The sequence below is a fragment of the Palleronia abyssalis genome, from assembly GCF_900302445.1.
In the GTDB taxonomy this organism is placed as follows: domain Bacteria; phylum Pseudomonadota; class Alphaproteobacteria; order Rhodobacterales; family Rhodobacteraceae; genus Palleronia; species Palleronia abyssalis.
In genome coordinates, this window is record NZ_ONZF01000001.1 from 169290 (window position 1) to 224116 (window position 54827).

The 54827-nt window shown below is 65.2% G+C and carries 59 protein-coding genes, 1 tRNA gene and 1 pseudogene (2 of these 61 cut by a window edge); 22 read left to right on the plus strand and 39 right to left on the minus strand.

The window, feature by feature from the left end; translation table 11 throughout:
• Both PAA8504_RS00830 and PAA8504_RS00835 read right to left on the minus strand, forming a co-directional pair.
• On the minus strand, positions 1 to 509 hold the 5' portion of the coding sequence (locus tag PAA8504_RS00830) for a lysophospholipid acyltransferase family protein (RefSeq protein ID WP_108892781.1). It extends 388 nt beyond the left edge of the window; only the first 509 of its 897 coding nucleotides appear in the window; the start codon lies at positions 507 to 509; its stop codon lies off the left edge, out of view.
• 42 nt (positions 510 to 551) lie between these two features.
• The gene (locus PAA8504_RS00835) at positions 552 to 3974 is read right to left on the minus strand and encodes an indolepyruvate ferredoxin oxidoreductase family protein (protein WP_281259933.1); all 3423 of its coding nucleotides are present in this window, start codon (positions 3972 to 3974) and stop codon (positions 552 to 554) included.
• Between the two features lie 139 nt (positions 3975 to 4113).
• On the opposite strand from PAA8504_RS00835, the gene PAA8504_RS00840 reads away from it, so the two are divergent.
• The 3 genes from PAA8504_RS00840 to PAA8504_RS00850 all read left to right on the plus strand — a co-directional run bounded on the left by PAA8504_RS00840 (position 4114) and on the right by PAA8504_RS00850 (position 8305).
• Positions 4114 to 5037 carry a LysR family transcriptional regulator gene (locus PAA8504_RS00840; protein ID WP_108892782.1) on the plus strand — a complete coding sequence of 308 codons (924 nt, stop codon included), beginning with the start codon at positions 4114 to 4116 and terminating at the stop codon, positions 5035 to 5037.
• A gap of 232 nt (positions 5038 to 5269) precedes the next feature.
• Positions 5270 to 7432 (plus strand): phosphoribosylformylglycinamidine synthase subunit PurL, encoded by a 2163-nt coding sequence (gene purL / locus PAA8504_RS00845; protein WP_108892282.1) that lies wholly within the window; start codon positions 5270 to 5272, stop codon positions 7430 to 7432.
• Between the two features lie 63 nt (positions 7433 to 7495).
• Positions 7496 to 8305: a crotonase/enoyl-CoA hydratase family protein gene (locus tag PAA8504_RS00850; protein WP_370739660.1), complete on the plus strand. Its 810-nt coding sequence runs from the start codon at positions 7496 to 7498 to the stop codon at positions 8303 to 8305.
• On the opposite strand, the gene PAA8504_RS00855 is transcribed toward PAA8504_RS00850, so the two are convergent.
• The 6 genes from PAA8504_RS00855 to tkt all read right to left on the minus strand — a co-directional run bounded on the left by PAA8504_RS00855 (position 8302) and on the right by tkt (position 16423).
• On the minus strand, positions 8302 to 9243 hold the full coding sequence (locus PAA8504_RS00855) for an ABC transporter permease (protein WP_108892284.1): 942 nt from the start codon (positions 9241 to 9243) through the stop codon (positions 8302 to 8304). The genes PAA8504_RS00850 and PAA8504_RS00855 overlap by 4 nt on opposite strands.
• Entirely contained in the window at positions 9240 to 10292 is a 1053-nt protein-coding gene (locus tag PAA8504_RS00860; RefSeq protein ID WP_108892285.1) for an ABC transporter permease, read from the minus strand. Before PAA8504_RS00860 ends, PAA8504_RS00855 begins: the two co-directional genes overlap by 4 nt.
• Positions 10282 to 11823 carry an ABC transporter ATP-binding protein gene (locus tag PAA8504_RS00865; RefSeq protein ID WP_108892286.1) on the minus strand — a complete coding sequence of 514 codons (1542 nt, stop codon included), beginning with the start codon at positions 11821 to 11823 and terminating at the stop codon, positions 10282 to 10284. The genes PAA8504_RS00860 and PAA8504_RS00865 overlap by 11 nt, the downstream gene beginning before the upstream one ends.
• Before the next feature lie 14 nt (positions 11824 to 11837).
• The gene (locus tag PAA8504_RS00870; RefSeq protein ID WP_108892783.1) at positions 11838 to 12824 is read right to left on the minus strand and encodes a BMP family protein; all 987 of its coding nucleotides are present in this window, start codon (positions 12822 to 12824) and stop codon (positions 11838 to 11840) included.
• A gap of 172 nt (positions 12825 to 12996) precedes the next feature.
• Positions 12997 to 14289 carry an amidohydrolase family protein gene (locus PAA8504_RS00875; protein ID WP_108892287.1) on the minus strand — a complete coding sequence of 431 codons (1293 nt, stop codon included), beginning with the start codon at positions 14287 to 14289 and terminating at the stop codon, positions 12997 to 12999.
• Between the two features lie 118 nt (positions 14290 to 14407).
• Positions 14408 to 16423, minus strand: a complete 2016-nt coding sequence (gene tkt / locus PAA8504_RS00880) for a transketolase (protein ID WP_108892288.1) — start codon at positions 16421 to 16423, stop codon at positions 14408 to 14410.
• A gap of 187 nt (positions 16424 to 16610) precedes the next feature.
• Here tkt and PAA8504_RS00885 point away from each other — a divergent pair, with 187 nt between their 5' ends.
• From PAA8504_RS00885 to PAA8504_RS00895, 3 genes are read left to right on the plus strand one after another with little or no spacing between them, the layout of a single operon-like run.
• A complete protein-coding gene (locus tag PAA8504_RS00885) occupies positions 16611 to 17123 on the plus strand; it encodes a hypothetical protein (protein ID WP_108892289.1) in 513 nt (170 codons plus the stop codon).
• On the plus strand, positions 17116 to 17514 hold the full coding sequence (locus PAA8504_RS00890) for a cell division protein ZapA (RefSeq protein ID WP_108892290.1): 399 nt from the start codon (positions 17116 to 17118) through the stop codon (positions 17512 to 17514). The genes PAA8504_RS00885 and PAA8504_RS00890 overlap by 8 nt, the downstream gene beginning before the upstream one ends.
• A complete protein-coding gene (locus PAA8504_RS00895) occupies positions 17511 to 17843 on the plus strand; it encodes an MliC family protein (protein ID WP_108892291.1) in 333 nt (110 codons plus the stop codon). The genes PAA8504_RS00890 and PAA8504_RS00895 overlap by 4 nt, the downstream gene beginning before the upstream one ends.
• A gap of 139 nt (positions 17844 to 17982) precedes the next feature.
• On the opposite strand, the gene grxD is transcribed toward PAA8504_RS00895, so the two are convergent.
• The 3 genes from grxD to PAA8504_RS00910 are packed head-to-tail and all read right to left on the minus strand — an operon-like array spanning position 17983 to position 18835.
• Positions 17983 to 18342: a Grx4 family monothiol glutaredoxin gene (grxD, locus tag PAA8504_RS00900; protein WP_108892292.1), complete on the minus strand. Its 360-nt coding sequence runs from the start codon at positions 18340 to 18342 to the stop codon at positions 17983 to 17985.
• Complete coding sequence (locus PAA8504_RS00905) at positions 18339 to 18596, minus strand: hypothetical protein (protein ID WP_108892293.1); 258 nt, start codon at positions 18594 to 18596, stop codon at positions 18339 to 18341. Before PAA8504_RS00905 ends, grxD begins: the two co-directional genes overlap by 4 nt.
• Positions 18593 to 18835 carry a BolA/IbaG family iron-sulfur metabolism protein gene (locus PAA8504_RS00910; protein WP_108892294.1) on the minus strand — a complete coding sequence of 81 codons (243 nt, stop codon included), beginning with the start codon at positions 18833 to 18835 and terminating at the stop codon, positions 18593 to 18595. The genes PAA8504_RS00905 and PAA8504_RS00910 overlap by 4 nt, the downstream gene beginning before the upstream one ends.
• A gap of 207 nt (positions 18836 to 19042) precedes the next feature.
• On the opposite strand from PAA8504_RS00910, the pseudogene putP reads away from it, so the two are divergent.
• Positions 19043 to 20463: pseudogene (gene putP / locus PAA8504_RS00915) on the plus strand (sodium/proline symporter PutP).
• A gap of 50 nt (positions 20464 to 20513) precedes the next feature.
• Here putP and PAA8504_RS00920 read toward each other — a convergent pair.
• From PAA8504_RS00920 to zwf, 4 genes are all read right to left on the minus strand, one after another.
• The gene (locus PAA8504_RS00920; protein ID WP_219928883.1) at positions 20514 to 20942 is read right to left on the minus strand and encodes an OsmC family peroxiredoxin; all 429 of its coding nucleotides are present in this window, start codon (positions 20940 to 20942) and stop codon (positions 20514 to 20516) included.
• 289 nt (positions 20943 to 21231) lie between these two features.
• Positions 21232 to 22836 carry a glucose-6-phosphate isomerase gene (gene pgi, locus PAA8504_RS00925; RefSeq protein ID WP_108892295.1) on the minus strand — a complete coding sequence of 535 codons (1605 nt, stop codon included), beginning with the start codon at positions 22834 to 22836 and terminating at the stop codon, positions 21232 to 21234.
• 4 nt (positions 22837 to 22840) lie between these two features.
• Positions 22841 to 23506 (minus strand): 6-phosphogluconolactonase, encoded by a 666-nt coding sequence (gene pgl / locus PAA8504_RS00930; RefSeq protein WP_108892296.1) that lies wholly within the window; start codon positions 23504 to 23506, stop codon positions 22841 to 22843.
• Positions 23507 to 23591: 85 nt separating this feature from the next.
• Positions 23592 to 25046, minus strand: a complete 1455-nt coding sequence (gene zwf, locus PAA8504_RS00935; RefSeq protein ID WP_108892297.1) for a glucose-6-phosphate dehydrogenase — start codon at positions 25044 to 25046, stop codon at positions 23592 to 23594.
• Between the two features lie 189 nt (positions 25047 to 25235).
• On the opposite strand from zwf, the gene PAA8504_RS00940 reads away from it, so the two are divergent.
• A complete protein-coding gene (locus tag PAA8504_RS00940) occupies positions 25236 to 25913 on the plus strand; it encodes a tellurite resistance TerB family protein (protein ID WP_108892298.1) in 678 nt (225 codons plus the stop codon).
• A 1-nt stretch (position 25914) separates the two neighbouring features.
• Here the strand turns inward: PAA8504_RS00940 and PAA8504_RS00945 are convergent, their stop codons facing one another.
• Both PAA8504_RS00945 and PAA8504_RS00950 read right to left on the minus strand, forming a co-directional pair.
• Positions 25915 to 26499, minus strand: coding sequence for an HNH endonuclease (locus PAA8504_RS00945; RefSeq protein ID WP_108892299.1), 585 nt, complete (start codon positions 26497 to 26499; stop codon positions 25915 to 25917).
• 182 nt (positions 26500 to 26681) lie between these two features.
• Positions 26682 to 27323, minus strand: a complete 642-nt coding sequence (locus PAA8504_RS00950) for a fumarylacetoacetate hydrolase family protein (protein ID WP_108892300.1) — start codon at positions 27321 to 27323, stop codon at positions 26682 to 26684.
• A 174-nt stretch (positions 27324 to 27497) separates the two neighbouring features.
• On the opposite strand from PAA8504_RS00950, the gene rpmF reads away from it, so the two are divergent.
• The 7 genes from rpmF (at position 27498) to PAA8504_RS00985 (ending at position 32483) form a co-directional block, all read left to right on the plus strand.
• A complete protein-coding gene (gene rpmF, locus PAA8504_RS00955; RefSeq protein WP_108892301.1) occupies positions 27498 to 27704 on the plus strand; it encodes a 50S ribosomal protein L32 in 207 nt (68 codons plus the stop codon).
• 14 nt (positions 27705 to 27718) lie between these two features.
• Positions 27719 to 28819, plus strand: a complete 1101-nt coding sequence (gene plsX / locus PAA8504_RS00960; protein ID WP_108892302.1) for a phosphate acyltransferase PlsX — start codon at positions 27719 to 27721, stop codon at positions 28817 to 28819.
• Positions 28816 to 29790, plus strand: a complete 975-nt coding sequence (locus PAA8504_RS00965; protein ID WP_108892303.1) for a beta-ketoacyl-ACP synthase III — start codon at positions 28816 to 28818, stop codon at positions 29788 to 29790. Before plsX ends, PAA8504_RS00965 begins: the two co-directional genes overlap by 4 nt.
• 88 nt (positions 29791 to 29878) lie before the next feature.
• Complete coding sequence (ihfA, locus tag PAA8504_RS00970; protein WP_108892304.1) at positions 29879 to 30178, plus strand: integration host factor subunit alpha; 300 nt, start codon at positions 29879 to 29881, stop codon at positions 30176 to 30178.
• A gap of 2 nt (positions 30179 to 30180) precedes the next feature.
• Positions 30181 to 31242 carry a MerR family transcriptional regulator gene (locus PAA8504_RS22400; RefSeq protein WP_245897474.1) on the plus strand — a complete coding sequence of 354 codons (1062 nt, stop codon included), beginning with the start codon at positions 30181 to 30183 and terminating at the stop codon, positions 31240 to 31242.
• Positions 31243 to 31304: 62 nt separating this feature from the next.
• Positions 31305 to 31381, plus strand: a tRNA-Pro gene (locus tag PAA8504_RS00980).
• Between the two features lie 28 nt (positions 31382 to 31409).
• Complete coding sequence (locus PAA8504_RS00985; protein ID WP_108892305.1) at positions 31410 to 32483, plus strand: 2'-deoxycytidine 5'-triphosphate deaminase; 1074 nt, start codon at positions 31410 to 31412, stop codon at positions 32481 to 32483.
• A gap of 52 nt (positions 32484 to 32535) precedes the next feature.
• Here the strand turns inward: PAA8504_RS00985 and PAA8504_RS00990 are convergent, their stop codons facing one another.
• The 4 genes from PAA8504_RS00990 to PAA8504_RS01005 all read right to left on the minus strand — a co-directional run bounded on the left by PAA8504_RS00990 (position 32536) and on the right by PAA8504_RS01005 (position 35320).
• The gene (locus tag PAA8504_RS00990) at positions 32536 to 33201 is read right to left on the minus strand and encodes a nitroreductase family protein (protein ID WP_108892306.1); all 666 of its coding nucleotides are present in this window, start codon (positions 33199 to 33201) and stop codon (positions 32536 to 32538) included.
• Positions 33202 to 33242: 41 nt separating this feature from the next.
• The gene (locus PAA8504_RS00995; protein WP_108892785.1) at positions 33243 to 34199 is read right to left on the minus strand and encodes a DUF3179 domain-containing protein; all 957 of its coding nucleotides are present in this window, start codon (positions 34197 to 34199) and stop codon (positions 33243 to 33245) included.
• A 67-nt stretch (positions 34200 to 34266) separates the two neighbouring features.
• The gene (locus PAA8504_RS01000) at positions 34267 to 34821 is read right to left on the minus strand and encodes a peptidylprolyl isomerase (protein WP_108892307.1); all 555 of its coding nucleotides are present in this window, start codon (positions 34819 to 34821) and stop codon (positions 34267 to 34269) included.
• Positions 34814 to 35320, minus strand: a complete 507-nt coding sequence (locus PAA8504_RS01005; protein ID WP_108892308.1) for a peptidylprolyl isomerase — start codon at positions 35318 to 35320, stop codon at positions 34814 to 34816. The genes PAA8504_RS01000 and PAA8504_RS01005 overlap by 8 nt, the downstream gene beginning before the upstream one ends.
• A gap of 124 nt (positions 35321 to 35444) precedes the next feature.
• Between PAA8504_RS01005 and PAA8504_RS01010 the strand changes: the two genes are divergently transcribed.
• From PAA8504_RS01010 to PAA8504_RS01035, 7 genes are all read left to right on the plus strand, one after another.
• Entirely contained in the window at positions 35445 to 36626 is a 1182-nt protein-coding gene (locus PAA8504_RS01010) for a phosphoglycerate kinase (RefSeq protein WP_108892786.1), read from the plus strand.
• Positions 36627 to 36690: 64 nt separating this feature from the next.
• The gene (locus PAA8504_RS21745; RefSeq protein ID WP_146190431.1) at positions 36691 to 36885 is read left to right on the plus strand and encodes a hypothetical protein; all 195 of its coding nucleotides are present in this window, start codon (positions 36691 to 36693) and stop codon (positions 36883 to 36885) included.
• On the plus strand, positions 36816 to 37130 hold the full coding sequence (locus PAA8504_RS01015; RefSeq protein WP_108892309.1) for a hypothetical protein: 315 nt from the start codon (positions 36816 to 36818) through the stop codon (positions 37128 to 37130). Before PAA8504_RS21745 ends, PAA8504_RS01015 begins: the two co-directional genes overlap by 70 nt.
• A 79-nt stretch (positions 37131 to 37209) precedes the next feature.
• Complete coding sequence (locus PAA8504_RS01020) at positions 37210 to 37596, plus strand: hypothetical protein (protein ID WP_146190432.1); 387 nt, start codon at positions 37210 to 37212, stop codon at positions 37594 to 37596.
• Positions 37597 to 37684: 88 nt separating this feature from the next.
• A complete protein-coding gene (locus PAA8504_RS01025) occupies positions 37685 to 38215 on the plus strand; it encodes a hypothetical protein (RefSeq protein ID WP_108892311.1) in 531 nt (176 codons plus the stop codon).
• 79 nt (positions 38216 to 38294) lie between these two features.
• A complete protein-coding gene (locus PAA8504_RS01030; protein ID WP_108892312.1) occupies positions 38295 to 39224 on the plus strand; it encodes a class I fructose-bisphosphate aldolase in 930 nt (309 codons plus the stop codon).
• A 103-nt stretch (positions 39225 to 39327) separates the two neighbouring features.
• Positions 39328 to 39630 carry an FtsB family cell division protein gene (locus PAA8504_RS01035; RefSeq protein ID WP_108892313.1) on the plus strand — a complete coding sequence of 101 codons (303 nt, stop codon included), beginning with the start codon at positions 39328 to 39330 and terminating at the stop codon, positions 39628 to 39630.
• Positions 39631 to 39688: 58 nt separating this feature from the next.
• On the opposite strand, the gene cysE is transcribed toward PAA8504_RS01035, so the two are convergent.
• The 18 genes from cysE to mltG all read right to left on the minus strand — a co-directional run.
• A complete protein-coding gene (gene cysE / locus PAA8504_RS01040; protein ID WP_108892314.1) occupies positions 39689 to 40495 on the minus strand; it encodes a serine O-acetyltransferase in 807 nt (268 codons plus the stop codon).
• A 61-nt stretch (positions 40496 to 40556) separates the two neighbouring features.
• The gene (locus tag PAA8504_RS01045) at positions 40557 to 44492 is read right to left on the minus strand and encodes a baseplate multidomain protein megatron (protein WP_108892315.1); all 3936 of its coding nucleotides are present in this window, start codon (positions 44490 to 44492) and stop codon (positions 40557 to 40559) included.
• Positions 44492 to 44917, minus strand: a complete 426-nt coding sequence (locus PAA8504_RS01050) for an NlpC/P60 family protein (protein WP_108892316.1) — start codon at positions 44915 to 44917, stop codon at positions 44492 to 44494. Before PAA8504_RS01050 ends, PAA8504_RS01045 begins: the two co-directional genes overlap by 1 nt.
• 2 nt (positions 44918 to 44919) lie before the next feature.
• Positions 44920 to 45741, minus strand: coding sequence for a phage/gene transfer agent baseplate hub protein (locus tag PAA8504_RS01055; RefSeq protein WP_108892317.1), 822 nt, complete (start codon positions 45739 to 45741; stop codon positions 44920 to 44922).
• Entirely contained in the window at positions 45741 to 46373 is a 633-nt protein-coding gene (locus PAA8504_RS01060; protein WP_108892318.1) for a DUF2460 domain-containing protein, read from the minus strand. Before PAA8504_RS01060 ends, PAA8504_RS01055 begins: the two co-directional genes overlap by 1 nt.
• A gap of 11 nt (positions 46374 to 46384) precedes the next feature.
• Positions 46385 to 47038: an RcGTA-type gene transfer agent tail tape measure protein gene (locus PAA8504_RS01065; protein WP_108892319.1), complete on the minus strand. Its 654-nt coding sequence runs from the start codon at positions 47036 to 47038 to the stop codon at positions 46385 to 46387.
• Positions 47022 to 47234, minus strand: coding sequence for a rcc01693 family protein (locus PAA8504_RS01070; protein WP_108892320.1), 213 nt, complete (start codon positions 47232 to 47234; stop codon positions 47022 to 47024). The genes PAA8504_RS01065 and PAA8504_RS01070 overlap by 17 nt, the downstream gene beginning before the upstream one ends.
• Positions 47231 to 47542, minus strand: a complete 312-nt coding sequence (locus tag PAA8504_RS01075) for a gene transfer agent family protein (RefSeq protein WP_108892321.1) — start codon at positions 47540 to 47542, stop codon at positions 47231 to 47233. Before PAA8504_RS01075 ends, PAA8504_RS01070 begins: the two co-directional genes overlap by 4 nt.
• On the minus strand, positions 47542 to 47955 hold the full coding sequence (locus PAA8504_RS01080; RefSeq protein ID WP_108892322.1) for a phage major tail protein, TP901-1 family: 414 nt from the start codon (positions 47953 to 47955) through the stop codon (positions 47542 to 47544). Before PAA8504_RS01080 ends, PAA8504_RS01075 begins: the two co-directional genes overlap by 1 nt.
• A gap of 15 nt (positions 47956 to 47970) precedes the next feature.
• A complete protein-coding gene (locus tag PAA8504_RS01085) occupies positions 47971 to 48381 on the minus strand; it encodes a DUF3168 domain-containing protein (protein ID WP_108892323.1) in 411 nt (136 codons plus the stop codon).
• Positions 48378 to 48716 (minus strand): head-tail adaptor protein, encoded by a 339-nt coding sequence (locus tag PAA8504_RS01090; RefSeq protein WP_108892324.1) that lies wholly within the window; start codon positions 48714 to 48716, stop codon positions 48378 to 48380. The genes PAA8504_RS01085 and PAA8504_RS01090 overlap by 4 nt, the downstream gene beginning before the upstream one ends.
• Positions 48713 to 49291, minus strand: coding sequence for a head-tail connector protein (locus PAA8504_RS01095; RefSeq protein ID WP_108892325.1), 579 nt, complete (start codon positions 49289 to 49291; stop codon positions 48713 to 48715). The genes PAA8504_RS01090 and PAA8504_RS01095 overlap by 4 nt, the downstream gene beginning before the upstream one ends.
• Positions 49292 to 49434: 143 nt before the next feature.
• Positions 49435 to 50625, minus strand: a complete 1191-nt coding sequence (locus tag PAA8504_RS01100; protein WP_108892326.1) for a phage major capsid protein — start codon at positions 50623 to 50625, stop codon at positions 49435 to 49437.
• A gap of 31 nt (positions 50626 to 50656) precedes the next feature.
• On the minus strand, positions 50657 to 51190 hold the full coding sequence (locus tag PAA8504_RS01105; protein ID WP_108892327.1) for an HK97 family phage prohead protease: 534 nt from the start codon (positions 51188 to 51190) through the stop codon (positions 50657 to 50659).
• A gap of 2 nt (positions 51191 to 51192) precedes the next feature.
• The gene (locus tag PAA8504_RS01110) at positions 51193 to 52362 is read right to left on the minus strand and encodes a phage portal protein (protein ID WP_108892328.1); all 1170 of its coding nucleotides are present in this window, start codon (positions 52360 to 52362) and stop codon (positions 51193 to 51195) included.
• Between the two features lie 88 nt (positions 52363 to 52450).
• The gene (locus PAA8504_RS01115; RefSeq protein ID WP_108892329.1) at positions 52451 to 53731 is read right to left on the minus strand and encodes a DNA-packaging protein; all 1281 of its coding nucleotides are present in this window, start codon (positions 53729 to 53731) and stop codon (positions 52451 to 52453) included.
• Positions 53700 to 54053 (minus strand): hypothetical protein, encoded by a 354-nt coding sequence (locus tag PAA8504_RS01120; RefSeq protein WP_108892330.1) that lies wholly within the window; start codon positions 54051 to 54053, stop codon positions 53700 to 53702. Before PAA8504_RS01120 ends, PAA8504_RS01115 begins: the two co-directional genes overlap by 32 nt.
• Before the next feature lie 204 nt (positions 54054 to 54257).
• Positions 54258 to 54827: the 3' portion of an endolytic transglycosylase MltG gene (gene mltG / locus PAA8504_RS01125; protein ID WP_108892331.1), read on the minus strand. 594 nt of this gene lie beyond the right edge of the window; 570 of the gene's 1164 nt are visible here — the last part of the coding sequence; its start codon lies beyond the right edge, outside the window; its stop codon occupies positions 54258 to 54260.

The following is a 54827-nucleotide window of genomic DNA, read 5'->3' on the forward strand; positions in this document are numbered from 1 at the left end:
GGCGCGGTCGATACCGTGCCGCCCGGAAACACCCCGATGGCCCCGCCCTGCGCCAGATAGGCCAGCGCGTCCTTGCGCGTCTCGATATTCTGCTGCTGCGCCTCCTTCGTTCCATCGAAAGAGATCGGCAGGATGATCCGGTTCAGCTCCTGCGCGCGGCGAAAGACGCGGTGCGCGAGAATGCGGAAATCGCCCCGCGCGATGGACAGGATATGCCCCATCATCAACCCGTCGAGGATTCCGTAGGGGTGGTTCGACACGACGATCAGCGGCCCGGTCTTAGGGATCAGGTCCAGCGACCCGCCCACCACGTCAGGCGTCAGCCCATAGCGATCGACCATCACCTGCCAGAAATCGCGCCCCTGCCCGACCTCCAGATCATATCCCCTGGCCCGCCGGATCAGCGAGATGCGGCCGGTCGCGTTCTCGACCCAGCGAATGACCGTCCGTCCCCCGCGCGTGCTGGCAGAGGTGGCATAGGTGATGTCCCGGGCGATATGTCTGCTCATTTCACCGCAGACATACTGCAGCCAGTGGCCCCCGGCCAAGCGTCATTCCGCGGCGTGACGTGCAGAGGATCCGCCAGTGTGGATCGCGTGCAAGAGCTCCTCTCGACGCGCCGCGGCGGTCTTCGCGTTCGCATCCTTCACCGGCCCGAATCCGCGTATCTCCATGGGCAGGCGGGCCAGTGCGATCACGGCGTCGCGTGAGGTATCGACCTTGGGCAGGACGTCTTCCATGTCGGCCTCGTATTGCTTGATCAGGTTCCGCTCCATCCGCCGCTCGGCGCTGTATCCGAACGGGTCGAGCGGCGTGCCCCGCAACATTTTCCCCCGGTGCAACAGCGGATACAGGCGTTCGACCCAAGGACCGAAGGCCCGCTTCTTCGGGCGACCGCCTTCTTGCCCGCCCAAGGCAGGCGGCGCCAGATGGTAGGTCAGGCTTTCGACGTTCGCGAACCGTTCCTCGACCTTTCTGCGGGTCTGGCGCAGAAGTCGCCCGACCTCGTATTCGTCCTTGTAGGCCAACAGTTTGTGGTATCCCTCGGCCACGGCCATGCGCAGCTCGGGGTCGTCGATCCCGTCCAGCATGGCGCGGTATTTCCGCGCCAGCCGTTTTCCCTGATAGGCGGTCAGGTGATCCTCGCGGAAGGCGATCCGGTCCTCGGGCGTCTGCGGCAATTCCACGACGTTCGCCCGGGATGTGCGGGCGGCCTTATCTGGGTTCACGACGGCCCAGCGTCCAACCTCGAAAGCGCGCAGGTTCTTCTCGACCGCCGCGCCGTTCAGCTCGATGGCGCGGGTCAGCGCCTCAAGCGTGATCGGGATCAGCCCGGCCTGCCATGCGGCGCCGAACACGATCATGTTCGAGAATATCGTGTCCCCCATCACGGCCCGAGCAAGCTCGGTCGCGTCGAACATCGTCAGCCGGTCCCGCACGCGCCGCTCCAACGCCAAGGCCAAGTCTTTTGTGGGGATGCGGAACTCGGGATCGCGGGTGAAATCGCCTGTGGTGATCTCGTGGTTGTTGACTACCGCGCCGGTCCGCCCCTGTCGCATCAGGCCGATGGTCTTCGCACCCGCGCTGACCACCAGATCGCCGCCGATGATCGCGTCGGCCTCTCCGGTCGCCACGCGGATCGCGCTGATGTCGCCCGGGGTCGCGCCGATGCGGCAATGGACATGCACAGCACCTCCCTTCTGCGCCAGGCCCGCCATCTCCATCATGCCGGCGCCGCGTCCGTCCATATGGGCGGCCATGGCCAGCACGGCGCCGATGGTCACAACACCGGTGCCGCCGACGCCGGTAATGACCACGTTCCACGTCCCGTCGATCTGCGGCAGATCGGGCTTGGGCAGGTCGCCCAGGTCGATCTCCGCCGTCGCCTCCTTGCGGATCTCGCCGCCCTTGACGGTCACGAAGGACGGGCAGAACCCCTTGAGGCAGGAGTAATCCTTGTTGCACTGGCTCTGGTCGATGGCGCGCTTGCGGCCCAGCTCGGTCTCGACCGGGACGATGGCGACACAGTTCGACTGCACCCCGCAATCGCCGCAGCCCTCGCAGACATCCGTGTTGATGAAGATGCGCGTGTCGGGGTCGGGGAACTGCCCGCGCTTGCGTCGCCGGCGCTTTTCGGCCGCGCATGTCTGGACATAGATGATGGCCGACACGCCCTCGGTGCGCTTGCAGTCCTCCATCACCGAGGGCAGGTCATCCCGCTCGTGCCACCCGACCGTCTTCGGAAACCCGTCGCGGATCGGCTCTTCCTTTGGGTCGTAGACCACGTCGATCTTGCGCACCCCCATCGCGTGAAGTTCCTGCGCGATGCGATCCGGCCCCAGCCCCCCTTCGTTCGTCTGTCCGCCGGTCATCGCCACGGCATCGTTATAGAGGATCTTGTAGGTGATCCGCGCATTCGCGGCCAAGGCGGCCCGGATCGCCAGGATGCCTGAGTGGTTGTAGGTTCCGTCACCGATGTTCTGGAAGACGTGCTTGGTGGTGGAAAACGGCCCCTCGCCGATCCAGTTGGCGCCTTCCGCCCCCATATGGGTGTAGTTCGACGTCTCTCGATCCATCCACATCGCCATGATGTGACAGCCGATCCCGGCATAGGCGCGGCTGCCATCCGGCAGGTTGGTCGAGGTGTTGTGGGGACACCCTGCGCAGAAATAAGGCGTGCGCACCGCCAGCTCCTGCGCGTTGTCGGCGCGGCGCGTCTCCTCCAGCCGTTTGATGCGGCCGGCCAGATCGTCGCTGCCTCGTCCCTCCTCGGTCAGGATTGCGCCCAGCCTCTCGGCGATCAGAACGGGGTCGAGGCTCATCTTCGTCGGGAACAGTTCCTCGCGGTGCATGCTGCCCGCGCCGCCCTTGTACCAGCCATAGACGCGGCGGCTGCGCCGATCGTCGAAGATCGCCTCCTTGATCTGGACCTCGATCAGTTTGCGCTTTTCCTCGACCACGACGATCAGCTCCAGCCCCTCGGCCCAGTCGTGGAACCCCGCCATGTCCAAGGGAAAGGTCTGGCCGACCTTGTAGGTGGTGATCCCCAGATCCGCGGCCCGGTCCTCGTCGATCCCCAGAAGCGACAGCGCATGAACCAGATCCAACCAGTTCTTGCCCGCCGCGACGAAGCCGATCTTCGCGCCCGGCTTGCCCCAGACGCGCTTGTCCATGCCGTTGGCGCGGGAAAACGCCTCGGCCGCGAAGCGCTTGTGGTCGATCATCCGCGCCTCCTGCGCGACCCAGTGATCGCCCAGCCGGATGTTCAGCCCGTCCTCGGGCATGATCGGGAAATCGGGCGTGACGAAGGACATCCGGTCGGGGCGACCGTCGATCACGCTCGTCACCTCGACCGTGTCCTTCATCAGCTTCAGCCCCGCCCAGACGCCCGCGAACCGCGACAGAGCATAGCCGTAAAGCCCGAAATCAAGGATCTCCTGCACGCCCGCGGGGGACAGGACCGGCATGTAGGCGTCCACCATCGCCCAGTCCGACTGGTGACAGGTGGTCGAGGATTCGCCCGTGTGGTCGTCGCCCATCGCCATCAGCGCGCCGCCCCATTTGGCGGTACCGGCCATGTTGGCGTGGCGCATTACGTCGCCCGACCGATCGACCCCCGGCCCCTTCCCGTACCACAGGCCGAATACGCCATCGAACTTGCCGTCGCCGCGCAGACCGGCCTGCTGCGCGCCCCAGATCGCCGTGGCCGACAGATCCTCGTTCAAACCGGGCTGGAACAGGATATCGTTCTTGGCCAGAAGCTCGGACGCCTTGGCCATGTTCAGGTCCACACCCCCCAACGGAGATCCGCGATACCCCGTCACGTAGCCGGCCGTGTTCAGCCCCGCCGCGCGATCCCGGGCCTTCTGCATCAGCATCAGCCGAACCAGCGCCTGGGTGCCATTCAGAAGGATCGGCGACTTGTCCAGGTCATAGCGATCTGACAGACGTATATCTTGTCGCGACATTTTCAGGCTCTCCGAGTATTTTTTAACAGCGTAACCTGTTATGGGCGCCTTACAATTCACAAAGCTTCGCGCCTGCCTCTTTTGCGGATGCGCAAACGCCCCACATGAGTTCTTAACGTTTCAGGGGTAATCGAGGCGCACCATGATGGATTGGGACAAACTGCGCGTGTTTCACGCGGTCGCCGAAGCGGGGTCGCTGACCGCCGCGGGCGAAGCCTTGCACCTTAGCCAGTCGGCCGTGTCTCGACAAATCCGCGCGCTCGAGGAAAGCCTCGAGACGGTGCTGTTCCACCGCCACGCCCGGGGCCTGATCCTGACCGAACAGGGCGAGCTTCTGCACGACGCGACGCAGGCCATGTATCGCCGCCTCGATACCGCCGCCGCGCGAATCCGCGACAGCCGGGACGAGGTATTCGGCGAACTGCGCGTCACCACCACCACCGGGTTCGGCACGTTATGGCTGACCCCGCGCCTGTCGAAGCTTTACGCCAAGTACCCCAACCTGAAGATCGACCTCATGCTGGAGGAACGCGTGCTGGATCTTCCCATGCGCGAGGCAGACGTCGCCATCCGCATGAAGGAACCCAGCCAGGCCGATCTCGTGCGCAAGCGCCTGAACACCGTGCGGATGCGCCTTTACGCGACGCCCGCATACCTCGAACAGGCCGGGCGCCCCGAAACGGTCGAGGATCTGTCGAACCACCGCCTCATCAGCCAGGCGGTCACCGCGCATCAGGTCTCCTCCGGGCAGACCCTGATCGAAAGCCTGCATGCCGTCGGGATCCCTTCGACCCTGACGGTGAACAACTATTTCGGCGTGCTTCAGGGCGTCCTGTCGGGCTTGGGGATCGGTGTGCTGCCCGATTACCTGCTGGCCGATTTCGCCCACATGGAACGGGTGCTGCCACACGTTGAATCCGCCCAGATCCCCGTCTATCTCGCCTACCCGGAAGAGCTTCGGCATTCTCAGCGCATCGCGGCCTTCCGCGAGTTCATCCTGGAGGAACTCAGCGAGACTGCGCGCAACATCACCGCCGTCGAAAGCGCAAGGCATGCGCAGAGCGCATAGCGGACCTGTCAAGACGCGAATAGTCGTTCATTGAACGCCCAAGAATGGAGCACTAGATGCCATTCAAGCGGCGTCGACATCCGTCGGCACTGCTTACCTCCCTGTTGGACTGGCCGGGCCTTTGGGCCCGGCCTTTTTTTGTGCGGGGTGCTTCGAACAACAGGCGTCTCGCCTTCCCGGCCCCGGCGTGGTAGGCCCCCCCCCGATCCCGCGTCCCAAGCCCCAGAGCCCCATGCCAGATCCCGACCTTACGCCCGACCTCATCTCGGCCCACGGGCTGAAGCCGGACGAATACGACCGCATCCTCGACATTCTCGGCCGCGAGCCCTCGTTTACCGAGCTCGGCATCTTCTCGGCCATGTGGAACGAGCACTGTTCCTACAAGTCGTCAAAGAAGTGGCTGCGCACCCTGCCTACCACCGGCCCGCAGGTCATCTGCGGCCCGGGCGAGAATGCCGGCGTCGTCGATATCGGCGACGGGCAGGCGGTGATCTTCAAGATGGAAAGCCACAACCACCCCTCGTATATCGAGCCGCATCAGGGCGCCGCGACCGGCGTGGGCGGCATCCTGCGCGACGTCTTCACCATGGGCGCCCGCCCCATCGCCGCGATGAACGCCCTCAGCTTCGGCGAGGTCTCGCACGCCAAGACGCGCAGCCTCGTCCACGGCGTCGTGGAAGGCATCGGCAGCTACGGCAATTCCTTCGGCGTGCCGACCGTGGGCGGAGAGGTCAGGTTCGACCCCTCCTATAACGGCAACTGCCTCGTAAACGCCTTCGCCGCCGGCCTGGCCGAGACCGACAGCATCTTCTATTCGGCCGCCTCAGGCGTCGGGATGCCCGTCGTCTACCTTGGCGCCAAGACGGGGCGCGACGGCGTCGGCGGCGCGACCATGGCCTCGGCGGAGTTCGACGAGACCATCGAGGAAAAGCGCCCCACCGTGCAAGTGGGCGATCCCTTCACCGAAAAGCGCCTGATGGAGGCGTGTCTCGAGCTGATGCAGACCGGCGCGGTAATCGCCATTCAGGACATGGGGGCTGCGGGCCTGACCTGTTCCGCGGTCGAGATGGGCGACAAGGGCGGCTTGGGCGTGCGCTTGAACCTCGACGACGTGCCCCAGCGCGAGGCGGAGATGACTGCCTACGAGATGATGCTGTCCGAGTCGCAGGAACGGATGCTGATGGTCCTCGACCCGACGAAAGAGGCCGAGGCCCGCGCGGTGTTCGACAAGTGGGACCTCGACTTCGCCATCGTGGGCGAGACCATCCCCGAGGATCGTTTCATCGTCGTGCACAAGGGTGAAGAGATGGCGAACCTACCGCTGTCGACCCTCTCGGGCGCAGCCCCCGAATACGACCGCCCGTGGGAACCAACCGAGCCGTCGCCCCCGCTGGAAAACGGCCCCAAGATCGACGCGATCGAAGGACTGAAGGCGCTGATCTCCCACCCCGCCTATGCGTCCAAGCACTGGGTCTACGAGCAATACGACACCCAGGTCGGTGCCGACACACTGCGCACCCCCGGCTTCGGCGCAGGCGTGGTGCGGGTCCACGGCACCGAAAAGGCCCTGGCCTTCACCTCGGACGTGACGCCGCGCTATGTCGTCGCCGACCCCAAGGAAGGCGGCAAGCAGGCCGTGGCCGAGGCGTATCGCAACCTCGTCTCCGTGGGCGCGCGTCCCTTGGCCACCACCGACAACATGAATTTCGGCAACCCCGAAAAGCCCCGCATCATGGGTCAGTTCGTCGGCGCGATCAAAGGGATCGGTCAGGCCTGTGCCGCGCTGGATATGCCCATCGTGTCGGGCAACGTCTCCCTATACAACGAAACCGACGGCACCGGCATCCTGCCCACGCCCACCATTGGCGCCGTGGGCCTGATCGACGACATCTCCGAGATGATCGCAGGCCTGCCGCAGGAGGGCGACCTTGCGCTGGTCATCGGCAAGACCGTGGGCCACTTGGGCCGCTCGGCGTTGCTGGAGGTCGCGTTCGACCGTCGCGACGGCCCACCCCCGCCGGTGGACCTCAAGGCCGAACGCCGCCATGGCGAGTTCATACTCGACAACCGCGCCTGGCTTCGCGCCGTGACCGACATCGCCGATGGCGGGCTGGCCCTGGCCGCGTTCGAGATGGCCGAGGCCGCCGGCATGGGCGTGACCATCGACAAGAAGAAGAAGACCGCGAGCCTCTTCGGCGAAGATCAGGGCCGTTATCTGATCGCCTGCAGCTTCGACGCGGCCGAGACGCTGATGGTCGCCGCCGGGAAGGCCGAGGTGCCGATCACCCATGTCGGCCGGTTCGGAGGCGACCAAGTCACGCTTGGCTCGAAAACGGCGCCGCTGGACGAGTTGCGCGAGATCTATCGCACCGCGTTCGAACGTGCGTTGGGCTGACCCTATTGGCATCGCGCGACACCTCGGACAGGGTGCGCGCGATAGCCAGACCAGAGGATGCCCATGCCGCTCGACCCGGATTTCACCCGTTTCACCAACCTGTCGGTCACCCCGGACGATGACGGCGTCTGGCATGTCGAACTGAACCGACCGCACAAGCGCAACGCGCTGGATGCCGAAACAGTCGAAGCGCTGGTCGACCTGTTCTCGATCGCGCCGCGCGCCGATGCGCGGGCCGTCGTCCTGTCGGGCGCGGGAGACCACTTCTGCGCGGGCCTCGATCTGGTCGAACACCACGACGCCGACCGCAGTCCGGCCGCCTTCTGGCAGCTGTGCCTGCGCTGGCACGAGGCGTTTAACAAGATGGAATATGGCGGCGTTCCGGTCATCGCCGCGCTGAAGGGCGCGGTCGTGGGCGGCGGTCTGGAACTGGCCAGCGCCGCGCATATCCGCGTGGCCGATGATAGCACCTATTTCGCCCTGCCCGAAGGCCAGCGCGGCCTGTTCACCGGGGGCGGTGCCACGATCCGGGTGGCCGATCTGGTCGGCAAGGCACGGATGATCGACATGATGCTGACCGGCCGCGTCTATCACGGGCAAGAAGCGATCGACCTGGGCCTCGCGCAATACCTCACCGACGGCTCCAGCCTGGACATGGCGCGGCAGATCGCGACGAAGACCGCTCAGAACCTGCCGTTGACCAATTTCGCCATCTGCTCGGCCATCAGCCACATGCAGAACATGTCGAGCCTGGATGCGGCCTATGCCGAGGCGACGGTGGCCGGCATCGTCAACACACAGCCCGACGCACGCGAACGTCTGGCCGCCTTCGCCGACAAGCGCGCCGCGCGCGTTCGCAAGGACGGGACCTAACGCTCCCCTCGGCGGTAGGGCTGCATCAGGGCCTGCGGCACGCGGGCCCGCCGCGCCATCAGAACCAGCGCCAGGATCGACAGAAGATAGGGCAGCATCAGGAACAGCTGGTAGGGCACGCCATCCACCACCGTCTGCAGGCGCAGCTGGAACGCGTCGAAGAACGCGAACAGCAGCGCCCCCAGAAGCGCCCGCTCGGGCCGCCACGAGGCAAACACGACCAGTGCCACGCAGATCCACCCCCGCCCCTGCACCATGGTGGGAAAGAACGAGTTGAAGGCTGCCGTGGTCAGAAACGCCCCCGCCATCCCCATCAGCGCCGATCCCGCCATGATCGCCCCGATCCGCAGCAGGATCGGATCGACGCCTTGCGCATCCAGCGCATGCGGGTTCTCGCCCGCCATCCGCACCGCGAGCCCCAGTGGCGTACGGTAAAGACCCCAAGCGATGGCGGCGACCAGAACCAGAGCAAGGTAGGTCGGTGCGGTTTGCGTGAACAGCACGGGGCCCAGGAACGGCAGGTCCGATAGAAACGGCACGGCCAACGGGCGGAACGGCTCGATCGTCGGAGGGGACGAGGCCGTGGGAACCGCGAGGCGGAACACGTAGTAAGAAAAGCTGGCCGCGAACAGCGTGATTCCCAGCCCCGTGACATGCTGGCTGAGGCCAAGCGGCACCGTCAGCAGCGCATGAAGCAGCCCGAACATTGCCCCCGCCGCGGCTGCCACCAGAAGCCCGGTCCACAGATCCCCACCGCCATAGACCGTAAGCCAGCCGATCATCGCCCCGAAGGTCATGATCCCCTCGATCCCCAGGTTCAGAACGCCCACTCGCTCGCACAGAAGGACGCCCAGCGTTCCCAGGATCAGGGGGGTCGCGATGCGCAGCACCGCCTCCCACATGCCGACCGAGGCGAGGATATCGAACAGGACGCTCATCTGCGGATCCGGTATTGGGCCAGGAAGATCGCGACCAGCATGGTCAGCAGCGACAGGGCGACGGTGACATCGGCGATATAGGACGGGATGGACAGCGCGCGGCTCATGCTGTCGGCGCCCACGAACATTACGGCCGAGAATAGCGCGGCGGCGATGACCGCCAGCGGGTTCAGGTTCGCCAGCATTGCGATGACGATGCCGGAATAGCCGTAATTGGGCGACAGGTCGGTCGTGACATAGGCCTTGACGCCCATCACCTCGACCGCGCCGGCCAGCCCCGCCAATCCGCCCGACAGGCAGGCGACCGCGACCAGAGTGCGCCCCAGCGGCACACCCGCGAACGCCGCCGCGCGGGGGTTCAGCCCCACGGCACGGGACCGCATGCCGAACACGCTGCGCGCCTGCACCCACCAGACCGCCACCGCGACGGCCAGCGCCAGCGGCAGGCCGGCATGCAGCCGGGCACGGTCCATGAGTTTCGGCAGGATCGCCGCGTCCGGCACCGGCACCGATTGCGGCCAGCCGAACGCCATCGGATCCTTCATCGGCCCTTCGATCATCAGCGACACGAACAGCACTGCGACGAAGTTCAAAAGCAGCGTCGTCACCACCTCGTCCACGCCGAATTTCAGCCGCAGGCCCAACGGCAGCAAAAGCAGGACCATTCCCGCGACCGCACCCGCCATAAGGCACAGGGGGATCAGGATCGGCCCGGGCAGAGAGCTGACCAGCGGAAGCATGCAGAACGCGGGCACGGCCAGCGCGCCAAGATAGAACTGCCCTTCGGCCCCGATATTCCACAGCCGCGCGCGGAACGCGACGGCCGCTGCGAGGCCGGTCAGGATCAGCGGCGTCGTGCGGGTCAACGTCTCCGACAGGCCCAGCCGGGAACCGAAGGCCCCGGTCAGGATCAGGCGATAGGCCTTCAGCGGGTTCGCCCCGGCAATGGCGATCAGGCCCCCGGCCAGCAGCAGCGCCAGCAGGATGGCGCAGATAGGCGCCAAAATCGTCAACGCGCGCGAAGGATGCGCGCGGCGTTCAAACCGCATGGACACCCTCCGCCGCGATATCGTCCAGCGTCGACCAGTCGCCGGCCATCATCAGGCCCAGAAGCTGCTGCGTCGCCCGTTCGGCCGGGATGGCGGGCGACAGGCGCCCCCCGACGATGGCCATGATCCGATCCGACAGGGCCATCACTTCCTCCAGATCCTCCGAGATCAGAAGCACCCCTGCCCCGCGCGACCGTGCCTCCAGCAACCGTTCGTGGACGCCGGCGATGGCGCCCTCGTCCAGACCCCGGCTGGGCTGCGCGGCCACGACGATACGCGGATCCGCCGACAGCACGCGTCCCAGGATCAGCTTTTGCATGTTCCCACCCGACAGCAGCCGGATTCGCCCGTCCACGCGGGCACCCCGCACATCGTAATCGCGCAGGATCGCCTCGGTCGTCGCGCGGGCCGCGTCGCGCCGCACCAACCCCCGGGTCGAGTAATCCGGCGACCAGATCCGTTCCAGCACCACGTTCTCCCACGTGGTCATGTCGCCGATCGCCCCTTCGGCGTTGCGATCCTCGGGGATGCGGCCGATCCCGGCCGCGATGGCGTGGGGCACGTCGTGGCGCGGCGGCCGGTGCCCTTCGATCAGAAGTTTCCCCACGTCGGGCGGATACAACCCAGACACAAGGCCCGCCAACGTCGTCTGCCCGTTGCCCGACACGCCGATGATGCCCAGCGTCTCGCCCGCGCGCAGATGGAAACTGGCGCCTTTCAGCGACGCACCGCCCTTGCCCGCCAGATGAAGGTCGACCCCTTCCAGCAGGAGCTCGCCCGGCGTCGCGGGGGGGCGGGTGGGCCGCTTGACCGCGCGGCCCACCATCAGTTCGGCCAGCTCCTCCTTCGAGGTGTGGACCTTGCGCCTTTCGGCTACGACACGGCCATGACGCAGCACGACGACCCGATCCGCGGCCGCCATCACCTCGCCCAGCTTGTGACTGATGAAGATCAGCGACAGGCCACGCTGCGTCATCTGGCGCAAGGTGGCGAACAGTCCCTCTGCCTCTTGCGCGGTCAGAACGGCCGTCGGCTCATCCAGGATCAGGATTCGCGCGTCGTTATACAGCGCCTTCAGGATCTCGACCCGCTGGCATTCGCCTACCGACAGATCAGAGACGCGCGCGTCGGGGTCCACCTTCAGCCCGAACCGGCGCGCCAGCCCCACCAGCTTCTCGCGCCCGCCCGCTCGGTCCGAGCGGGGCTTCCATAGCGGTTCTGTCCCCGTCAGCACATTGTCCAGCACCGTCAAGTTCGGGGCCAGTGCAAAATGCTGATGCACCATGCCCACACCCGCCTGAATGGCGGCGCGGGACCGGCCGGGGGGCAGCTCTTGGCCGTCGACCCGGACGGTCCCGGAATCGGCCGTGTAATGGCCGAACAGAATCGACATCAGTGTCGTTTTGCCCGCGCCGTTCTCTCCCAGCAGGGCGACGATCTCGCCCCGCTCCAAATGTAGCGAGACGTCGTCATTCGCGGTCACGGCGCCGAAGCGCTTGGTGATCCCCTCAAGCTCGAGAACGCGGGTCACGGTCTGGGCAGGTCTCAGGCCGGCTCATCGAAATTGCGCGGAACCTCGAACTCGCCGGCCTTGATGGCGGCGCGAACCTCTTCCATGCGGGTGACGGCCTCGGGCGGGGCGACCCCTTCGACGAAGACGATGTCGTTGCCGCCGTCCTCCATCAGGCTCAGCGGGGTATAGGTCTTGCCCACCGGATTGCCCCCCACCGCATCCGTCAGAGCGGTGTCCAGAAGCGGGCGGAAATACCACATCGCGTTGGCAAACACGGTGTCGGGATAGCGCGGGGTATAGTTGATCAGCGATCCGATCGCCTTGATGCCGCGTTCCTGGGCGGCGTCCGCCGTGCCGATCCGTTCGCCGAACAGGATGTCCGCGCCGCTGTCGATCTGGGCCAGGCCGGCCTCGCGCGCCTTCGGGGGGTCGAAGAACGTGCCGATGAAGCTGACCAGATGCGTGGCGTCGGGGTTCACCGCCTTCACACCGTCGGCGAAGCCGTTGATCAGCATGTTCACCTCGGGGATCGGGATCGCCCCGACCGAGCCCACGGTTCCGGTTTCGGTCATCTCGCCCGCCAGCATGCCGGCCAGATACGCGGCCTCCCAGTTCCACGTGCCGAAGACCCCAAAATTGTCGCCAGCAGCCTCGCCCGAGGATCCCATCAGGAATGCGGTGTCGGGATAGTCGGACGCGACGGTCCGCGCCTCGCGCTCGACCGCGTAGGATTCGCCGACGATCAGCACGTTACCGGCTTCGGCATATTCGCGCATCGCGCGGGGGTAATCGGTGCCCGATACCCCTTCCGAGAAGGTATAGTCGATAACCCCCTCCTCGTGCGCGCCCAGAAGGGCCGCATGCAGGACCGAGTTCCACGCATTCTCGACCGGGGAGGCATGGATGCCCGCGACCTTCACCGGGGATTGCGCGCGCAGTGCGGGCGCGAACAGGGTCGCGGCACCGAGCGCTGCGGAAGTGCCCAGAAGGCGGCGGCGGTTCATCAAAAGTCGTGACATCAGCATTCTCCCATGCGGTCCGGAGACGATCCGGTGCGGTCTTTTCTTGGCCGGACGTCCGGCGACTGGGCGTAGAGGGCGAATTGCCGCGCCCCAAAGTCAAGTTTGCGGGCGTATCGCCGAACGGGCAAGACCCCAATGCCCGGTATTTGGGCAAACGGCGGCAAATCGGTCACGCGGAATGGCGCGGTGCATACTCCGACGGATCGACCTGCGCCGGGCGCCCGTCCAGGGACAGGCAGCTGAGTTCGGGTGCCGTTTCGGCGATGACCTTGCCGCGCCGGATCACCTTCAGGCGGTTCGGGCGCAGGCGGATCGCCTCGGCCGGGTCGCGTGCCTGCAACAGCACCATATCGGCGTGGCACCCAACCTCCAGCCCGTAGCCCTCCAGCCCCATGATCCGGGCCGAATTAACCGTCACCGCGTCGAAGATGGCGCGTTTCTGGTCCCCCGAACCCATCTGCGTCGCGTGCAGCGCCATATGCGCCACGTCCAGCAGATCGCCCGACCCCATCGAGTACCACGGGTCCAGAACGCAATCCTGCCCCAGCCCGACCGGGATGCCGGCGGCCATCAGCTCGGGGATACGCGTCAGGCCGCGCCGCTTGGGATAGGTGTCGTGGCGGCCTTGCAGCATCATGTTGATCAGCGGGTTCGGGATCGCTGCCATCTCGGCCTCGGCCATGAGGGGCAGCAGCTTCGAGACATAGTAATTGTCCATCGAATGCATCGAGGTCAGGTGTGAACCGGCCACCCGCCCCTGCAGCCCGAAGCGCACGGTCTGGGCGGCCAGCGTTTCCACGTGGCGCGACAGGGGGTCGTCGGTCTCGTCGCAATGCATGTCGACCCGAAGGCCCCGGTCGGCCGCGATCCGGCAAAGCGCCTCGACCGAGCGGGCGCCGTCCTCCATGGTGCGTTCGAAATGAGGGATGCCGCCGACGATCTCGACACCCATGTCGAGTGCACGCTCCAGCGCGTCTGCCGCTTCAGCACAGCGGTAGTATCCGTCCTGCGGGAAGGCGACCAGTTGCAGGTCCAGATACGGCGCCACGACGCGCCGCACCTCCAGCATCGCCTCGGCCGTGACCAGGCGCGGATCCGAGACGTCGACATGGCTGCGCACGGCCAGAAGCCCCTTGGATACGGCGAGATCGCAATAGCGCACCGCCCGGTCGATCAGCGCATCCGTCGTCAGCGTGGGCCGCAGCTCTCCCCACAATGCGATGCCTTCGAGCAGTGTGCCCGACACGTTCATGCGCGGCAAACCCAGCGACAGGGTGGCGTCCATGTGAAAATGCGGGTCGACGAACGGCGGCGTCAGAAGCTGGCCCTCGGCGTCGATCACCTCGCCCGCCGTATCTTCAATCCCCGCCTCTACGGCGACGATCCTGCCGTTCTGTACACCGATGTCATGCGCGGTGCGGCCGTCCGGCAACGTTGCGTTTCGGATCAGGAGGTCGAACATGGGCGGGGTCCTTTGCGGTCTGTGACGGCGCGACCGTAGACCCGGGCGTCGCGATTGTCAGCGACCCGAACAGCAAAGGGGCGCCGCGGTCCTCGACCTGCGGCACCCCCGATCTGCCTTACAGCAGGGATTCGACCTTCTGGACGACCGAGTCGGCGGTGATCCCGAACTTGTCGAACAGCACATCCGCGGGGGCCGAGGCGCCGAAGCTGTCCATGCCGACGAACCCGGCCTTCGCCTCGCGACCGCGCTCGCCCAGTAGCCAGCGGTCCCAGCCCATCCGAGCGGCCGCCTCGATGCCCACGCGGACGGCACCGGCGGGCAGGACACGGCGGCGATACGCTTCGTCCTGCTGGGCGAAAAGCTCGAACGACGGGATCGAGACCACGCGCGTTCCGATGCCCTTCGCCTCCAGCGCGACCTTGGCGTCCATGGCCAGCGAAACCTCGGACCCGGAGGCCAGCAGCACGGCCTGACGCTTGCCCTCGGCCTCGGCCAGGACATAGGCGCCCTGCTCGGTCAGGTTCTTCGTCTTGTGCTGGGTCCGCAGCGTGGGCAGGCCCTGACGGGTCAGAACCAGCACCGTGGGCGCGTGGGCGGTGCGCAGTGCGATCTCCCACGCCTCGGCGGTCTCGACCGTGTCGCAGGGACGGATGACCTGCAGGTTCGGCGTGGCGCGCAGCATGGCCAGATGCTCGACCGGCTGGTGGGTCGGACCGTCTTCGCCCAGCCCGATGGAATCGTGGGTCATCACATAGACGACCGGCGCGCCCATCAGCGCGGACAGGCGGATCGCCGGGCGGGCATAGTCGGTGAAGACCATGAACGTGCCGCCATAGGGACGGATGCCCCCGTGCAGCGCCATGCCGTTCATCGCCGCGGCCATGCCGTGTTCCCGGATGCCATAGTGGATATAGCGCCCCTCGCGATTGTCGGGGCTGAAGATGCCCAGGTCCGGCGTGTTGGTGTTGTTCGAACCGGTCAGGTCGGCCGATCCGCCCAGCGTCTCGCGCATGATCGGGTTCACGACCTCAAGCACCATCTCGGACGACTTGCGCGTCGCGACCTTGGGCTGGTTTTCCGAAACCTGCTTTTTCAGTGCCTTGATGACGCCCGACAGCTTGCCCGGAAGCTCTCCCGTCATGGCGGCGTCGAACTGCTTGCGCTTGCCTGCACCCAGCTGTTCGACGCGGTCGTTCCACTCCGACCGCACCGACTCGCCACGGCGGCCGACCTCTTCCCACCACGACTTGATGTCGGCGGGAATATCGAACGGGCCATGCTCCCAGCCATAGGCGGCCCTCGTGTCGGCGATCAGCGTCTCGTCGGTCAGTGCGCCGTGGCCCTTGCCGGTGTCCTGCGCGGACGAGCCAAGCGCGATATGGGTGCGGCACGCGATCATCGACGGCTTGCCGGCCTGCTTGGCGGCCTCGATGGCGGCGTCGATGGCCTCGGGATCGTGGCCGTCGATTTCCTGGGTCTGCCAGCCGACGGCGTCGAAGCGCTTGACCTGGTCGGTCGAGTCGGTCAGCCCGATATCGCCGTCGATGGAAATGCGGTTGTCGTCGAAGAAGACAATCAGGTTCGACAGCTTCAGGTGCCCGGCCAGCGCGATGGCCTCGTGGCTGACGCCCTCCATCAGGCAGCCGTCGCCGGCGAAGACGTAAGTGTGGTGATCGACGATCTTCTTGCCGAACCGGGCGCGCAAGCTTTCCTCGGCGATGGCCATGCCGATCGAGGTGGCAAGCCCCTGCCCCAGCGGACCGGTCGTCGTCTCGATCCCGCTGGCATATTCATGCTCGGGGTGGCCGGCTGTCTTCGAGCCCCACTGGCGGAAATTCTTCAACTCGTCCAGCGTCATGTCCTCGTACCCGGTCAGGTACAAAAGCGCATACAGAAGCATCGAGCCGTGGCCGTTCGAAATGATGAACCGGTCGCGGTCGGCCCAGTTCGGCGCCTTGGCGTCGAATTTCAGGTGCTTCGACCACAGTACCGTGGCGATGTCGGCCATGCCCATCGGCATCCCCGAATGGCCCGAATTGGCGGCGGCGACGGCATCGAGGGCCAGGACGCGGATCGCGGCGGCGCGCATCCAGTGATCGGGGTTGCGTTCGCGCAGGGTGGCGATGTCCATGGGGCTTACGGTCCTTCCGCAATGGGCGTTTCGGCCAGCGTGATAGCAGTAACAGCCCCGAGTTCAAGCGGCAGGCGGGAAAGCCCCGCATCCAGAATTGGGGCTGAAATCCTGTCGCCTTTCGGTTTTACTGCATGGGCGGATACCGAATCACCAAGCAGAAGCCGCAAGATACGCGAAGGTCTGAATGCAGGACATTACCGAATTGCAGGGGCGCCTGGAGCGCGCTCTGGACCGGGTGAACGCCGGTCTGGAGAGGCTGGGGCCCATCTTGCCGCCCGCCCCGGAGCCTGAACCGGTCGAGGATCTGCGCCCCGAGGTCGAGACGTTGAAGGGCGAACTGGCCTCCGAGCGCGAGCTGGTCACGCAGCTGGAGGAACGCCTGAAAGGCAGTCGCGAGCGGCACGAGTCCCGCGTCGCCGAGCTGGAATCCGAGCTGGAAAGCGCGCAGACCCTGTTGGCCGAGATCGAGGAGGACCGCGCCCGCCTGAAGGTCGTGGCCGACGCGTTGCGCGACACCTGTGAGGCGCTGCGCAGCGTCAACGCCGAGGGGGTGGGGGACGCCGAGTTGGTCAATACCGCGATGGCGGCCGAGATCGAGACGCTGGCCACCCTGCGGCGCAGCGACCGGTCCGAACTGGACGGCGTGCTGGCCCTTCTGGCCCCCGTCGTCGCCGAGGAGGACAATGCGAATGCCTGATGTGAAAGTCATGATTGGCGGGCGAGACTATGAAGTGGCCTGCCAGCCCGGCGAAGAGCATTACCTGCATTCCGCCGCGCGTCTACTGGATGCCGAGGCGCAGGTACTGGTGAACCAGATCGGCCGCATGCCCGAGCCGCGGATGCTTCTGATGGCGGGGCTGATGCTGGCCGACAAGACCGCCGGGGTCGAGGATCAGATGCGCACCGCCAAGGAACGGGTGGCCGAACTTGAGCGTCAGGTGGCGCAGCTGCGCGCCACTCCGCCCCGGACCGAACGGGTCGAGGTGCCCGCCATCCCCCAGCAGGTCCTGGACGAGCTGGACCGCCTTGCCGAGCGGGCCGAGTCGTTGGCCGAAGAGACCGAGCGTCGCGGGGTGGTCGAAGCATGATACGCCTGATCACCGTGGCCACGCTTGCCATTGCCCCCGCCGTGGCGTCCGCCGCACCTGAACCGGTAACCTACGAATGCGAACGCGGCGCACGCGTTCCGGTCCTCTACGTCAACGGCGTCGATCCGACACTTGCCATTCTGCTGGTCGACGGGAACCTCGTCGCCCTGCCCCGGACCCCCGCAGCGTCTGGATCGCGCTACGTCGACGGCGAGGCGGGATACCTGTGGTATATCAAGGGGGACGATGCGCGGCTGCAATGGATAGACGCGGAAACCGGGGATGTTCTATCCTTGCTCAACGAATGCCGAGCAATCCATCAACGATGACGTCGGGACTGGAGTCCGCATCACCGCCGTCATGTATGTCTGACCCGCCGGGACCCTGAGAGAGTCGTGGCGACACGCGGATCGCCACCGGTTGGGTGGCACCGCGGGCGCGCACGGCACGCCCGCGGTGCCGACGCCCTCAGGCGTTCGCTTCGCGGATTTTCTCGGCGGCGTCCTTGTCGAACGTGACACCCTCCTTCTCGAACAGCTGGTCCAGCTCGCCCGACAGAGTCATCTCGGTGACGATGTCGCAACCGCCGACGAATTCGCCCTTCACGTAAAGCTGCGGGATCGTCGGCCAGTCGGAGTATTCCTTGATGCCCTGGCGGACATCCTCGTCGGCCAGCACGTTCACGTCGGCAAAGTCCACGCCCATGAAGTTCAGTACGCCCGCCACGCGGGACGAGAACCCGCATTGCGGCATCGACTTCGTGCCCTTCATGAACAGCACCACGTCGTTGGCGGTCACCGTTTGCTTGATCGTTTCTTCAGCGCTCATTTTTCAGCCTTTCGCTTGTCCTTCGGCACGAAAAGACGCGCATACTCCTGCGGGTCCCTCGGCACGGTGTATTCGGTCGTCTCGCCGCCGCCGCCCCCGCCCGAGAAATACTCGGACTTCAGGACATGGTGGCCTTTGCCAGGCGCGGCACCCCTGCGGGCGCCGACCTCGGATCGCATAACAGCGCGCACCCGGACGGCCAGCACGGCGGCGATCGCCACCACCAACACGGCCGAGAGCGCGAACCCGCTCATTCCGGGGCGCGTGTGGTCAGCGCCAGCGCGTGAAGATCGCCCGCCGGTCCGTCCATCTTTCCCTTCAGCGCGGCATAGACGGCCCGCTGCTGCTGCACCCGGTTCTTTCCGCGGAAACTCTCGTCGACGACCTCGGCGGCATAGTGGTTCCCGTCGCCCGCGAGGTCGGTAATGGTGATCTGGGCGTCGGGAAACTCGATGCGGATGAGTTCCTCGATCTCTCGGGCTTCGATGGCCATGGGGATCCTCTGTTCGGGGTTCGGGCGCACAGAAGGTAAGAACCCGCGTCCCCGGGCGCAAGCGAAAGCAAGGTTGGTCGGCACGAAGAACCGTCCTACGTGTTTTCGCTTATCGCAATGAAGTGATGGACCCGGGCCATTCCCGGCAACTGGAGGGACGACATGCAGATCGGCATATGGATCAGCCTCGCCGCCTATTTCATCCTGATGCTCGGCATCGGGGTCTATGCGTGGCGAAAATCGACCTCGAACTCCGAGGAATACGTGCTGGGCGGTCGCAACCTGCCCCCCGCGGTCGCGGCCCTGTCTGCCGGGGCCTCGGACATGTCGGGCTGGCTGCTTCTGGGTCTGCCCGGCGCGCTTTATGCCGCTGGTCTGGTCGAGGCGTGGATCGGCATCGGGCTGTTCGTCGGCGCGCTTCTGAACTGGATCATCGTCGCCCCGCGCCTGCGCGAGCAGACAGAACGCTATAACAATTCGCTGACTATCCCCAGCTTTCTGGCCAACCGCTTTCCCAGCCAGGCGACCGCGCTGCGCATGGTCTCGGCCATCATCATCGTGGTGTTCTTCGCGGTCTACACGGCCTCGGGCCTCGTCGGCGGCGGCAAGCTGGTGCAATCCGCGTTCGACGGCAATTATCAGGTGGGGTCTGGCTGACGCTGGGCGTGGTTCTGGCCTACACGGTCGTGGGCGGGTTTCTGGCCGTGTCGCTGACCGATTTCTGCCAAGGCGTGATCATGATGCTGGCACTGGTCATCATGCCGATCATCGTCCTCTACGCGGGCGACGGCGGCGGGTTCGATCAGGCGGCCGGCACCCTGCGTGAGGTCGATTCCAGCTACTTGTCCCTGACCGAAGGTCTGACCGCCATCGGGTGGCTGTCGGCCGTGACCTGGGGCCTGGGCTATTTCGGCCAGCCCCACATCATCGTGCGATTCATGGCCGTGCGGAGCGTGAAAGAGGTGGCCGCAGCCCGAAATATCGGAATGACGTGGATGGCGATCTCGCTCGTCGGTGCGATCGGCGTCGGCATCCTGGGTCGCGCCTATGCCGAGCGGAACGGCGTCAACGTCGAAGACAGCGAGACGATCTTCATCGTCCTGGCCGATCTTCTGTTCCACCCACTGGTGACCGGGTTCCTCTATGCCGCGTTGCTGGCGGCGATCATGTCGACCGTGTCCAGCCAGCTTCTGGTCTCGTCCTCGTCGCTGTCCGAGGATTTCTATCGCCTCGTCCTCAGCCGCAAGCCCAGCGAGACCGAGATCGTCAATATCGGCCGTCTTGCGGTCGTCGCGGTTGGCGTCGTCGCGGCCTTCATCGCACGAAACCCCGACAGCAACGTCCTCAGCCTCGTGTCGAATGCCTGGGCCGGGTTCGGGGCGGCGTTCGGTCCGTTAATCATCCTGGCGCTGACGTGGTCGCGGATGACGGGCGCCGGCGCTATCGCCGGGCTGGTCACGGGTGCGGTCACGGTGATCGTGTGGATCACGCTGGGCTGGAACGGAAGCTTCCTGGGCGGTCCGGGCATCTACGAGATCATCCCGGGCTTCATCCTGGCCTTCGCCGCGATCGTCGCCGTCAGCCTGGCGACCGAAGCGTCCGGGGAATTCCGCGCCGCAAAGACCTGACAGATGCGGGGGCGGCCTTTGGTTGCCCCCGTTCACATATCCAAGCCGGGCTAGACGACCGTCGCGATGACCGAGATTTCGAGGTTCAGCGCGCGCGAGACCGGACAGTCCCGCGAGGCGTCCCGCGCGACCTTGTCCAGGATCTCCGGCTCGAGTCCCGGCGCCTTTGCATGAACGGTAAGATCCGACGTCTTGATCGTTGCTCCGGCTACCTCGTCGACAGAGACCGAAACCTGGGCCTGCACATCAAGACGCTCGGGGCTGTAGCCTTCCTTCGACAGCAGATCCGACAATTGCATGCTGAAACATGCCGCATGGGCGGCGGCGATTAGTTCTTCCGGGTTCGTTCCCGGATCATTCTCGAACCGGGTCCGGAAGCCAAAGAGGCATTCGTCGAGCGCCCCGGACGCGGTACTGACGGTTCCCCCGCCAAGCTTGAGATTCCCACGCCATTCGGCGGAAGCATTCCGATGCAACACTACGCCTCTCCTTCACCATGCACCCGGCGGAGGATAGACGATATATTCTAATGGAAGGTTGATGCGCGACGGTCAGACCACGCACTTACCAATGCTGTTACAGGCCCGACGGCAGGTCAAAAGATCAACGGCCAAGCGAAGAGTTACGACCCCGGTATAATGCACCGTGGGTCATCGCAGCATTCGCCGCCGATCTGGCCGAGCAACGACCGCTAAGTCGCGCCCGGCCCTGCCGAAGTTCGGTCGCCGGCGCTCATCGGGCGCGGGCCAAACCTGCCCCGACACAGCCCTATGCCATCAGCCAGCCGACCAGCCTTGCCGTAGATGCGTCCTTGCCGTCCGTGCTCTGGTCGCCCGCCAGTACCGGCTCCAGCGCCTTGGCCAGTTCCTTGCCAAGTTCGACCCCCCACTGGTCGAACGAATTGATCCCCAGAAGCACGCCTTCGACGAAGACGCGATGCTCATAAAGGGCGACGATCTGGCCCAGAACCTCGGGCGTAAGGCTGTCATACAGAAGCGTGGTCGAGGGGCGGTTGCCTGGAAAGACGCGGTGGCGGGCCTGACGTTCAAGCTCGGAGCCTTCGAACTTGTCGGCCACCGACTTGCGCGCCTCGTCCAGCGACCGGCCGCGCAGAAGCGCTTCGGACTGGGCGAGGCAGTTGGCGACCAGCAGGCGGTGCTGATGGGACAGCGATTCCTCGTGACCATGCTTGCCGACCATGAACTCGCATGGCACCACGCGGGTGCCCTGGTGGATCAGCTGGTAGAACGCATGCTGGCCGTTGGTCCCCGGCTCGCCCCACACCACAGGGCCGCTGTCGACAGGCAGGTCGTCGCCATCCATCGACACGCGCTTGCCGTTGCTCTCCATCTCCAGCTGCTGAAGGTAGGCGGGCAGACGCGCGAGACGTTGTTCATAGGGCAGAACCGCGCGGGTGGCGTAACCGCAGCCCTGGTTGTGCCAGATGCCGATCAGCGCCAGCATCACGGGCATGTTCGCCAGCGGTTCGGCTTGGCGGAAATGCTGGTCCATCGCCTCGGCCCCGCGCAGGAACTCGCGGAAGCGCTGCGGGCCGATCGCGATCATCAGCGACAGGCCGATGGGTCCCCACATGGAATAGCGCCCGCCGACCCAGTCCTCGAACCCGAAGACGCGGGTTTCCGAGATGCCGAACTCCCACGTCTTGTCCGCGGCCGAGGACAGTGCCGCGAATTGCGCGGCCGGGTCGCGCACCTGCTCGGCCATCCAGTCCTTCGCGGTCTGGGCGTTGGTCATCGTCTCGATCGTCGTGAAGGTCTTCGAGGCGACGATCACCAGCGTCGTCGTCGGATCCAGCGGGGCCAGAACGTCGGCGATATGCGCGCCGTCCACGTTCGACACGAAATGCGTGCGCGGCCCGTCATGGAACGGCACCAGCGCCTGCGCGGCCATGGCGGGGCCCAGATCCGACCCGCCGATGCCGATATTGACCACATCCGTGATGGGACCGCCCTGCCCGCGGTAATTCCCTTCGCGCACCGACCGCGCGAAGCCTTCCATCCGGGCCAGCGTGCCCAGAACGCGGGGCATCACGTCGTTGCCTTCGATCAGGATCCGCTTGCCGTCGAGGTTGCGCAAGGCGCTGTGCAGAACGGCGCGGCCTTCGGTCTCGTTGATGCGCTTGCCGGTGAACATCGCCTCGCGGCGGGCGTCCAGATCGGCGGTGGCGCAGAGGCCTATCAGCGTCTCCCGCGTCTCGGCGTCGATGTTGGTCTTGGAATAGTCGAACAGCATCCCCAACGCCTCGACCGCGAAGTCCTGCGCGCGGTCCTCGTCCATGAGGTCAAGGATGGGACGGTCGTGGACGGCCTCGGCGCGGTCCTTCAGGGTCGTCCAGGTCGAAGACGGGATCATGCGGCTACTCCTTGGCCCAATGCACGGTGGCGTCGCCCAGGACCAGCGCGATGGGCGCGTCCTCGGGCTTCAGTCTGGCGGCCTTCTCGATGGCCGCGCGTTTCTCGTCCCCGGTGATGACGACATGGGTCGACAGAGCGCCCCGAAGCACCGGGCCGGTCAGGGTCACCCGCGGCTCCAGCCCCTCGGGGGCATCGACCTGCATCACGGGCGGCGCCTTCGACGACAGCGCATCGGCCAGCTGCGGCGAGCCGGGGAACAGCGACGCGCAATGCATGTCCGAGCCCATCCCCAGAAGCAGGATCGACAGGGGCAGCTCGGGCGCGATACGATTGGTCAGATCGTCCATCGACACGCCCGCGCCGGGGATCAGGCGGATGAACTGCGCCGCCGCCGCCTTGTCGCGCAGCAGCCGGTCATGCAGCAAACGCTCGTTTGAGCGTTCGTGATCAGGCGGCACCATCCGCTCGTCCGTCAGCAGGACATGCACCCGGTCCCAGTGCAGGTTGGCGCCGGACAGAGTGTCGAAGACCGGACCCGGGGTCGATCCTCCGGGCACGGCCAGCGAGGCGTGGTCGTGCACCGCGAGGCTTTTTGAGATTTCGCTCGCCAGTTTGTCGGCAAGCTGCATCATCATCATCTCGGTGTCGGCGTATTCGACGAATTCCATGAAAGGGCCTTCGCTGTCAGGACGTGGTCCGCGCCTACCTAGCGCATTGCGCCGCGCGGGTCGATTTTCCGGCCGAATCCCGCCGTCATTCGCGGATTTCGCGCCAGCGGCGTTCCTCGCGATGCAGCAGCATGGCCGACTCCTCGGGCCCGCTCGATCCCGGCTCGTAGGGGTACGGGCGGCGGTCGCGGCTTTCCCAGCTTTCGATGATCGGATCGGTCCAGGCCCATGCAGCCTCGACCTCGTCGCCGCGCATGAACAGGGTCTGGTTGCCGCGGATCACGTCCATCACCAGCCGTTCGTAGGCATCGGTGACGTTGTCGTTCTCGGCCCCCAGCGCATCGGCGAAGGTCATGTCCAGCGGCACGTCGATCAGGCGCATGCCGCCCGGCCCCGGTTCCTTGATGGTGACGCCAAGGGTCATGCCTTCGTTCGGTTGCAGGCGAATGGTCAGGATGTTGCGATGCCGCCCGGCCTCTTCGCCGAAGATCGAATGGGGCGCGTCCTTGAAGACGACCGCGATTTCCGACTGGCGCGCGCGCAGCCGCTTGCCGGTGCGCAGGTAGAACGGCGTGCCCGCCCACCGCCAGTTCGACACGTTGACCTTCATCGCCATGAAGCTTTCGGTGCGGCTGTCCTCGTTCTCGACATCGTGCAGATAGGACGGTGTCTTGCCCTTGGCGGTGTACTGGCCGCGCACCAGCTCCTCGGGCTTCACGGGGTCCAGCGCGCGGATCACCTTCAGCTTCTCGTCGCGCACGGCGTCGGGTTCGAACTGGCTGGGCGGCTCCATCGCGATGAGGCACAGAAGCTGCATCAGGTGGTTCTGCACCATGTCGCGCATCGCGCCCGAGCGGTCGTAGTATCCGCCACGGCCACCCACGCCCACCGTCTCGGCCACGGTGATCTGGATGTGGTCAACATACTGGCTGTTCCACAACGGCTCGAACAGGACGTTGCCGAAGCGCAGCGCCATCAGGTTCTGGACCGTCTCTTTGCCCAGATAATGGTCGATGCGGTAGATCTGCGTCTCGTCGAAATGCTGGGCCAGCGTCTGGTTCAGCTTGCGCGCGGTTTCCAGATCGCGACCGAAGGGCTTTTCCACCACGATCCGGGTCGAGGCGTCCGCGATCCCGTGTTCGTGCAGACGTTCGGCGATGGGGCCGAACAGCGACGGCGCAACCGAAAAGTAGAACGCGCTGATATGGTCTCCGCGCTGGTGTTCCTTCAGCTCGGACCAGCCCTTGTCGCCGGTCGCGTCGATCGAGACGTAGCGCAGCAGCGACAGGAAGCCGTCGACCGCATTCGACTCGAGCTTGTCCTTGCTGATGAACTCCTTCAGCGCCTCGTGCACCTCGTCGCGGTATTGGTCCTCGGTCAGGTCCGAGCGGGCCGCGCCGACGATCTGCGATGTCTCGGGCATCTGTCCGGCGCGGAAACGTCTGTAGAGGCCGGGAAGGATCTTGCGGCGGGCCAGATCGCCCGTGCCGCCGAAAATGGTCAGGTCGAACGGATCGACCGGGATGACGCGCGAAACCATGGACTGCTCCCTTGCGGTTCGCGCCCTGAGTTGCCGTTCCGCGCGCGGTGGTCAAGTCTTGCGTGATCGCTAACGGCACAGTGTTTCCGCCTTGCGTGACCTTGCTGCACGCGATCGACCGCCGACGCGCCGTGCGGGCGGGAACGGCCGCCCGGTCTGGGCCGTTCATCTGCCAAAGGAGTAATTCCAATGAGCCTCAAACGAATTCTCGGCACGATGCTGGCCTCGCGCATGGCGGGACGTGGCAGACGGCGCGGCGGACTGGCCGGCGCGGCGATGGGCGGTCTGGGCCGTCGACGCAGCGGCATGGGCGGCAAGCTCGGCCTCGCGGCGATGGGGTACATGGCGTACAAGGCCTATCAAGACAGCCAGTCCGGCAAGCAAGGCACCACGCGCGCCGGGTCGTCCTCCGGCGGGCTGGCGGGGCTGGTCCAACAGGTCACCGGCAAGGTGAAGGAAGCCACCGGCACGACCGAGCCCGAGCCCGACCTGACGGAAGACCAGCGCGCAGCCGATTCCCTAAGCGACGACAAGGCGCTTCTGCTGATCCGGGCGATGATCACGGCCGCCTATTCCGACGGGGCGATGTCCCAGCAAGAACGCGCGACCATCATGGGCGAGATCGAGCAGAGCGGCGGCGACGCCGAGGATCGCGCCGTGATGGAGCGTGAGATCGCCAACCCCAAGCCGCTGGACGAGTTGCTGGTCCAGGTCAACGACCACGAGACCGCGCAGGAATTCTACCTCGCCTCGAGCGCGGCGGTCGACGGCGAGTCCGAGGCGAACCGCGCCTACCTGGCCGAGTTGCGTCGCCGGCTGGAGCTGACGGACGAGGAAGTCGCCGAAATCGACGAGATGGCCGCCTGACTCAGGCTTCCAGTTCCGCGTCCCAGTAAAGGAAGTCGAGCCACGTGTCGTGCAGGTGGTTGGGCGGGAAGCGGCGCCCCATGTTCTTCAGCTCCTCCGCGCCGGGCACGCGGGGGGGCTTTCGCAAGCTCATGCCGGTGTCGCGCAGGGACCGCGATCCTTTGGACAGGTTGCATTTCGAACAGGCGGCCACGACGTTCTCCCAGCTGGTCCGCCCGCCCCGGGCGCGCGGCACCACGTGATCGAAGGTCAAATCGCCCGTCGATCCGCAATACTGGCAGCGGAATTCGTCCCTCAGAAAAAGATTGAAGCGCGTGAAAGCCACGCGCTTCTGGGGTTTGACAAAATCTTTCAGGACGACGACCGAGGGAATCCGGATCACGGTCGTCGGACTTCGAACGACCTGCTCGTATTCCGCGACGATCTGCACCCGGTCGAGGAAGGCCGCCTTCACCGCCTCCTGCCAAGGCCAGAGGGACAGGGGATAGTACGACAACGGCCGGTAATCCGCGTTCAACACAAGCGCCGGATGGTGTCGAAGGTTGTTCGGCTCCCGCACGAAACTGGTTCTGAAATCGCCTGCCATGGTCTTGAGTCCGTCCCTGCCCTGCATCCGCTTCCGGCCCAGGACGGGGGAGGCCCCGCCCCGCGTCTTCATGGGGACTATATATGGCGGTCCGATCCCCGCAAGCCCCACATTCGGTGCCCGATATCTGCCGCGACACCATGACGTCCGTGTGACAACGCGAACCCGTCCCTTGCGGGGTGTCAGACGATCCGCACCTCCAGCGGCGGAAGTCCCTCGATCTGCGCCGACAGGAGGTCCCCTTGCGTCACCTTGCCCACGCCTGCGGGCGTGCCGGTCATGATCAGATCCCCCGCCCCCAGATCATAGAGCGTGCCCAGATGCGCCAGAAGCGCGGGGATATCGTGGATCAGATCGCGGGTATTGCCCGACTGCCGGACCGCGCCGTTGACCGACAAGGATATCTCGTGCGCGCCGATCTCCTCCAACGGGAGGAACTGTCCCAGGATCGCCGCCCCCTCGAAATCTTTCGCGACATCCCAGGGGCGGCGCTTTTCCTTTGCGACCGCCTGCAGATCGCGTCGCGTCATGTCCAGGCCGACCCCCGCGGCCATCACCGCGCCGCCCTCGTCCAGGGCCACGACCAGCTCGACCTCGTGATGCAGATCCGAGGTGCCCGGGGGATAGGTCCAGTCGCCGCCCGCCACCGCATGGGCCGGGCTTTTCGTGAAGTAGAACGGCGCGGCGCGGTCGACCTCGTTGCCCATCTCGGCGGCGTGTTCGGCATAATTGCGGCCGACGCAGAAGATCCTTCGGATCGGATAGTCGCCCCGCCCCTCGATCGTGACGGTGGCGGGGGCTGGCGGGTCGAAGAGGAAAGGCATGGCGCGCTCCGGTTTTCGGTGTAAATCCGGGGCGAAGCGTAGTCGCGCGCAAAGCGGTGTGAAAGCCCGTCGCAAGGGCTTGATCCCTGATGCTTATGGGCGTATTGCGCGGCCTCAATCGAATTCCGGGGCGCCTTGAACCTGCGTCCTGCCCAAACTTGCGAAGGACCGACCATGGCCGTCCCTCAGAATAAGGTCACCAAGTCGCGCCGCAACATGCGCCGCGCCCACGATGCCCTGACCGCCGCCAACCCGCATGAATGCCCCAACTGCGGCGAGCTGAAGCGCCCGCATCATGTCTGCGGCGCTTGCGGTCATTATGCCGAACGTGAAATCGTCGCCCAGGCCGACGAGATCGATCTCGACGACGACGCGGCGTAAGGCCGGCCCCGCCGATGGCGCAGGGTCCCCGGGAAAATATCGACGAGGCTGACCGGCGCGCCGGGCCAATCGTCCTGTCCGTCGACGCGATGGGCGGGGACCAGGGCCCGAAAGCCGTGATCAGCGGCATGGCCAAGTCGGCAGCCAAGAATCCCGATCTTCAGTTTCTGGTCCATGGCGATGCAGCGGCGTTGAGGCCTCTGATCGCCAAGGCCAAGCTGGATGACCGGGTCGAACTTCGCGACTGTCCCGATGTCGTGTCGATGACCGACAAGCCGTCCAACGTGCTGCGCCATGGACAGAAGACGTCCATGTGGTCCTGTATTGACGCCGTGAAGACCGGCGAAGCGCAGGCCGCCGTCAGTTGCGGAAACACCGGCGCGCTGATGCTGCTTTCGGTCATGCGACTGCGCAAGATCCCCGGCGTCCACCGCCCGGCGATCGCCTGTCTCTGGCCGTCGCGCAATCCCGCCGGGTTCAACGTGATGCTGGACGTCGGCGCCGACATCAAGGCGGATCCGCGCGACCTGCTGCAATACGCCCTGATGGGCTGCTCCTACGCGCGCAACGGGCAAGAGGTGCGCCACCCCAGGATCGGCCTGCTGAACAACGGGACGGAGGAGCACAAGGGTCGCCCCGAGATGCGCGAGGCGCACAGCCTGATCTCCCGCGCGGCCAAGACGGCGGATTACGATTTCGTCGGTTTCGTCGAAGGCGTGGACATCCCCTCGGACCGGGTGGACGTGATCGTGACCGACGGGTTCACAGGCAATGTGGCTCTCAAGACCGGCGAAGGCACCGCATCGCTGATTCGCGATCTTCTGCGCGAGGCGTTCCAATATTCTCCCCTGTCGCGGCTTGCCGCGGTGCTGGCGCTGACGTCGCTGAAGCGTCTGCAAAAGCGGATCGACCCACGGCGGGTGAATGGCGGCGTGTTCCTGGGCGTCAACGGCACGGTCGTGAAAAGCCACGGTTCGGCCGATGCGACCGGCGTGTCCGCGGCCATCAAGCTGGCCTTCAAGCTGGGCCAGAAGGACTTTACCAACCGACTGGCCGCCCGCGTCGCGGAGGGGTCGGTACTTGTGGAAGAAGACAACCGGAGGAGCGGGACATGAGCGTCATCAGGGCCCGCGTCGCCGGGGTCGGTCACTACCTGCCCGCCCGCGTCGTCGAGAATTCCGAGTTCGAGGCAACCCTTGAGACATCGGACGAATGGATCCGCTCACGCTCGGGGATCGAGCGTCGGCACTTTGCCGCCGAAGGGGAACTGACTTCGGATCTCGCCACCCATGCGGTCCGCGCCGCGCTGGCGGATGCGGGGCTGGAGGTCGAGGCACTGGATGCCATCGTAGTCGCCACCTCGACCGCGGACCTGACATTCCCTTCGGCCGCGACCATGGTCCAAGACAAGCTGGGCCTTCGTTCAGGCTTCGCGTTCGACGTGCAGGCCGTCTGCGCGGGCTTCGTTTTTGCCATGACCACGGCGAATGCGATGATTGTTTCGGACCAGGCCCGGCGCGTCGCCGTCGTGGGCGCCGAGACGTTCAGCCGGATCATGGACTGGACGGACCGTTCGACCTGCGTGCTGTTCGGCGACGGCGCGGGCGCGCTGATCCTTGAGGCGGCCGATGGCGACGGGACGACCGCGGATCGGGGCATCCTGTCGGCGGACCTGCATTCCGACGGACGGCATCGCGACATCCTGTATGTCGATGGCGGTATTTCGACCCAGTCCACCGGCCATTTGCGGATGGAAGGCAAGGAAGTATTCCGTCACGCGGTCGAGAAACTGGCGGCAACCGCCCACACCGCGCTGCAGAAGGTGGGGCTCACGGCGGATGACGTGGATTGGGTCGTCCCCCACCAGGCCAATATCCGGATCATCAAGGCGACCGCGCAGAAGATGGGCGTCCCCATGGAGCGGGTGGTCGTGACCGTGCAGGACCACGGCAACACGTCGGCCGCGTCGATCCCGCTGGCCCTGTCGGTCGCGCGGGCAGAGGGCAAGATCCGTCCCGGACAGATCATCGTGACCGAAGCCATCGGCGGCGGACTCGCCTGGGGTTCGCTGGTCCTGCGCTGGTAGGCTTGGAACGCCCGACCGCTTCGGCGTCGTTGACTTCACAGAATCGGTAGACCATTTTCGGGGCCAAGGGCCTCGGGGGACTGACAGAATGTCGAAAACGTTGACGCGGATGGACTTGAGCGAAGCCGTCCATCGAGAGGTGGGGTTGTCGCGAAACGAATCCGCCCAGCTTGTCGAATCCGTGCTGGATCATATCTGCGAGTCGCTCGTCGCGGGCGAGACGGTGAAAATCTCTTCCTTCGGGACCTTCGCGCTGCGTGACAAGTCGGCCCGGATCGGGCGCAACCCCAAGACCGGGGAAGAAGTGCCAATCCATCCCCGACGCGTGTTGACCTTTCGCCCGTCGCATCTGATGCGGGACAGGATCGCAGACGGCAACAAGGGGTAGACATGGCCAAGGCACCCGATGCCTTTCGCACGATCAGCGAAGTGGCCGACTGGCTGGACGTTCCGACCCATGTCCTGCGGTTCTGGGAATCACGGTTCACCCAGGTCAAACCGGTCAAGCGGGCCGGTGGGCGTCGCTATTACCGTCCAGCCGACATGGAACTTCTGGGCGGGATCAAGCGCCTCCTGCATGACGAGGGGATGACGATCCGCGGGGTGCAGAAACTGCTGCGCGAGGAAGGGATCCGGCATGTCTCGGCCCTGTCTCCGCCCCTGGACGGGCCCCCCGCGGGCGAAGATCGCGGCAAGGTCATCACCCTGACGCCCAAGGGTGTCTCGACCATCGAGACCGCCCCCGATCGCTGGCCCTTCACCGACGAAGCCGAGGAGGCGGTGGGCAAGCTCAACACCGATTACCTCGAGTCAGACGCCCCGCCCGAGATCACCCCGCCACCGAACATCGCGGCAGTACCAGAGTCTGACGCCGCGGACGGCATTGATGATCCCGCACGGCCATCGGCCGAACCGGAACCCGCGTCCAACGAGGCCGCCGGATCGCAGGACGACGCCGGTCAGGCCACGGTCAATGAGCCGCCCGCGCCAGACCTTACCGAGTCGGATGCCGAAGCGGATCCTGCGCCCGATGTCGACACGGCAGAAGGCAACGCCCAGCCGTCCGCCCCGACCATGGACACGGAGCTACATCAAGTGGCGGACATACCGCCGATGCCGGTCACCGATGCCGACGCACCTGTCGCGCCCGACACCGGCCCAGCAGAGGGCGCACAGTCCACCGAGGGTTCGACCCCGGGGCAGGAGGCCCCCGCCGAACCGACACCGGAAGGCGCCGCGCCGTCCGTGCCCGATGACCCGGCCGCAACGCCCGGCCCAACTCCGTTCGCGGACATCCCCCTGCCCGATGTCGACGCCCTGACCTTGCCCGTCACGCCGCTGGCGGTGCTGTCGGGCATGGGCCGTTCGGGCCGAACACGGCGGTCCCGCGTGTTGCGCCCCATCGCGATCGAGGCCGAGATCGTCTCGCGCGCTTGGGATGCACGGATCTAGTTGCGGAAAATGGCGCACAGCCCCTTGCCCCTGCTGCCCGTTTCGATAAAAGCCCCTCCAGTCGGGCTATGGCGCAGCCTGGTAGCGCGTCCGTCTGGGGGACGGAAGGTCGCAGGTTCGAGTCCTGCTAGCCCGACCAGCTACCACATGAGATGCGGGGAACAGACATGACCGGTGTCCTTCCCTCGCAGGCTCTTCGCGCGTTGATCGCGTCCGGGACGCTCCGCGCCGATCCCCCCATTGTCCCCGATCAGATACAGCCCGCCTCCCTCGACCTGCGACTAGGCAGCGTCGCGCATCGCGTCCGCGCATCGTTCCTGCCCGGCCGGGGGCGTACGGTCACGGACCGGCTGGCCGACTTCTCGATGCACCGGATCGACCTCACCGAAGGCGCTGTGCTGGAGAAGGGGTGCGTCTACCTCGTGCCGCTAATGGAAAGCCTGCATCTGCCAGCGGGCCTCAAGGCCGTCGCCAACGCGAAAAGCTCCACCGGGCGGCTCGATTTGCTGACCCGCGTGGTGACGGACGAAGGGAGCGAGTTCGACCGCATTCCCGATAGCTATGACGGCCCGCTTTATGCCGAGATCTGCCCACGTTCGTTTTCCGTCCTCGTCCGGCCGGGAATGCGCCTCAACCAGATCCGCTTCCGCGATGGCCACGCGACGCTCGACGACACGCAGCTTCGCGCGCTTCATGACCGCGAACCCCTCGTGGACAGCGCCCCGGTGATCGATGCGGGCCTAGGCTTCTCGGTCGATCTGCGCCCCCGTGACGGCGATCTCGTCGGCTATCGCGCCAAGCCCCATACCGGTGTGATCGACCTCGACCTTATCGCACACTACCCCGCCCGCGATTTCTGGGAAGAGCTTCGGACCAACGACGCCCGCCTGATCCTCGATCCGGGCGCGTTCTACATCCTCGTCAGCCGAGAGGCCGTCACGATCCCGCCCGCCTATGCCGCCGAGATGGCCCCCTACCTTGCCATGGTGGGCGAGTTCCGCGTCCACTACGCCGGATTTTTCGATCCGGGCTTCGGCCACGCCACGGCGAACGGCACGGGCGCGCGCGGAGTCCTCGAAGTCCGCTGCCACGAAGCCCCCTTCGTCCTGGAACACGGCCAGATCGTCGGGCGCCTCATCTACGAACGCATGTCTCAGCCGCCCGAGCGCCTCTACGGGCAGGACATCGCGTCGAACTACCAGGGCCAGGGGCTGAAACTGGCGAAACACTTCGTCGTCTGACAGGCCATTTCACCCTTGGAAAAATACCCGCCCCGCAGGGTCGCGCTGTCCCTCAGACGACGCTGAGTATCTCGTCCATCGCCTTCTTTCGCCCGGGCGCTTTTGGCACCGCCGCCCCCTCTTCCGCGTATCCGACCGCCAGGATCATCACCGGCTTTTCATGGGCCGGCCGACCGCAGATCTCGCGCAGGAAGCCCATGGGCGCAGGCGTATGGGTCAGGCAATCCAGCCCCGCCATGTGAAGCGTGGCAATCAGGAAGCCGCAGGCGATGCCGACACTTTCGGGGACATAATAATGCTTGATCCGTTCTCCGTCCGCGTTGACCCCAAACCGCTGGGCAAAGACGACGATCAGCCACGACGCCTGTTCCAGGTGCGGCTTGTCGGCGTCCGTACCGATGGGCGCCAGCGCCTGTAACCAGTCGTCACCCGCCGCACCGTCATAGAACGCGCGCTCCTCCGCCTCGGCGGCTGCGCGGATGCGGGCCTTCACGGCGCGGTCGCGGATCGCCACGAAATGCCACGGTTGCTGGTTCGCCCCCGATGGAGCCCGGCCAGCTGTCGCGACGGCATGGCGGATCGCCTCTTCGGGGACGGCGCGGTCCGAGAAGTCGCGCACGGTTCGTCGGCTGGCCATCCGGTCGAAGACCTCGCGGGCCGCGGCTGCGGGATCCGCGGGGCGGGCGCGATACGGCAAAGGTTCGGTGTCGTAGGGCATGGCCGGATCATTGCCCGGCCGGCGTTTCCTCGCAAGGCCGATCAGTCGCCCAGCATCCAGGTTCCGTCGGGGTGGAAGGCGTCGAACGCGAAGGCGAACGGAATGTCGAAGGCCACGGGCTCGCCGGCTTCGTCCGTCACTCGGATATCGCCGACTTCCCGCCCCTCGGCCAGAACGCCCGTGTCCAGCGCCGAGGCCTGCCCTTCCGCCCAGTTCAGCGTCAGTCCCGCTTCCTCGACCCGGCCCGCGTCGCGCAGCCGCGTCAGCGGCCAGGCGCGATCCCCAACGCGAACGACGCGGGCCAGCGGGGCGATGCCGTGGGGCGGCGCCTCGCCCGAATACAGGAACGGCCTCGGCGCACTGTCATAGCCCGCATAGGGGTTTGTGCCGTAGCGGCGCGCCGTGTCGGGCGCGTCCATCACGACGCCGTCGGGATGTTCATCGCGGAACGCCTGCCAGCTTTGCATCAGCGCGGGCAACGGGCGAAGTTCGGTCCCGGTCAACGCGCCGACGATGGCTTCGCCGGTCGCCTGCTGCCACCAGCTTTCGGTCTGGCGGTCGAACATGATCATGTCCGAGTGGCGCAACTTGCCCGTGACCCCGAACTCCAGCACCGTGTCCGCCGCGCTGCGGTCGAAGACGATACCGGTGTTGCACAAGGGGCAGAACGTCACCGCGATTGGGCGTCCGTCGGCATGGTCGTTCACGATCTCATGCCACATCAGGTACCGGATGGGATAGGCGCGGCCCGCATAGGCCATCACCGGCTCGCGCGGGGACAGGCGCGCCTCCTGTGCGACGGCGATCATATCGGGAGATGTGATGGCGGGGATGCCGTCCTTCGGAGGACCGCCCGAGATGATTTCGGTCCAGTCCCCGATGGCAGAGTTGCTGAAATCGGTCTGGGACCATTCCGACCGCCACGCGTCCGGCGGGGCCGCCTGGGCCAAGGCGGACCCGGCGGCAACGACAAGGGCAAGGCACAGACGGTAAAGCATGGCGATCCTCCCGATCCCGGGAAGATCGCCCGAAAGACCCGGCCCGACCAGCCGGGTCACGTAAACGTCAATCTGTGACGGTCACGCTTTCCATGATGTCGGGCGCGCCCGATACGGCGCCGGACTGGCCGGCCCCGCGCTTGACCTCGTCGATGATCTCCATCCCTTCGGTCACTTCGCCCACGACGGTGTATTGCCCGTCGAGATGCGGGGCCGAATTAAACATGATGAAGAATTGCGAGTTCGCGCTGTCCACCGACGCGCCCGAACGGGCCATGCCCACGGTGCCGCGGGTAAAGGGCCGGTCCGAGAACTCCTGTTCCAGATCCGGCAGGTCCGACCCGCCGAAGCCCGCGCGGGACATGTCGCCGCCCTCGACCTTGCCGTACTGCACGTCGCCGGTCTGGGCCATGAACCCTTCGATCACGCGGTGGAACGCCACCCCGTCATAGGCACCGCGTTCGGCCAGGGCGGTGATGCGTTCGACATGGTTGGGGGCCACGTCCTCGAACAGGTCGACATGGACGGTGCCCTGCGCCTCGCCCTGGATCTGGATGTCCAGGCCGGTGGCCAGTGCGGGGGACGCGGCGGCGAGCGAGAGAAGAAGGACAAGCTTACGCATCGGCGGCCACCTTCACGCTGATCATGCGGTCGGGGTTCGCCGGCGGCTCGCCCTTGGTGATAGCATCCACATGCTCCATCCCCTCGATGACGCGGCCATAGACGGTGTACTGGCCGTTCAGGAAATGGTTGTCGCTGAAGTTGATGAAGAATTGCGAGTTGGCCGAGTCGGGGTTGGCCGAGCGCGCAGCACCCAGCGTGCCCCGGTCGTGCGGGATCTTCGAGAATTCGGCGGGAAGGTCGGGATGTTCCGATCCGCCCGTGCCAGCCATGCGGATGTTGAAGTCGCCCTCGGCATTGCCGTTCGCCACATCGCCGGTCTGGGCCATGAAGCCGTCGATCACGCGGTGGAAGACGACGTTGTCATAGGCGCCGGAGCGCGCCAGGGTCTTCATCCGCTCGGTATGCTGCGGGGCGATCTTGGGCATCAGCTCGATGACGACGCGGCCGCCCTTCAGCTCCATGATGATGGTGTTCTCGGGGTCGGTGATCTCGGCCATGCATGCCTCCTGTTGCGCGGTTTGGGCGCTATCTATGCTTCGTAAGGGGCAAGGGAAAGGGCCGCGCTTGCGCAAGGCGGGCTTCCGCGCGATGACAGGGCGACCGAAAAGCAAGGAGCGCGCGATGAGCTGGACCCCCCTGAGCGAGATGGACCTGTCGGGCAAACGGGTGCTGACCCGCGTGGATCTGAACGTCCCCGTCGAAGGGGGCCGCGTGACGGACCCGACCCGGATCGAACGTATCGTGCCCACGGTGAACGCCATCCTCGAGGCGGGCGGCACGCCGGTCCTGCTGGCGCATTTCGGCCGCCCCAAGGGCAGCCGCGTCGACGAGATGTCGCTTCGCCACGTGGTCCCTGCGCTGGAGACCGCGCTGGGTCGCGACGTGACCTTCGGCGCCGATTGCGTGGGGGACGCGGCGGCCGAGGCCGTGGCCAAGGGCGGCGTCGTTCTTCTGGAGAATACGCGATTCCACCCGGGCGAGGAAAAGAACGACGACGCGCTGGCCGACGAGATGGCGAAGCTGGGCGATGTCTATTGCAACGACGCGTTTTCGGCCGCGCACCGCGCCCACGCCTCGACCGAGGGGCTGGCCCGCCGCCTGCCCGCCTGTGCCGGCCTGCTGATGGCCGAGGAGCTGACGGCGCTGGAAACCGCGCTTGGCGAACCCGAACGGCCGCTGATGGCCGTGGTGGGCGGTGCAAAGGTGTCGACGAAGCTGGACCTGTTGTCGAACCTCGTGCGCAAGGTGAACCATCTGGTGATCGGCGGCGGTATGGCGAATACGTTCCTTGCCGCGCAGGGCATCGACATCGGCAGGTCCCTGGCCGAGCACGACATGACCGACACCGCGAAGGACATCCTGACCCGCGCGGACGAGGTCGGCTGCGAGATCATCCTGCCCCACGACGTGGTCGTCGCGACCGAGTTCAAGGCGGGGGCCGAGAACCAGTCGGTGCCGGCGGATGCCTGTCCGTCCGACGCGATGATCCTCGACACCGGCCCCGACAGCGTGGAGCGGATCAAGAAAGCGATGGCCGGGTGCAAGACGCTGATCTGGAACGGGCCGCTGGGCGCGTTCGAGATCCAGCCCTTCGACGCCGCCACCAACGCCGCCGCGGCCGAGGCGGCCCGACTGACGAAAGCGGGATCGCTGGTGTCGGTCGCCGGCGGCGGGGACACCGTGGCGGCGTTGAACAAGGCCGGCGCGGCTGACGATTTCAGCTACATCTCCTCGGCCGGCGGCGCGTTCCTGGAATGGATGGAGGGCAAGACCCTGCCCGGGGTCAAGGCGCTGGGCGGCTGAGCGATCGCTTGCGCGAATCGGCGCCTCATCGTTCCCTTGGGCTCCCCCGCCAGACGAGGTGCCGATGTCCCGCCCGATCCTGATCGCCGCCCTGTGCGCCCTGCCAACCGGCGTGCTTGCGCAACACCTGACCTGGGGAGAGCTGGTCACCCCGGACCGCATCGTGCGGTCGGGGGTTCAGGCGGCCCTGTGGCGCTGCGCAGCCAGATCGACCTGCGCTGGTCCGACATGGCGGTCGACGCCCGGCGCGGTGCTGTGACCCTGCGCGAGGTCGCGGTCTATCCCGACCCGCCCCACGACATGAACGGCAATTGCGCCGTCTTTGCCAGCGGCGGCACCATCCAGGTGATGGATTTCGACCGCCCCGAACGGCTGAGCGTCGGGCTTTCGCTGCGCGCGGTTTCGGTCGATGGGGCCTGCCTGCCGCCCGCCGCCGCGATGCCCGCCCGGATGATGGGGCTCGACATGATCGACAGCCCGCTCGTCCGGATTGACTTAGATTAAGACATCCCCTCGGCCGAGGCGCAGGTGGGCCTCTTCGCCGAAATCGACGACGTTGCCGCGGTCACCGCTTGGGCGGATTTTGACTACTTCTGATCCCTCGGACCCCGAAGGTAACCCCCTGCCCGTCCTAGACCTTGCCTCGGCGCGCGTGGAGATCGAGACTCTCGGGATGTGGCAGGTGATCGCGCCGCTCCTGCCGCCGCCTTTGGTCAACCCCGAAACCGCTGGAATGGCCATCGCGCGCAGCATCTCCAACGCGCTTGGTGGGGCGGCGCCGACGCCCGAGGTTCAGGATCTTGCGGCCGATGCCGCCGAAGCGTGGTCCGGGTTCCTAGCCGATCCACGGGTCCTCAGCGTCCGGTCGGGCAATACCACCGGTCTGGCTGGATTTCGCCGCCTACGAAACGGATCCTGCCACCCTTCTCTCGGATCTGAACCCGCGTCTGTCCGCGTATATCGTCCCTGACGCGGCCCCCATCGCCGCGGACGATCTGACCGCGGCCCTCGATGCGCCGGAAACTCTGGACGCGGCCCGTCTGGCCGTCATCGCGACGGTGCTTGCGACAGGCGAAGGCGCCCCCCGGAGCGTTGCGTCCGCCATATCACTGCTGTCGAACAGCGCGATCACCGACCCCGCGGCGCAGCTTTCCCTGGCAGAGGCCTTGGCCTCCGCCGCGCCCCTCGACTCCTACCGCGCGGCCCTGCGCGCCGACCACGCCGGTGAGCCTACGGCCGGACTTCGTGACCGGATCGAGGGCGATCTGACCCTGTCAGAAATCCTGTCCGCCCAGGATGCCGTCGCCCAACCCACAGGTCCGCTGCCCGCCACGCTGGGCGAACTGCGGCGCGACGCCCTTGCCCTGGCCACGGGTGAAGGGACGACACGCAACTACCACGATTCCCTCCTCTATGCGCGGCTTGCTGCCGGTCTGGGCGATGCGGCCAGCGCCGATCTGGCCGCGACACTGGACGCGCGGTTCCGGGGCGCGGACGGTTGGAAGGATCCGAACCGCGCCGTATCGGACGCGGCACTCAAAGCGTGGATCGACGCGGATCTACCACAACGCCTGTTAGCGCGCCCATGAGGATCGCCGCCTGAAATCCGTTGCCATGCAAGGCCCTGCGGCCTAGACCTTGCGGAAATTGCAAAATCAGGGGGTCTTCATGAAAGCATCGCGCAAAGTTCAGCAAATCCTGTCGAATTACGAAGGCGAAGCGCCAGGCGTGAAGGGCAAGCTATGCCAGATGCTGATGCACGGCCGCCTGAAGGGCACCGGCAAGATGATCATCCTACCGGTCGATCAGGGGTTCGAGCATGGTCCGGCCCGCACCTATGGGCCCAACGCTGCAGCCTATGATCCGCATTACCATTACCAACTGGCCATCGATGCGGGGCTGAACGCCTACGCCGCGCCGCTTGGCATGCTCGAGGCCGGAGCTGACACCTATGCCGGTCAGATGCCGACGATCCTGAAAATGAATTCGGCGAACTCGCTGATGTCCTCGACCGCCGGCAAGGACCAAGCGGTCACCGCATCGGTCGATGACGCGTTGCGGCTGGGCTGCTCGGCCATCGGCTTCACGATCTATCCCGGCTCGGACCGTCAGCTCGACATGTTCGAGGAGATCGTCGAGCTGCGCCGCGAGGCCGCAGCGGTCGGCATACCCACCGTCATCTGGTCCTATCCACGGGGCGAGGCGATCTCAAAAGAGGGTGAGACGGCCATCGACGTCGCCGCTTATGCCGCGCAGATCGCCGCGCTGATCGGCGCGCATATCATCAAGATCAAGCTGTCCACGGACCACCTCGAGGTGCCGGAGGCCAAGAAGGTCTTCGAGGAACAGAAGATCGACATCTCGACCCAAGCGGCCCGGGTCAAGGAGTGCATGCGCTCGTCCTTCAACGGGCGGCGCATCGTCGTTTTCTCGGGCGGCGCGAAGAAGGGTGAGGATTCGATCTACGACGACGCCCGCGCCATCCGCGACGGCGGCGGCAACGGGTCGATCATCGGCCGGAACTCCTTCCAGCGCGAACACTCCGAAGCGCTGGCAATGTTCGACAAGCTCGTCGCGATCTACAAGGGCAACGAATAAGTCACAGTTTCGACCTGACTGGCGTTCGAAGGCGGCAGGGCATATTCAAGCCCGGCCACCTTTGGCATCAACGCCTTGGCTGCTTTCGGAGACGCCGTCCGCCATGACATACACGCGCAAACGGTCCCCCTATGGCCTCATCGCCTACGTCATCCTGACATTCGTCCTCGGGACCTATTTCAGCTTCGCGTCGGTGCAGGGGGATTTTGGCCTGATGCGCCGCGTGGAGATCGACGCGGAAGCCAAACGTCTGGAATCGGAACTATCCGCCCTGCGGGAACAGACCGCGACTTACCGCAACAAGACCAAGCGCCTGTCGGACACGTATCTGGACCTCGATCTGCTGGACGAGCAAGCCCGCGACGTTCTCGGATACGTGCGCTCCGACGAGATCGTTCTGCGCTGACGGGCGCCGCACGGACCGACTTCTAAGACGCTCAAACGACCTGACGACAGCAATCGTGTCAGTCGCTGCCGAACAAGTGATTCATCATAATTGAAGGTTGCGCGCATCCCGCCTCTCCGACGATCTTCGCGGGCACGCCCGCGACCGTCTTCATTGGCGGAACCTCTTCCAGAACGACGGAACCCGCTGCGATTCGTGAGCAATGGCCGATCCGGATTGCGCCAAGAACCTTTGCCCCCGCCCCGATTAGCACACCGTCGCCGATTTTAGGGTGCCGATCATCGTCCTCTTTTCCGGTGCCGCCAAGCGTCACGGAATGCAGCATCGACACGTTATCTCCAACCGTCGCAGTTTCCCCGATCACGATGGAATGTGCATGATCGATCATGATCCCCTTCCCGATTCTTGCACCGGGGTGAATATCGACACCGAACAATTCTGAGGTTCGCATCTGGATGAACAGCGCAAGATCGTGGCGCCCCTGCCGCCAATGCCAGTTAGCAACCCGATACGCCTGTACAGCTTGATACCCCTTGAAATACAGCAGCGGCTGCACGAACCTATGGCAGACAGGGTCGCGCTCATATGTGGCAACAAGGTCCGCGCGAGCGGCCTGTCCGAGCAGGGGATCAGACGCATAGGCTTCCTCGGCGACTTCGCGCAGGATCTGTTCGGGCATCTCTCCGCTAGAAAGCTTGAGGGACAATCGGTACGTCAGCGCACGTTCGAACGTCTCGTGATGCAGGATTGAGACGTGGAACAAGGCCGCCATCAAAGGCTCATCGACAACGGCACGTTCGCTTTCCTCGCGGATCCGTCTCCAGACGGGATCCACAGCGGCAAGGTTGGTGGCTTCGAGGCTCATTTTCGCCCTCCGACGATCGCGTTATCAGGTGATATAGAGGCCACCGCCGAAGGGACCAAGCCTAGTCTTGCAGATCTGGGACCAAGATGGCCGCAGACGCGCCCGGGCCATACGAATACGACACCTGTGAGACCGCAATCGAACAATTCGGACCGTCCAGCAAGCGGTCGGCCTCCGGGTACACCCACCGCGGGGATTCGCAAATCGTTTCGCGCACGACCACCCCCGACCGCATGACTTGCACAAGGTATTGTTCTCGTTCTTCGCCCAGAGGGATCTCGAACGCTTCCCAGTCATCGCCCCCCTTGCGGGTTCGCCGGACCCAAGTGAACTCAGTTCCCGAAGAAATTCGGCGGGATTTTAGGTGCACCGGAGAAAGCGGGCACTGCCAGTTTGCACTGAATTCGTGTTCCTTGTGAACGTAACTCGGGCCTTCGATAGATTGCGCGGCCGGACCGATCCGAAAATGCCGTACGCTGCCGCGGAAATAAGCCGCCCCTCCCAACGACTCCAGAGCGTTGTCCAGCAGAACGACCCGTGTCCCGACGGGCCACGCCTCCGGCATCGATGCATCTGTTCCAAATTGCCCCCTTAGAAGACCCGTCAATTCATAAGTTCCCGGCTCGACGAGAATGGCGTCCTTGAACTGAAGAATTTCCCATCGATCTTCTTCTTCCTTTCCCACCGCGATTGAATTGGCCCCGGCTAGGAATTCTATTTCCGTTCTAGAGCGAAGATCGCCCGCAAGAAGCTTGACCCGCAAGACGTTCGCTCGGTCAAAACGACCGACGGGACCCCGCACTAGTTCACTGCTCGTCTCACCAATCGTCGCCCGGCTCCGACACACTGTCTTCAAGGCATAGCTGGAATTCTCCAAGCTAGCATGGACCGAAACCTCGCCCGACCACGGAACCGAAGCCGTCGCGATTACCGGGCCATCCACATCCCCTTCGCGGCCAAACGCAGGCAAGTCCAAGATGACCGGCAACACCGGCGCCGGGATTATACGAACCTCGACGTCTGTGATGCCATCTTTCAGCAGCGGCGCATCGTACTGATGACGTCCGACACGGCTCGCTTCGACAAGCTGGAACTCGGCCAGTTCAACCCGGTCGATCCGATAGCTGCCTCCACGGATTTCGATGACATCACCGGCGCCAAGATGTCCTGCCGATCTAGGAAGCCCGAACCTGATACGATCTCGCCCGACTTCCGTCTCCGCGAACCAACGCGCGGCGATACTCCTGCCCTCTTCCGTGGTCAGAACCAATGGGATTTCCGCCCGGGCTACCGTCCCGTCATCTCTTTCGCTCCGCGCCACATAAGCACTTCGAGCACTGAACGCGCCGTCCTCCGCGATGTATCCGATCGAGAATCGTGCAACTTGCTCCGCGTTGGGATTGCGGATCGACGTTATATCGCCATTATCCTGCCCAAGCTGCACGACACGATTTTCGTCGATAATGGCGCAAGGTGTGCCACTGCGCATACGGAATACAAGTTTTCCTTCCCGTTCAATGGCATCAAAACCATGTGTCAGCATCAACGGCTGAATCGCGGATCGACCCGTGGCAATGTCAGAGATCGTGTATCCCCGAACCACACCGGTAAGGTCGCTGACGTCAAAGTCGGCGATACCCGCCCGATCGCATATTTCGCTGACGACAGATTGCAAGGTGCGGTAAGAAGCCCGCCCGGTGATCCAATGACCACGGTAATAGTTTTCCCCATCCGCCCAAGTATCTGCTAAGGCCGGAAATTGGGGATACGGCCTTGCATCCCACGTCCAGACGTAGGAATGCTCCGAAGCGACCATTCTGCCGTCGTACTTGTCGGACGAAGGGTTGTTGACCGCATCGTTCCAGTATTCATCCATTGCGCGGATATACTGAACCTGGAGGAAATCATCCCTCCCACCGTTGGAAAAGAATGGCAGCGATGATTCGGACGACTTTGGGTCGACAAACTTGTTCGGCTGGTTGGTACCCTTATCGATTGCCGGACATCCGATCTCGGTAAATCGAACTGGTTTGGATTGCGGAACCCAATTGGTGGGATTGTTCAGTCTAACTCCCCCGACGCGATCATGATGGACGTTTCCCCACCAGTTGCGGATATCCTTGTATCGCCACACCCATGGCTCGCTATGGACCCCATCGGTGATGGTGGTACGTATCTGTGCATCTCGGTCCGCCGCCGAGGCATAGAACCAGTCGTATCCCTCACCTCCGCAAATATTCGCCTTTAGATACCCGAGGTCGTGAGGGCCGGCATACGAGCTATCCGCTTCGGCCGGTCGATCGCGCCAATCGGACAGGGGCATATAATTATCGATACCAACGAAATCGATGTTATCGTCTGCCCAAAGTTGGTCCAAGTGAAAATATATATCACCAGAACCGTCTTGCGGAGCATACCCGAAATACTCGGACCAATCGGCTGCATAGCTGATCGCGGTTTCCGGCCCGAGGATTTTCCGCACGTCGGCGGCCAGTTTTCGCAAGGCGACTACTCCCGGAAACCCGTTCTGTCCACGCAATTGGGTCAAGCCGCGAAGCTCTGATGCAATACAGAAACTATCGACCCCCCCTGCCGCGACGCAAAGATGCGCATAGTGCAGGACAAACCGGCGCAGGCTCCATTCATCCGGGCCCGAATATTTGATCAGGGTTCGATCCCCGTCTTTTGAGACCTCGAAGTCGCCGGCCTGCGCTGCACCAAAAAACATGGAAATCTCGGCATCCGCTTGACCGGTCCGATCCACGGTGCCCGTGCGTCCAGGGGCGATGGACCCCGTGATCCGGCCCCTCCAAGGCAACGCGGCCTGTTCCGCTGATCCATATGGATCAGGCAATCCGTTTCCAGCCAGTTGGTTCATCAGGATGAACGGATAAAACATGACGTCTTTCCCAGCGTCTCGAAGTGCGCGAATGCCCTCGATGACCGCATCGTCGGCCGGGGTCCCGCCATAAACAGGGCGTCCTTCGCTTTCAGGTATGGCCGCAACGGCATTCGCATTCAGCCCTCCAGCCCTCCATGGAATTTCTACGCCATCACGTCCTACCCGTTCGACCATTGGCCGGATCTTGCAGGAGCCGCAACGCAGGTCGTTCCCGAACCATGACACGACAAGAGACGCAGCCCGACAGTTAGGCAGTTCGTCGTTCAAAGCCGAAAGCGACGCGAGGAAATCCGTTTGCCCGACGTAGGAATGGGCATTCGTGAACTTCGAGGCCCCGGGCTGATCCTCATAGCGCACCGGCGTCGTCGCTAGGCTGTATTCGCCGGTGCCTGGAATAATAGACACAGCACGAACATGCTCCGCCATATCCCCGAAGGCCTTCCCGCTTTCATTTCTAATGACTTCGAAACTGAACTGCGGAACGCGATTGCCGAACGCGGACAGATTCAGGTCCTCGATCACCAAATAGGCCACCCCTCGGTAAGCCGGCGCGTTGCCGAAACCCTCTTTTGCCTCGATGAGCGGATCCGGAAGCTGCTCTTCCGATCCCTTGTAGACCCGCAAGTTCAGTGCCTCGCGCGGGACTTCCTGTCCGTCAGCCCAAATTCGTGAAACGCTTGCAATCTCACCCTCGCAGAGCCCAAAAGCCAACGAAATGGTATAGCTGTAGATTGTCTTCCCAACGGCAGGGCTCCCCTTTCCCCCGCCGGTGGATTCCCCTCTGTCGACAACCGTCTCGACGAAATCAGTGGACCAGATCACGTGTCCGGCAATGCGTGTTCGCCCGAACACCCGTGGAATGACCGTGCCTTCCCCTGTCGAGGTCAGTCTCAGCCGCTCCAGACGACCTTGCTCGACCGCGCCGCTACCGGACCCAAGGACGTTCTGCCCGATCGCACCAATCCGTCGATCTACCATCTGTCCGACGGAGGCACCGACCGCACGGCCGATAACGGCGGAGCCAAGGCCGAGCATACCTCCGCCGATCGAAGAACCGATCGCGCCACCAGCTGCTAAAAGGAGTATCGTAGCCATTACACTGCTCTCCGTTTGAATTCGAAACAGGCGACGATCTTGCGTCGCCAAGGATCGCTCAACGACGTTTCGCAAACGCCACGGCCGGAATAGGAGTGGACGAACCGATCCGGGCCGGTCGCGATACCGAGGTGTTTTGCAACGGCACCGGGTTTCATCCGAAACAGAATGATCCGCCCCGGATGAACGTTCACACGATCCTCCTCGGCAAAATATGCGCGGACTCGTGTCAGAAGCTCTTCACGGCCCACTGCCTCGTTCCAATCCGGAGAATAGGCTGGCATATCGTTCAGGTGCTCACCCGAAATATCTTGCCAAACACCCCTGATCAGACCCAAGCAATCGCAGCCAGCCCCCCGGCAAGAAGCGCGGTGAACATAGGGCGTGCCGATCCAGCGACGTGCTGCATCCACGATATCGTTCATGATCAGCGCGAACCGCCGGGATACCCGGTCAGCCAATCTTCAGACGGCAGATGCGGGAACCCCCGAAAATTGGCCATATTGTCGAATCTGATCCTGCAGAAGTCGGCGGTCTTCCCGCATCCAACCGTCAGCGCGATCACATCACCCGGTTGCACCCCGGGAATGCCGTCCCATAAACACAACATCCTAGACGTACTGTCGTCCAGATCTTCGCGAATGCGGCGTTCCGAGCCTTCGGCGTCGCCGTTGAGAACACGGATCACACCGTTTGCGAATTGCCCGACGGGAACATTTAGGAATGGCACGGAAATCGAAGGTCCGTCCACGGCGATCACTTCCGCCTCAAAAATCATTCCGCGTGCCGCAAGATCGACTCCGCATTTTGCATCGCCAAGAGAAGCCCGGCATTGCCGTTGATAAAGCTGCCCTTGTGGGCGGTTGAGTAGTTCGCTCAGACCCCGCAACTCGGCCTTGAAAGCCGCCCCGGACCGCTCGATTTCGCCGATCTCCCCAACAAATAGGATGGCCCGCCTTTCCGCCGAGGACCAGTCGACCCGCCAGATTTCGACCTTTGCTCCGTCATATCTCCCGGATAGGATATCACTTTCCGTCAGACCCGATGCGGACAAGGCACCAATGGCCTCTGAGTTGTCCACCGAAAGCCCCGTGGTCTGTTCAAGCGCTCGGGCCGTCAGGCCGTCGTCCGGCTGAAACGTAATCCCTTCACAACTCAAGATCGCGTCATGGTCGGTGAACGCAAAGATCCGCCCATCCTTGCGGACGAGTTTCCAGCATGTGCATTCGGTCGCAATCACGTCGGTCATCAGATACGGATCTCCACGACTGGCACATTTGGAACCTGTCCGGCGTTGAATGTTGGAAGGGAAATATCGATGCGGTCGGTGTCAAAACGGACCGGCACGTCGAAAAGGAACCCGGCCGTAATGTCAGATTGCGCCGGTGCAGGTTCGGATAGAAGAACTTCACCCGTCTCGAAATCCACGAAGAACTCGGACACGGGGTCCAACTCCCGTCCCCCGACAGCGACCCTTACACTGCTTTCGACTGGTTTGCGGATCGGCCGGACATAGGCCGACTGGCCCTGTCCGTAGGTCTTGCAAAGCGAATACGATAGCCGCGCGCCGTCCGAAACGCCAAGAGCTTGGTCATCCACCCGGGGTGCTTCGCCTCCCGGGGCCGAAGAATAGTCGGCCCAGTCTTTCCAGCGAAACCCGTGCAGCTGTCCGCGGCGCGCCTCGAAAAAGGCGATCAGGGCCTCGACATCGACAAGGGACCGCAGGCCCAGACCGGCATCGTACCGACGGCGGGAATGGGCCCAGGGTGTGTTCCGCTCCTCAAAGCCATTCCTCAAGGTGACAATCTCGGTCCGCCGTTCAGGCCCCCCCATCGCACCAAAGCTCAGGTCCGTTGGGAAACGCACTTCGTGAAATGCCATGATCAGTCTCCTTACCGATTGCGGTTCGCACGCGAGAGGGCGCGGCTCATCTGCGCCGCGATCTGACTTTGTGAGCGTTGGAAGCCCGCCACGTCAGGAGTTTGGATGTTCATCACAACCTGGACGGGGCCACCGGCGCCCTGAGTGCGAACACCCAGCTTTCCGTCGGCCCCCCTGGCCAGGGGCATGATCGCTTCCGGGCCTGCTTCTCCCATTAAGCCGGTTCCGCCCCGCATGGGAAATGCGGTCGGTCCGGTCACGACACCCCCGGTTGCGAACGGGGTGACGCGGCCTTGGGAAAACGATCCGCCATCTGCAAATGGCAACAGCCCGCCCAGCAGGTTCTCAAGTCCGGACGCCAGAGCGCTACCTGCCTGTTTGGTGACAGGTTTGACGGCCGACCCATACGCGGCCTTCAGCATCATCTGGCCCAGCCCCCGCAGCGCGTCGGACAGCTTGCTCCCCTCGAATAAAAGGCCCTCGAAACTCGATTTCAGCTCTCCGCTGATCGCCCTGGACATCGTTGCCACATCGCGTCCGGTCTCGGCGGTCGTTCGCTGCATGCCGCGCATCTCGGCATCGAATGCGGCCAGCACCGTGCGTGCGCCGTCGATGCCATCCTCGAACCGCGACAGATCGCCGTCCAGATCATCCATATCGCTCATCGCCCGTATCCCTCTTCTCGTCGGGGAACGCCGCGCTCAGCGCGTCGAACCGGTCCCGCCCCAGGGGCGCGGCTCCGCCGCCGCGCCCCAGCATCATTTGAAGTTCCGCTGGGGTCAGTGACCAGAATTCCGTCGGCCGCAGCCCCAGACCGTGCAATCCCGCCCGCATCAGAACGGGCCAATCGAACCCGGTCACGCCTGCCCGAAGGCCCGCGCCAGCAAGGTACCGGCAATCTTCGCGGCCTCGATCGGACCACCGCGGATTTCGGCCTGCAGCAGGTCGTGCGACGTTCCGGTCCAACCGCCCCCGCGCAGTCCCGCGGTCAGAAGCGCGACCAGATCCCGGGTGGAAAACCGCCCGCCCTCGAACCGCTCGACCAGCGCCACCAGGGTGTCGGCTTCCAGTGTCGACTCTAGCTCGGCCAACGCACCCAAGGTCAGCTTCGCCACACGCCGCTCACCATTGATGACGAGGTCCACCTCGCCCGCCCACGGATTTCCCATCACAGCCCCGTGAACGTCAGGGCACCGGCCGAGGCGAGGCTCATCTCGTAGGTCGCTTCGCCATTGTGACTGCCCGCATATTCGATGGCGCTGATCAGGAACGGGCCCTCGACGATTCCGAAATCAGGAATGATCACCTGGAACCGCGGCGTCTCGCCTTCGAAGAAGATATGGCGTGCCCGCTCGTCCGTCGCGGCGTCTTTGAAGACGCCCGAGCCCGAGATCGCAGCCGATTTCACGCCGGCCCCTCCCAGAAGCTCGCGCCATCCGCCCGTGCTCTCCAAGCTCGTCACGTCCACCGTTTCTGCGTTGAAGGAAATTCGCGTCGCCCGCAGGCCCGCGACGGTTTCGAACACGCCCGCTCCGGTCATGTCGAGTTTGATCAGAAGATCCTTGCCGTTCTGCGCAACCATCTCGTGGTCCTCCGCCTAGTTGTCCTGAACCTGCGCGCGAAAGCGCAGATCGATCCGCCGGGTGCCCGTCTTGACCACCCGTTTCGCCACCGCTTGGCGGAACCACAGCCCCACCAGGTACCCTCGCTCCAGGATCAGCGTCCGTCGCAGCAGCGCGTCTGAAACAGCGCCAGCCACCAGCTTGGCCGTCGCGAACCCGTTTGCATCGGACACCACTGACACCGTGAAATCGTGTAGCGCCCCCGCGCCGTCTGCGTCCGAGCGATCGATGACCTTCTCTTCCCCGATGCTCACGTAAAGCGGGGGGACGGCGCCCGGCGGGATTCCGTCATAAACCGCGCCCTTCACCAGGCAGTAGACCCCGTCATCGAAGGTCAGCCTTTCGTACAGCGCTGCCTGAAGCGCGCTCGCGACCGCGTAACTCATTTGATCCGATCCTCTTCCGCTTCGCAGATCAGCCATTTCGCCGAAGGCCCGCCCTCGACGACCGAGACGATGTCGAACACCCTTTCGCCTTCCCGGAACCGCTGCCCTGCCTCCGGACGGGACGGCGCGCCAAACGGCGCCGCACGCACTGTGATCCGCCATTTCACCCGGCTAAGCGCCACTTCCTCGCCCGAGGTCACCCGCCCCGTGCGCGGTGTCATCTCGGCCCAAACGGTCCCGAGCTCATTCCATTCCTCCCGCAGACTCCCGGCACCGTCCGGAAAACCGCCGCGATCTTCCAGGACAAGCGCCCGGCTCAGCCGCACATCTTTCATGCCGACGCCCCCAGACGCATCTGCCGGTAAGGTGCCAGCAAAGCGGCCACGCCGGCGGGCAGATCGCCCGGGGCCGCGCGGTCCTCGTAATACGCGGCGGCCAGCGTCAGCACCCCAAGGCGCAGATCGGCCGGGACGGCTTCCCACGGACCGAAGCCCGCTGTGAACGTGATCTCGGCAACGCCGCCCGTAGGGATCGTCGGCAGCACGAAGCCCTTCGCGACAAGCGCCGGGCGGTGCGTGTCCCTCGACACATGTACGGCGTCGCTTGCGATTTTGCCGCGAAGGCCCTGCGCGTCGATCATGGTCAGGCCGTCGAAGCTGACAAGCGGCGCGCGTGGCAGGGAATGCCGACCCAGATCCCGCCAGGCTCCGACCGTCGAAACGAATTGCCGCGCCAGCAGCGCCTTTCCCGTCAGCGACTCGACATGACCGATCGCGGCGGCAAGCGCGCGTTCCAGAACCGGGTTCTGGATGCTGTCGTCGCTGAACCCCGTGCCAAGCCGAAGATGCGTACGAAGATCGCCGACCGGCAGGGCTGCGGCGTCCGTTTGGGTTTGCTCGACAAGTGTCATGCTATTTCCCTTTTGCCTCCCCCCGGATCGCAGGATGATGAACGCGCGCCACGCTCCGCTCGATAGGAGGGAAAGCTGGTCGGGTCGTGCGACGCGCGCGTTCACCCGGACCGGGCCCGTCAGGCCCGGCCCGATTCAGGGCCTCAGACGGCCGAGAATTTCAGCAGCTTGATCGCGGCAAAGTCGCTCACGTCGCCGCCCACGCGCTTGGTGGCGTAGAACAGGACATGCGGCTTGGCCGAGAAGGGGTCGCGCAGGATGCGCAGATCGGGACGCTCGGCCACGGTGTAGCCCGCCGCGAAATCACCGAACGCGATGGCGGTCGCACCGGACGCGATGTCGGGCATGTCCTCGGCGACCAGCACGGGATAGCCCAGAAGACGCGCCGGCTCTCCTGCCGCCAGGCCGTCCGACCACAGGAAGCGGCCGTCATTGTCCTTCAGGCGACGCACGGTGCCCGCGGTCTTCGAGTTCATCACGAAGCACGCGTTGGCCCGGTACTGCGCCCAAAGCGCATAGACCAGGTCGACGATGGCATCGGCATCGGCGAACGCACCGTCCGCACCGCTGGCCACATACCCCAACGTGCCCCAGGACCAACTCTGCTCGTCCACCTGCGGATGGGTCAGGAAACCACGTGGTTTCTCCGAACCGTCACCCTTCACGAAGGCCGCGGCTTCGGCGCGGGCGAAGGTGTCGGCGATACGGCCGGCCAGCCAACCTTCGATGTCGAACGCGGCGTCGTCCAGCAGACGCTGCGACGCTTTGGGCAGGGCTGACAGCTCGTGCAGCGGGATCGAGATTCGGTCGATCTGACCGGTCCCGGTCTCGGCAACGCTGCCGGTTTCGGACGCCCAGCCCGCGGCCAGGTCCGCCTTGTCGATGAGCACGTCGTACGAGGTCGCCTCGACATTCACCACCGTGGCGATCTGACGGATCGAGGCCGTGGACTTCAGAACGCCCTTGATCGACTCCGACGTCTGCGGATCGACCAGATAACCGCCGTCGCTGTTGACCGCCGTCGAAAGCCCTTTGCCCTCGAGGACAAGACCGCGCAGCGCATCGTCGTCACCGGAACGGACATAGGCCTCGAACGCCTTCTGGTGGGGCACTTCGATTTCGGCCGACGTCGCAAGAACGGGGCGGGCCACGGAGGCACGGGATTTGGTCTGAAGCATGGTCTTTCGCTCTTCCTGCTGTTGAAGCTTCGTTTGAATATCGTCCTTGAAGGCTCTCAGATCGCTGACGAAATCAGCCATCGCTTCCTTCACCTCCTGAACGGGATCGGGCGCGCAGCCGTCCCCCGCCCGAGCCTTGGTCTCGGTCGTGCTCATCGCATGTCCTTCGTTTGGTTGGTCGCGGCGCCTAGATCGCCGCCAAGTCCCGGCGGGCGGACCGGATCGCCGCCGCCAGGTCCCGCATCGGATCGGGGGCCTCGCCCTTCTGCCCGACCCGTGCTTCGGGAAGCATCGGGAAGGTCACCAGCGACACTTCCCACAGCTCCAGCTCGTGCAGGCGCCTACGCCCCTGCCCGTCTTTCTGTGTCCGGACCGCGCGATAGCCGATCGACAGCCCGTCGATGGCCCCCGCCGTCACCAGCGCCGCCGCCTCGCGACCCCGGGCCACATCCATCAGGATTCGCCCTTTGACGAAAAGGCCACGGTCGTCCTCGCGCACCTCGTCCCAGACCCCGATGGGTTGCGCCGGATCGTGCTGCCACAACATCTTCACCCGGCCGCCCTTAGACGTGAGCCGTTTCAGCGAGGCGCCATAGGCCCCCGGCTCAACCACGTCGTTGCCTTGATCGATCGCCCCGAACAGCGAGGCATAGCCCTCGATCACGTGACCCTCGCTGACGGTCACCTCTCCCAGCGCGACGAATTTCCGTTCCAGTTCCATGCTCACTCCTCTGCCGGGCCAAAGCCCAGAAGCGTCCGCTTCTCGGCTGCGCTCAGGAAATCCGCCCCCGCGATCCGGGTCCATTGCGCGTCCCTCTCGGCCGCCAGTGCGGGAATTCGGTCTAGATCCACGCGCAGCTCCAAGTCTTCTCCGGTAAAGCCCTCCAGCCACTGCGCCAGCGCAGCCGAGACACGGCCCGCCATCGGCAACACGGTCAGGCGATAGAACGCCCGGTGCGCCTCGGCATAGTTGGCGTAGGTCGCGTCGCCCGGGATCCCGATCAGCATCGGCGGCACCCCGAAGGCTGTCGCGATCTCGCGCGCCGCGGCTTCCTTGGTTTTCTGGAATTCCATGTCCGAGGGGCTAAACCCCATCGGCTTCCAGTCCAGCCCACCTTCCAGCAACATCGGCCGCCCGGCATTGCGCGCGCCCTGGTGGTGCGTCTCCAGCTCGGTCACCAAGCGGTCGTATTGCTGCGGATCCAGCATCCCTTCCCCGCCCTGATAGACAATCGCACCCGACGGACGCGCCGCGTTGTCCAGCAGCGCCTTCGACCAGCGCGACGCCGAATTGTGCACGTCCATCGCCTGCGCGACCGCCTGCATCGGGCTCAGTCCGTAATGGTCGTCCTGCGGGTGGAAGCTTTTCACGTGGCACACCTGCACCGCCGCGAAGCGATGCGTTCGCCCGCTGACGCTGTAGTCATACGCCACCGGCCAGCCGTCCGCGCCGGGCACCACACTCATCCGCTCGGACCGCAGCACGTGCAGCTCGACCGGGAGGCCCTCGTCGCCGCCCACCGCTTCGACATACCCGTTGCCGGTCAGCAGAAGCTGTCCATACAGCGCCTCCAGCAACTCGGCCCGACCTTGCGCGCCGTTCGGCCGCTGGATCAGGCCCCACGCGGGATGCACGTCCATCCGCACGCCATCGGCTTCCAGGATCAGGGGCAGCGCCGCGGCCGCCTCGGCCAGCAGCTTCACGCAGCGGAACACGACCGGGTTGCCCTGGAACCCCGACCGGGTCAGCGAGGCGGTGTCGCGCGGTGTCCAGGCCACCCGGCCCGCGCCCCCCGTGGCAATGCCACTGGCGATCCGCGACGCGGTCAAAGCGCCGGCAGCGCTCGCCTTCGTCTCGGGCGCCGCACCGCCCCGCTTCAGAAACTGGAACATTCTCGTCCTCCTTCAGGCCGCACCTCGCCCGACCGGTCCCACGGGGTCCGTCCGTCCGCGTCGGCAAATCCTGCGTCGAAATCGCGCCTTACAGCGCCCGCACACCAGGCCGGGCCTGCTTCGGCCCCAGCATCAATTCGGTCAGGGCCCAGACCAGCGCATCGACCCGGTCGGGCGAGCCCGATCCCTGAAATCCACCGATCGCCATCTGCGCCATCTGCCCCTCAAGCTCGTCCATCCGTCCCCGGTGCCGCACCCGCCCCTGTTCGTAGAGGGCGGCCACCGGCTCCGCACGACAGACCTTGCCACGGGAAGCGTAAACGCCGCGGTAACTCACCGTACGGTCCACCTGCCGGATGATTGCCTCGACCAATTCCCCGCCCTGGTTGACCTCGGCCACCACGCGGTCCGCATCGTGCCGGTAATAGGCCGCCACCGCCGCCTTCGCCCACTCCAGCGGAGAGCACCCCTGCACCGACGCATCCTCCAGCACGACGGCCCGTTCGCCGTCCGCCGTCACGCCCGCCACGACGATCCCGCAGGTATCGGCCCGGTCACCGCCGGTCACCGGCGGGTCCACTGCCACAACCACCCGGGCCAGACCGGCCTCGCCGCCGCGGCAATCGGCCAGCTGCCCGACCGTCCAAAGCGCACCCTCGACGTCCTGCAACAAACGCCCTTCCAGCTCCTGCGCCCCCAGCCGCGTGCCGCCATACCGCGCGGTCACTTCCGCCATGAAGGACGCCGCCAGATTGGCTCTGTTCACCTGCGTCGAGGCTGTCGACATCATCGTCGAATCCGCATCCAGCAGCCGCTTCAGCACCGGCACGTTGCGCGGTGTCGTGGTCACGCACTGCCGGGGATTATCCCCCAGCCGCAGGCAGAACTGCAGCATGTCCCACGCCTCCTCGCCGCGCTTCCACTTCGCCAGCTCGTCCACCCAGGCCGCATCGAATTGCGGTCCGCGCAACGCCTCGGGGTCATGCGCGCTGAACGCCTGGGCGACCGCGCCGTTTGGCCAGACCAGCCGCTTGCGCGTCGCCTCCCACACGGGGCGCCTGTCCGGCGGGCTGCACGCGAGGATCCCCGAATCCCCGAAGATCATCACCTCGCGCACCTGGTCCAGCGTCTCTCCCACCAATGCCATCCGGGACGATACCCCCCGGTCGAGGGGCCGCGACCCCTCGACCTGACGGCGCACCCACTCGGCCCCGGCGCGGGTTTTCCCCGCGCCACGCCCCCCCAGGATGACCCACGATTTCCAGTCGCCCTCGGGCGGCAGCTGATGCGCCATCGCCCAGAAGTCGAACAGGTAAGGCAATGCCAGAAGCTCCCCTTCAGACAGGCTCGCCAGGAACTCCGCCTGCATCCTTCGCGACGCGCAGGCGATCCAGTCGGCGCCCGATCTCGTCCCGCGCCCAGTCGAAGTCGATGGCATAGTCATGCACGATTCCCGCGTGCTTCTTGCGCAGCTCGTCAAAGCGTTTCCTCTCGTCGAACACGTGCTGGATGGACTTCTGAACGGATGCCAGGCGCTGTCGCACCTCGGCGTCCGAGACATCTTCCTCCGCAAAGATCCGGTCCTTCGCGCGGGTCAGTGCCGCCAGCATCTCCATGACCTGCTCATCCGCCAGGTCCAGCGCCGCTTTCGCATTGCCGCTCTCCTCATCGTCCAATCGTATGACCGTCATGCCGTGCCCCCTCGTCATGGCCTCCGGTCGAGCGTCGCTTCCCATCGCGACGACCAGCACGTGCAGTTATGCCCGCAGGGCCTTACCACGGCGCCACCTCACCGCGCGCAGGGACAAGGCGCGGCGGGCCGCGCGGCAAGCGCTTGACCGAAAACGAAAAAGGGCGACCCGAAGGCCGCCCCAAATCCCGCATTTAACGATGTCTTACTGGTTCGCGCCCCGCTGCGCCTCGATCTCGCGCCACCGCGCGACGTTCGAGTTGTGGTCCGACAGGTTCGTCGCGAAGGCGTGGCCCCCAGTCCCGTCGGCGACGAAGTAAAGATACTCCGTGGTGGCCGGGTCCAGCGCCGCCTCAATCGCGTCCAGCCCCGGGTTCGCGATGGGCGTGGGCGGCAGCCCATCGATCACGTAGGTGTTGTAGGGTGTCGCGGCATCCAGCTCCGACCGGCGCAGGCCACGCCCCAGAACCCCTTCGCCGTTGGTGATCCCGTAGATCACCGTCGGGTCCGTCTGCAACCGCATGCCCTGGCGCAGGCGGTTGACGAACACGCTGGCCACCTGCGGACGCTCTTCGGCGACGCCGGTTTCCTTCTCGACGATCGAGGCCATGATCAACGCCTCTTCCGGCGTGTCGTAAGGCAGTCCGTCCGCGCGGTTGTCCCACGCCGCGGCCAGCCGCTCGTCCTGGCGCGCTTCCATCCGGGCCAACAGGTTCGACCGAGACGCACCCGCACCCACCTCATAGCTGTCGGGCGCCAGCCGCCCCTCATCGGG

What these genes read in the sequence shown, in the direction of transcription:
- PAA8504_RS00840 (WP_108892782.1), top strand. Translation starts at nt 4,114, where the DNA reads ATGGATTGGGACAAACTGCGCGTGTTTCACGCGGTCGCCGAAGCGGGG.
- purL (WP_108892282.1), top strand. Translation starts at nt 5,270, where the DNA reads ATGCCAGATCCCGACCTTACGCCCGACCTCATCTCGGCCCACGGGCTG.
- PAA8504_RS00850 (WP_370739660.1), top strand. Translation starts at nt 7,496, where the DNA reads ATGCCGCTCGACCCGGATTTCACCCGTTTCACCAACCTGTCGGTCACC.
- PAA8504_RS00855 (WP_108892284.1), bottom strand. Translation starts at nt 9,243, where the DNA reads ATGAGCGTCCTGTTCGATATCCTCGCCTCGGTCGGCATGTGGGAGGCG.
- PAA8504_RS00860 (WP_108892285.1), bottom strand. Translation starts at nt 10,292, where the DNA reads ATGCGGTTTGAACGCCGCGCGCATCCTTCGCGCGCGTTGACGATTTTG.
- PAA8504_RS00870 (WP_108892783.1), bottom strand. Translation starts at nt 12,824, where the DNA reads ATGTCACGACTTTTGATGAACCGCCGCCGCCTTCTGGGCACTTCCGCA.
- PAA8504_RS00875 (WP_108892287.1), bottom strand. Translation starts at nt 14,289, where the DNA reads ATGTTCGACCTCCTGATCCGAAACGCAACGTTGCCGGACGGCCGCACC.
- tkt (WP_108892288.1), bottom strand. Translation starts at nt 16,423, where the DNA reads ATGGACATCGCCACCCTGCGCGAACGCAACCCCGATCACTGGATGCGC.
- PAA8504_RS00885 (WP_108892289.1), top strand. Translation starts at nt 16,611, where the DNA reads ATGCAGGACATTACCGAATTGCAGGGGCGCCTGGAGCGCGCTCTGGAC.
- PAA8504_RS00890 (WP_108892290.1), top strand. Translation starts at nt 17,116, where the DNA reads ATGCCTGATGTGAAAGTCATGATTGGCGGGCGAGACTATGAAGTGGCC.
- PAA8504_RS00895 (WP_108892291.1), top strand. Translation starts at nt 17,511, where the DNA reads ATGATACGCCTGATCACCGTGGCCACGCTTGCCATTGCCCCCGCCGTG.
- grxD (WP_108892292.1), bottom strand. Translation starts at nt 18,342, where the DNA reads ATGAGCGCTGAAGAAACGATCAAGCAAACGGTGACCGCCAACGACGTG.
- PAA8504_RS00905 (WP_108892293.1), bottom strand. Translation starts at nt 18,596, where the DNA reads ATGAGCGGGTTCGCGCTCTCGGCCGTGTTGGTGGTGGCGATCGCCGCC.
- PAA8504_RS00910 (WP_108892294.1), bottom strand. Translation starts at nt 18,835, where the DNA reads ATGGCCATCGAAGCCCGAGAGATCGAGGAACTCATCCGCATCGAGTTT.
- pgi (WP_108892295.1), bottom strand. Translation starts at nt 22,836, where the DNA reads ATGATCCCGTCTTCGACCTGGACGACCCTGAAGGACCGCGCCGAGGCC.
- pgl (WP_108892296.1), bottom strand. Translation starts at nt 23,506, where the DNA reads ATGGAATTCGTCGAATACGCCGACACCGAGATGATGATGATGCAGCTT.
- zwf (WP_108892297.1), bottom strand. Translation starts at nt 25,046, where the DNA reads ATGGTTTCGCGCGTCATCCCGGTCGATCCGTTCGACCTGACCATTTTC.
- PAA8504_RS00940 (WP_108892298.1), top strand. Translation starts at nt 25,236, where the DNA reads ATGAGCCTCAAACGAATTCTCGGCACGATGCTGGCCTCGCGCATGGCG.
- PAA8504_RS00945 (WP_108892299.1), bottom strand. Translation starts at nt 26,499, where the DNA reads ATGGCAGGCGATTTCAGAACCAGTTTCGTGCGGGAGCCGAACAACCTT.
- PAA8504_RS00950 (WP_108892300.1), bottom strand. Translation starts at nt 27,323, where the DNA reads ATGCCTTTCCTCTTCGACCCGCCAGCCCCCGCCACCGTCACGATCGAG.
- rpmF (WP_108892301.1), top strand. Translation starts at nt 27,498, where the DNA reads ATGGCCGTCCCTCAGAATAAGGTCACCAAGTCGCGCCGCAACATGCGC.
- plsX (WP_108892302.1), top strand. Translation starts at nt 27,719, where the DNA reads ATGGCGCAGGGTCCCCGGGAAAATATCGACGAGGCTGACCGGCGCGCC.
- PAA8504_RS00965 (WP_108892303.1), top strand. Translation starts at nt 28,816, where the DNA reads ATGAGCGTCATCAGGGCCCGCGTCGCCGGGGTCGGTCACTACCTGCCC.
- ihfA (WP_108892304.1), top strand. Translation starts at nt 29,879, where the DNA reads ATGTCGAAAACGTTGACGCGGATGGACTTGAGCGAAGCCGTCCATCGA.
- PAA8504_RS22400 (WP_245897474.1), top strand. Translation starts at nt 30,181, where the DNA reads ATGGCCAAGGCACCCGATGCCTTTCGCACGATCAGCGAAGTGGCCGAC.
- PAA8504_RS00985 (WP_108892305.1), top strand. Translation starts at nt 31,410, where the DNA reads ATGACCGGTGTCCTTCCCTCGCAGGCTCTTCGCGCGTTGATCGCGTCC.
- PAA8504_RS00990 (WP_108892306.1), bottom strand. Translation starts at nt 33,201, where the DNA reads ATGCCCTACGACACCGAACCTTTGCCGTATCGCGCCCGCCCCGCGGAT.
- PAA8504_RS00995 (WP_108892785.1), bottom strand. Translation starts at nt 34,199, where the DNA reads ATGCTTTACCGTCTGTGCCTTGCCCTTGTCGTTGCCGCCGGGTCCGCC.
- PAA8504_RS01000 (WP_108892307.1), bottom strand. Translation starts at nt 34,821, where the DNA reads ATGCGTAAGCTTGTCCTTCTTCTCTCGCTCGCCGCCGCGTCCCCCGCA.
- PAA8504_RS01005 (WP_108892308.1), bottom strand. Translation starts at nt 35,320, where the DNA reads ATGGCCGAGATCACCGACCCCGAGAACACCATCATCATGGAGCTGAAG.
- PAA8504_RS01010 (WP_108892786.1), top strand. Translation starts at nt 35,445, where the DNA reads ATGAGCTGGACCCCCCTGAGCGAGATGGACCTGTCGGGCAAACGGGTG.
- PAA8504_RS21745 (WP_146190431.1), top strand. Translation starts at nt 36,691, where the DNA reads ATGTCCCGCCCGATCCTGATCGCCGCCCTGTGCGCCCTGCCAACCGGC.
- PAA8504_RS01030 (WP_108892312.1), top strand. Translation starts at nt 38,295, where the DNA reads ATGAAAGCATCGCGCAAAGTTCAGCAAATCCTGTCGAATTACGAAGGC.
- PAA8504_RS01035 (WP_108892313.1), top strand. Translation starts at nt 39,328, where the DNA reads ATGACATACACGCGCAAACGGTCCCCCTATGGCCTCATCGCCTACGTC.
- cysE (WP_108892314.1), bottom strand. Translation starts at nt 40,495, where the DNA reads ATGAGCCTCGAAGCCACCAACCTTGCCGCTGTGGATCCCGTCTGGAGA.
- PAA8504_RS01045 (WP_108892315.1), bottom strand. Translation starts at nt 44,492, where the DNA reads ATGGCTACGATACTCCTTTTAGCAGCTGGTGGCGCGATCGGTTCTTCG.
- PAA8504_RS01050 (WP_108892316.1), bottom strand. Translation starts at nt 44,917, where the DNA reads ATGAACGATATCGTGGATGCAGCACGTCGCTGGATCGGCACGCCCTAT.
- PAA8504_RS01055 (WP_108892317.1), bottom strand. Translation starts at nt 45,741, where the DNA reads ATGACCGACGTGATTGCGACCGAATGCACATGCTGGAAACTCGTCCGC.
- PAA8504_RS01060 (WP_108892318.1), bottom strand. Translation starts at nt 46,373, where the DNA reads ATGGCATTTCACGAAGTGCGTTTCCCAACGGACCTGAGCTTTGGTGCG.
- PAA8504_RS01065 (WP_108892319.1), bottom strand. Translation starts at nt 47,038, where the DNA reads ATGAGCGATATGGATGATCTGGACGGCGATCTGTCGCGGTTCGAGGAT.
- PAA8504_RS01075 (WP_108892321.1), bottom strand. Translation starts at nt 47,542, where the DNA reads ATGGGAAATCCGTGGGCGGGCGAGGTGGACCTCGTCATCAATGGTGAG.
- PAA8504_RS01080 (WP_108892322.1), bottom strand. Translation starts at nt 47,955, where the DNA reads ATGGTTGCGCAGAACGGCAAGGATCTTCTGATCAAACTCGACATGACC.
- PAA8504_RS01085 (WP_108892323.1), bottom strand. Translation starts at nt 48,381, where the DNA reads ATGAGTTACGCGGTCGCGAGCGCGCTTCAGGCAGCGCTGTACGAAAGG.
- PAA8504_RS01090 (WP_108892324.1), bottom strand. Translation starts at nt 48,716, where the DNA reads ATGAAAGATGTGCGGCTGAGCCGGGCGCTTGTCCTGGAAGATCGCGGC.
- PAA8504_RS01095 (WP_108892325.1), bottom strand. Translation starts at nt 49,291, where the DNA reads ATGACACTTGTCGAGCAAACCCAAACGGACGCCGCAGCCCTGCCGGTC.
- PAA8504_RS01100 (WP_108892326.1), bottom strand. Translation starts at nt 50,625, where the DNA reads ATGAGCACGACCGAGACCAAGGCTCGGGCGGGGGACGGCTGCGCGCCC.
- PAA8504_RS01105 (WP_108892327.1), bottom strand. Translation starts at nt 51,190, where the DNA reads ATGGAACTGGAACGGAAATTCGTCGCGCTGGGAGAGGTGACCGTCAGC.
- PAA8504_RS01110 (WP_108892328.1), bottom strand. Translation starts at nt 52,362, where the DNA reads ATGTTCCAGTTTCTGAAGCGGGGCGGTGCGGCGCCCGAGACGAAGGCG.
- PAA8504_RS01115 (WP_108892329.1), bottom strand. Translation starts at nt 53,731, where the DNA reads ATGCAGGCGGAGTTCCTGGCGAGCCTGTCTGAAGGGGAGCTTCTGGCA.
- PAA8504_RS01120 (WP_108892330.1), bottom strand. Translation starts at nt 54,053, where the DNA reads ATGACGGTCATACGATTGGACGATGAGGAGAGCGGCAATGCGAAAGCG.